The organism is Vibrio frigidus (assembly GCF_042465995.1).
In the GTDB taxonomy this organism is placed as follows: domain Bacteria; phylum Pseudomonadota; class Gammaproteobacteria; order Enterobacterales; family Vibrionaceae; genus Vibrio.
This window is the reverse complement of sequence record NZ_JBCDMC010000001.1, coordinates 634229-691899: the sequence shown is the minus strand read 5'-3', so window position 1 is coordinate 691899 and position 57671 is coordinate 634229. Positions and strand designations below refer to the sequence as shown.

Below are 57671 nucleotides of genomic sequence, written 5' to 3'. Positions count from 1 at the left end.
CTCCGAGTGTACCTAAAAGTCGCTGAGCTTCAGTATGACTGTAACCGAATGGAGACATATCGAATATATCAAATCCTTCTGAGTAACCAACTAATGTAGGTATGGAATAAAACAACATTGTGAGGTAGACAATATTTGTAATAACAAACAAGATCAAAATTGTACGACCTTTAAGAAATCCTTTCATGTATGTCCTTGAAAAACTGTTGAGTAACTGATTTGAATAATAGTGCTTACTGAAGCAAAGCTGGATTTGCAAACCTCTCACTACTCGATAATGGCTAGAACGAATTCGGTCTTAAGTTCAAACAGGTCGTTGACAACCTACACCAATACTTGGCGTGTATTTCTGATGTAATGATGGATCTGACGCTCGACTTTAGAATCGATCATCTCTTCCGGACGGCATTTATTTGGACAAGGCATATTCGGTGTTGTTCCGAATACTCGGCAAATAAGAGGCCGTTCCTCGTACACCTTACAGCCTTTAGGACCTAAGTGTACGCAATTAAATTCATTCAATGCTGCTTCATGCTGAGCGTCCGTTTTTCTCGGCAATCGCGACATTTCTTCCGAAGAAGTGGTAACCGGTCCACAACAATCATGACAACCCGGTACACATTCGAACGTTGGAATACGCTCGCGTAGGTAGGCAATCATCTCTTGGTTATTGTTCATGGGTACCTAAGTTTGTGTCGTTAAAATCGTTACCGTCTTATACCTAATTCACTAGGCGTTAGCAATGTCTTTAAAGCCTACTGTGTGTCACAAAATATATTCAATGCGCAAGCGCCTATACTCGGGAAAAACACGCGTCATTAACGATGTAGTGAAATTAAACACTTATTCATCACTGAGTTGTAACTTTTTCGCCAATGGTTCGATAGCACCGCCTTGGATAAATACTGATATAAGCACGATGAAGAAGACCATATTGACTATGGTCAAAGCATCACTAACACCCGCGGCTGCAGGAATCAAAGCAAATACGATAGGTGTTGCTCCTTTTAAACCTATAGCTGATATAAACAGCCGTTTTTTCCAACTAGCTTTAAAAAACGGCAAATAACAAACTTGAACGGCTAAAGGTCTCGCCACCAATATTAATAATATAGCAGGGAGTAAAGAGAGCCAAAGAACGTCAAATAACTGATCTGGGAAAATTTGTAACCCAAGCACAATAAACATTAACGCCTGAGCTAACCATGACAAGCTATTAAAAAAGTGCTTATTTATTTCTCTACCGCGTTTTATACCATTACCGATTACCACCCCAACAACATACGATGCCAATAAAATATTACCGCCAGCAAACTCACTGCCATATGTTGCTAAAACAAAGCTAGAAAGAATAAATACAGGTATTAATCCGTATTCTTCCAACTTGATATGGTTAAGCAACCAAACACTGAGTCGTCCAACTAGATAAGCAATAATCAATGCACTTGAGATTTGGAGAAGTAACTCAGTTCCGATGACAGTCATCGAAACAGGATTATCGGGCGCAAGCGCCAACTCTGTCAAAAGCACCACTAGAATAAGTGCAACAGGATCATTGGTGGCGGATTCAAATTCAAGCACTGTGTCCGTCTGTTCCTTCAACTTGAGTTTTTTTGACTCTAGAATTGAGAACACGGCAGCGGCATCTGTCGAAGAAACAATGGCCGCGAATAACAAACAGTGGATAAATGATAGTTCCAATACAAATGAAAGCAAAATGGCAAAAAATAGAGTCGTGAGAAGCACACCCAGAGTGGATAAAACGCCGCCTTCACGATAAGCAATACGAACGCTCGCTGTTGACGTATTGAGGCCTCCCACGAAAACAATAATATTGAGGGCGATGCTTCCTACTAATGATGTTATCTGAAGGTTATCGTAAACAAAATCAAACTCACCATTACCGAGTAGTAAGCCAACGCCCATGAAAATCAACAAAGAAGGAATACCAAAAGTGCGCGATGGGTGATGTAAAAGTATACCAATGCAAATCAAAGCGGCAATGCATATTAGTATCAGTTGGTATGACATTCATTTCCCTTAATTTATTTATATTTCTGCACTTTAAGTGTTTCAACGACTTCTCCCGTGCCTTCTGACTACGGTTTACATGCTCATCGTTCCTTTAATAACGGTGACTGCATTGCCAATTAACTTAACCCTTTGATTTGGCAATAATTCAACCTCAACAACGCCCCCTCGTTCGGATGCTTGATAGCCTCTGAGCCTAGGCTTATTAAACTTTCCCTCCCAATGAACCGCTAAGGCACAATGTGCAGAACCAGTAACAGGGTCTTCATTCACTCCTACCCAAGGAGCAAAATAGCGAGACTTAAAGTCAATATTATTCGATGTCGATTTAACCGTTACCACCACCCCACGACCATGTAATCTCTTCAGGCTGTCAAAGTCCGGGTTGAGCGATAACAGAGCAGCTTCACTATCAATTTCTATCAATACTTTTGAATCAAAAATGCCACTAGATACGACTTGATCAGAACGTATACCCAGACTGTTCAACATTTCAATACTTGGACCAATCTCAACATCAATAATCGGAGCTGGGAAATCCAATTCGATATAGTTATCTTCTACGGTTACTAGCAAAACACCCGACAGAGTGTCGAATGTCAACTTTTCACCAGCAGCAACTAAACCATTTTCTTTCAAAATATGTGCAACAGCCAGCGTTCCGTGACCACATAAGTCTACTTCTACTTTCGGAGTAAACCACCTCAGCCTCATATCCTCTAGTGACAAGAATGCCGTTTCAGAAACGGCCATTTCAGCCGCAATGGCAAACATCATATTTTCATCAAGACCACGTTCCATGATACAGACGCCTGCTGGATTCCCTTTAAAAGGCTCCAATGTAAACGAATCTACTTGGTATATATCGATATCCATCAATTATCCTTGAATGAGTACTTGGCAGCACATATTCCTTCAGTAAGAGATGACAGATTGTAGACCACATACGAACTATTAACTAAAAGTATGAAGGAATTGAATCTTCAAAACTGTTTGACGATTGATCTAGACACACCATACAGCTTGTACTTTGAATACACTGATATCCTAGTTTTTCATAGAACTCAGTATTAATATCGCTATGTAGAAAGACAGCCCTCGCCTTTTCTTCATTTAACAATTTATGCGTCAGCGATTGAACCAAATACGATGCAAAACCTTTACCTCTCATTTCATTGTCTGTCGCGACAGAGCCAATACCATAACAACGTTCCACTAACCCAAATTGTTCCGAATACACGATCAAGGAAGCAGCAGGGTTGCCATTTACGATAAGTGCATACCAACAACCTAGTTTGTACTTAGAACTATTTCGACACTCAAGTAAGTACTCGTTTAGCGACAGGTCTTCACCCCAAACGTCATACCCCATGAGATAAACGGTATCTAACTCTTCTAATTTAACTTTTCTTATCAACATAATAGTATTAGTCATTATAAAATAGATTAACTAGCGATTTGTCCGTTGAATGTTATACATTAAATATCTGTCGATATTGAAGTAAAAACCAATTTACCCCAAAGATAACTGCAAAAATGAGGTGTATCTGTATTTAGGACACACGCCATAAAGGCTCGACGCTGAGCCCTGCATTTAGGACAGACGCCCGAAAAGCTTAACCAAAGAATGAATTTACACTAAGTCAATCTCAAATCAATTCGATTAAATTAGCTTAATTGCCCTTAAGCGATACCTTATCCGTATCTATTTTTATTACATACGGACTGCCTCATGACTACCGCCCGAAAACACTTGGTCTCCATTGAATCGACACCCTATTACCACTGTGTTTCTCGCTGTGTTCGACGTAGTTTTTTATGTGGTGTCGACCCGTATACTCAGCAGAGCTATGAACATCGTCGCTCTTGGATTGAACATAAAATTGAAGCTCTGTCTCAACTTTACTGCATTGATATCTGCGCTTACGCCATTATGAGCAACCATTATCATTTGGTACTGCATATGAATCGTGATGAGGCTCTCGGGTTGTCTTCTAATCAAGTAATTGAGCGCTGGCAACTCAGTCATAAAATGCCCGCATTGATTCAACGTTGGCTTTCCCACCAAATAACGACTAGAGCAGAAGAAAAGGAGTGCCTAAAGATTATCGAATCATGGCGAAATCGTTTATGGGATTTAAGTTGGTTTATGAAAGAACTCAATTTCGATATTGCCTTGAAAGCGAATCAAGAGGACAACTGCAAAGGGCATTTTTGGGAATGTCGTTTTAAAAGCCAAGCTTTATTGGATGAGCAAGCACTCTTGGCAGCCATGGCTTATGTCGACCTTAACCCACTAAGAGCTGGTACATCAGAGACACCTGAAACCTCAGAATTCACGTCAATAAGAATCAGGTTACAGGCATTAAAAGAGCAAAAAGAGAAAGTCCACTTCCTGTTCCCTTTCGTCGGTAACTCAACCAATAAGATCATTCACGGCATTCCTTTCCGATTGGTGGATTATATTGAGTTAGTTGATTGGACAGCACGACAGTATCGAGAAAACAAAGCGACGTTAAAGGCGTCACTCCCACCTATATTACAAAGGCTTGATATAGCAAAAACGACCTGGCTTAAAGCCTGCACTCAATTAGAACGATACGGCGTAACCGCAGTTGGATGTCATTGCCACGCAGAAACCGCAAAGTTACATATGAAAAAGGTAAGGATTCATCTTTTTCGGTTGGATAATTAAATTTTCTACTTAACTTATTACCCGATATTTTCAACTTGCCTTCGCTAGTCGTTTTATATACACCCCACCTGGCTTTACACCTGAAAAAATAGAGTATTCAAATGTATTACACGTAAAAAACTAGCGAACAGTCCACTGTATTAACAATCACGCTTCAAATGAACCGAATAATTCTACTCATCAATTCTTCGTTAAGTGTATGTCCTCTGTAACCGGCTTAAGGTGTATGTCCCCATTCAATAACGCAATTGATCTACATCAAATGAACAGCATAAACTCACTAAAATTAACCACAAACTCCCTAAGGGCTATTGTTATGATAATCGTTTTCATTTAGATTAACTTTGTTAAATGACAATCATTATGATTTGGCATGTTCGTTTAATCGGGCTCAATCAATGTTGAAAGCAAGAACTCTAAGCTATATTGCCACTTTGGGAGATGGAATTTTGAACCAAGCCATTTTTAGTCTAATGCCAGCTAAGTTAACTAAGTTAACTAAGTTATTGCAAACTAAAAATAAAAAAATAAGCGTTCATCGCAATATTAGAAACTTATCTGAAGCAACATTAAATAAAGAATATGAAATTAAAAATGTAATTCCAGATGATAAAGAAATGGTGCATTTCCTTTTTACATTAGGTTGTTTTAAAGGTGAGTCAGTAACCGTTATATCTATTTTATCGGACACTTATGTGATTGCGGTAAAAGATGCCAGATACAGCATTGACTTGGACTTAGCAAAAATAGTCATGTTGATTTAATTAATCAAATAACGATGAGTTAGCCAAGACTGACTCAATGTTTAAATAAGGAAAAAACACTTTGAAAATTGCATTAGCAGGTAATCCCAATAGCGGAAAAACCACACTCTTTAATGCCATTACAGGAAAAATAGAACGTGTTGGCAATTGGGCAGGTGTCACTATTAGCAAAAAAGAAGGGCTAATAAAAACAACCATCAGTCATTCAAACCACGACATTATAGCCGTTGATCTACCCGGTGCCTATTCCATGTCTCCGTTTACTTCAGAAGAAACGATCACTCGAAATTTTGTCAAAAATGAAAAACCTGATGTTATTCTGAATATCGTTGATTCAACAAATTTAAATAGAAGCCTATTTTTTACAACTCAGCTCTTAGAACTTGGTATTCCCGTTGTTGTGGCCCTAAATAAAAGTGACTTAACCAAGAAGAAAAACACTGAAATTGACATTACGTTATTAAGCGAAACTCTCGGATGCCCCGTGGTAGAAACAACGTCTACAAACAGTAGTGACAATGGCTTAGATAACCTTATCGAAAAAGCGATTGAGATTAAAGGACAGTCTCAAACAGTGCCGTTTAGTAGCCAAGACATTAATTTAAGAGATGCGGAATCAGTTGAGTCTTCCGATACTGAGCGTTTTGAGTTTGTAAAAGAATTGGTTAGAAAGGCCGAAAACAGATCGACAAAAAGCACAGTACAAACTAATCAAGATGTCGCTGACAGAATTTTAGCCCACAAATGGTTTGGACTACCTATTTTTGCTGTCGTTATGTGGTGTGTATTTTCAATATCACAAACTCATTTGGGTCCAATTTTGGCAGATATCCTTGTTGGATGGATAGACGAGCTTTACGCATTTGTTGAAGGTTTATTGGGTGATGATGTCTCTCCGTTACTAAGTGCTTTATTGCTAGACGGTATCATTGGCGGCGTGGGTGCAGTGATTGGTTTTCTTCCTCTAATTATGGTTCTCTTTTTCTTACTTGCATTACTTGAAGACAGTGGTTACATGGCACGCGTCGCCGTCATTATGGATCGCTTCTTCAAACAAGTAGGACTTTCGGGGAAATCTATTATCCCGATGGTTATAGGCACAGGTTGTGCAATTCCAGGAATCATGGCAACAAGAACTATACAAAACGAAAGGCAACGAAGAACGACTGCAATGTTAACCCCCTTCATGCCCTGTGGTGCAAAACTACCCGTCATCGCTTTATTTGCAGGAGTCTTTTTCAACGATGCTGCATGGGTTGGCACTACGATGTATTTTGCGGGTATTGCACTCATCATTTTTGGCGCGCTGATGGTGGTTAGAATTACAGGAGAGAGACATTCAAGATCATTTTTCATACTTGAATTACCAGAGTACCGTTTTCCGAGTATTCAAAGAGCCGCTGTCTCGACATTAGCAAGAGCGAAAGCTTTCATAATTAAAGCTGGAACCATCATATTATTATGCAACGCTGCCGTGCAAATTATGCAAACATTTAACTGGCAGTTTCAAGTTGTCGCAGAAGGCGCGGAACACACAAGTATCTTGGCTGGTCTTGCTTCCCCTTTCGCCTTTGTATTAATCCCACTTGGTTTCGGTGCATGGCAGTTAGCTGCAGCGGCAATCACAGGTTTTATTGCAAAAGAAAATGTAGTCGGAACATTGGCCGTTGTATACGGCATTACCAACTTCATCGATACAGAAGAGCTTGCATTGGTATCTGGTGGCGCGGACGTTGCTAGTGTTATGGGATTAACTTCAGTCGCTGCATTTGCATACCTTATATTCAACCTTTTCACTCCCCCATGTTTCGCAGCGATAGGTGCGATGAATGCCGAGTTAGAAGATAAAAAATGGTTGTTGGGAGGCGTAGCATTCCAATTTGGCATTGGCTATGTCGCTGCATTTACAACTTATCAGGTCGGAAGTTACCTCACAACGGGTGTATTAGGTCAGGGATTTATATATGGCCTTATCGCCTCCTTAATATTGTTCGGAATTCTGATGTACCTAGTAAATAAAGGTGTAAAGAAAGAAGGACAAAAATTAGATCTATGTTCTTCTTAAGGAATAGCTCATGGAAAATATAATTGTAGCGTTAACTATTATTTTAATTATCGCGCTCTCAATATTTAAAATAGTTCTTGAGAAACGCAAGGGCATAAAATGTATTGGATGTTCCCTTAGTGGCGGATGCTCTTCTAATAAAGGGCAACCAAATAAAAAAGTAGGCAAGAGAATAAATATCAAAGAAGTAAAATAAAAATAATTTTACTGATTATTTTGATATTTAGATAATAAATACCACGGTAAAACGAATATTTCCAAAAATTCAAAAGGACCAATACATTGGTCCTTTTGAATTTTCATCCATTTTGTTAGAATGCGCCCCTTTACAAGGTAGAGCCTTGCCAGACAACATTAGGTCATAGATACGCGACATGAAAGATACCAACACGATTATAGGGTTAGTTAACCCGAAAAGCCCAGTGAACGTTGGCGGCGTAATGAGAGCGGCTGGATGCTACCAAGCAGACGCTGTGAGATATACTGGTCAACGTTATGACCGAGCAGTCAAGTTGAATACAGATACTAAATCCGCAGTACATTCCATTTCATTAACTGGTGTGGATTCACTATTTGATGATCTGCCATCCGATATGAAAATTGTTTGTATTGAGTTAGTAGAAGGCGCAACACCTCTACCCAACTTTCAGCACCCTAAAAAAGCGATGTATATTTTCGGACCAGAAGATGGGTCTATCAATCAGAAAATCGCTGATAGGGCCGACCATGTGGTTTATGTTCCCACTGTTGGCTGCATGAACCTAGCAGCGTCGGTTAATGTTCTATTATATGATCGACTATCAAAATCCGACGACATCATTCAAGGCGATGACCTTATCCGAAGCAGTCGCGACAACAACAATAAACTTCGCATTAACAACTAAAATTGATCGTTATCGTATTGAGGACTTAGACGAGTAAACCTACCCGTATTCATTAATATTTGTAGCGTCTGTCCCGTCATCAGACGACATCATTCAAGACGATGATCTTATCCGAAGCAGTCGCGACAACAACAATAAACTTCGCATTAACAACTAAAACTGATCGTTATCGTATTGAGGACTTAGACGAGTAACCCTACCCATATTCATTAATATTTGTAGCGTCTGTCCTCTTGAACATTGTAGCGTCTGTCCCGTCATCACGCGCGTCATCGGCATTAAACAGAAGTCATAAGCGGAGCGCGCGCGATATTACTTGTCTACAAACATATGATTGGCAGGTGTCACACCACGATCATATGTGCAAAATGTATCCGTCACCGATTCCGTTTTACTATGAATTTTAATATTTGTAATCACTTCTAAAGCGCCAGCGTCATAACATGCTTGTTGAGCACGCTTCACAATATCAAGTAATTGATCAAGTTCACCCTTCATTGTGGTTTCCATTGCGCCTACTTGATAAGGCACATTCGCGGCTTTGACAACTGCTATCGCTTTATCGACGACTTCAAAGTTGTTGCCCTCTTTCAATCTAGGTATGACTTGAAAAGCAACAAACACATCCTTAATTACCGAATTTTTAATCGACATTTTTATTTATCCCTCTGAAGTTAACTGTCTGAACATGCTATCATTTTTACTATCAGTTACGAAGTAATAGGGGCAAAGTAAACAAGGGAAGAAAGTACCTGATGACATTGCCATTCTTGTAACCAACCTCATATTAGAGTGATTATGACGGGCCTATAAAAAACAGTGTCGATTTTTTAACCTATTGAATTCACTGACTATACAACACCATATATCGTCTACTTCAAATTTAATGATTTAAATTCTAATAAATAGCTTATTTTGTGATTTATTCTTATTTCGCTAATCCTAAATAGGTATACACTCAATTTTTAACCAATACATTCTCTTACTATGAAATTCAAAAAATGGTCTATTGCGTTAATTGCAATTATTGGCATCATTATTGGCTGGTTTAGCCTTGGTGGTACTGCTGTTGTAATGCATCTTACATCAAGCACAGAATTCTGTGTTTCGTGTCACACGATGGACGCCCCCTATCAAGAATACCAAGGTTCTAAACACTTCAGTAACGCAAAAGGAATAAGAGCAGAATGTTCTGATTGTCATATTCCTTCCGACCCTATCGATTACGTTATTACTAAAATTAGAGCATCCAAAGACATCTACCACGAATTCGTAACGGGAAAAATTGATACGGAAGAAAAATACGAAAACCATCGCTTAGCGATGGCTGAAACCGTATGGGCTCAGATGCGAGCAAATGATTCCGCTACCTGTCGTTCATGTCACAGTTATGATGCTATGGACACCTATGAGCAGTCTGAAAATGCGCAGAAAATGCATGAATATGGTATCGAAAACAACCAAACCTGTATCGATTGCCATAAAGGTGTCGCTCATTTTCCACCAGAGCTTGAAATGAGCAGTGAAGCGTATGACAACCTAATTGAACTCACCAATGCAACGAAACCTGATGCTCAAAAAGTCTATCCAATCGATACCATTTCTATTGGTGACTTTGGTACGGTCAATCCGACGGTAGAACTCACTGTACTTTCTAATGACGCTAACGCCAGAACGGTTCAAATTTCTGGTTATCAGATGAAAGGTGCAGAGCAAGTTCTTTATGTGGGAGAAGGCAAACGCGCCATTATTGCGAAGCTAACTGACAAAGGCCAAGCCGCACTCAAAGTTGGGGAGTTTGCAGAAGACGAATACGGCAACGCCTGGCGTACTGCTGAACTTCAGGCAACGACGGACGCTGCGGTTCTTGATTCGATTGATCCTCTATGGAGCTACGCAGAAGAGTTGGACAATGTTTATTGTGCAGCCTGCCACTCAATCATACCGGGCCATCACTTTACCGTTAACGCATGGGGCCCTGTCGCCAAAAGCATGGGTGAACGAACCGATATTACCGACTTAAACTTAGAAATTTTAACCAAGTTTTTCCAAAGCCACGCTAAAGATGTGGTTGGTCATTAACGAATAATTACAAACAATTGCGAACGAGAGAAGAGGAACAATGTCTATGAACAACATTTCACGTCGAGGTTTCCTAAAGGGAACGAGCATGGCGGCTGGTACTCTAGTATTTACCAGCATCGTACCAATGCAAGCAATGGCAAAACAAAAAGGCGATGGTGTGCTCACTGCAGGTCGAATGGGTGCAATGATCGCAGAAGTTAAAGATGGCAAACTTGTTTCAACAAAAGGCGCTCTTGCGAGAACCGTTCCGAATAGCCTACAAACGACCGGCCCGGATCAAGTACACACCAACGCACGTATTAAATATCCAATGGTTCGTAAAAGCTATCTGGAAAACCCAACCGCTCCAAAAGGGACGCGTGGTGATGATGACTACGTCCGCGTTTCTTGGGATGAAGCCTATAAATTGATCCACGAACAACACATGCGTATTCGTGAAGAAAATGGTGCAGAGTCCGTGTTCGCGGGTTCTTATGGCTGGCGCTCTAGTGGCGTTCTACATAAGGCTCAGACACTGCTTCAGCGTTATATGGGCATGGCTGGGGGTTATTCTGGGCATCTGGGTGACTACTCTACCGGTGCCTCACAGGTTATTATGCCTCACGTGATGGGATCGATTGAAGTCTATGAACAACAGACAACGCATCCCGTTATTCTTGAGCACAGTGACGTCGTTGTTCTTTGGGGTTTAAACCCAATGAACACATTGAAGATTGCATGGTCGTCTACAGATGAATCAGGATTAGAGTTCTTCCATCAGTTGAAGAAGTCAGGCAAGACTATCATTTGTATTGACCCAATGCGTTCTGAAACCATTGAGTTCTTTGGCGATAATGCACAATGGATAGCGCCAAACCCTATGACAGATGTTGCTATGATGATGGGTGTCGCGCACTCACTCATTAGCAACAAGAAACACGATAAAGCTTTCTTAGACAAATACACTTCAGGCTATGATAAGTTCGAAGCGTACTTGTTGGGCAAAGAAGACGGCATTGAGAAAACACCTGCTTGGGCAGAAGAAATTACAGGCGTTCCAGCGAAACAAATGGAAGTTCTGGCTGATATCTTTAGTAAAAACAGAACAATGTTAATGAGTGGCTGGGGCGTACAACGTCAACAGTTTGGTGAGCAACGTCACTGGATGCTCGCTACTCTCGCCGCAATGCTAGGGCAGATTGGTCAACCGGGTGGTGGTTTTGGTCTTTCGTACCATTACTCAAACGGCGGAAACCCAACACGTGATGCCGGCGTACTTCCAGCGATATCATCGTCTATCGGCGGTGGTTCTTCTGCCGGTAACGATTGGGCGGTTTCTGGTGCAGTCAATGCATTCCCTGTGGCGCGTATTGTAGAAGCGCTTGAAAACCCAGGTAAAAAATACCAACATAATGGCCAAGAACTCACTTTCCCTGAAGTCAAAATGATCTGGTGGGCAGGCGGCGGTAACTTTACCCATCACCAAGATACAAATCGCTTAATCAAAGCATGGCAAAAACCTGAACTCGTCGTTATCTCTGAGATATATTGGACGGCGGCGGCGAAGCATGCGGATGTTGTTCTTCCTATCACGACGTCATTTGAACGTAACGATATGACGATGACGGGTGACTATAGTAATCAACACCTTATCCCAATGAAGCAAGCGGTTAAACCACAGGGTGAAGCACGTAACGACTTCGACGTATTTGCGGATATGGCTGAGTTAATCAAATCTGGTGGCCGTGACGTTTATACCGAAGGGAAAACGGAGATGGACTGGCTGAAAGGTTTCTACGAAACGGCGCAAAAAGGTGGCCGCGCAGCGCGTATCCGTATGCCTAATTTCGGTAAGTTCTGGGATACCAATGAACTGATAGAAATGAAGTTTAACAAAAAAGCAGCGCAATTTGTTCGTCATGCAGAGTTCCGTAAAGACCCTGTAATGAACCCGCTTGGAACACCTTCAGGTAAGATAGAGATCTACTCAAAAACCATCGAAAAATATGGCTTAGAAGATTGTCCTGCCCACCCTACTTGGCTAGAGCCAACAGAGTGGCGTGGAAGTGCTAAGAAAGATGAACTTCAACTAATGGCAGCTCATGCTGCTCATCGTCTACACAGTCAATTTAACTATGCCAAACTTCGTGAAGAATACGCAATAGCGAACCGTGAACCTATAACCATTAATACCGAGGATGCAAAAGCCCGTGGTATTAACAATGGAGATCTAGTTCGTGCTTACAATGACCGTGGTCAGGTACTTGTGGGTGCATTAGTTACAGATGGAATCAAACAAGGTTCAGTCTGTATCCACGAAGGTGCTTGGCCTGATTTGGATCCTAAAACCGGGTTATGTAAAAACGGTGGAGTCAACGTACTGACGAGTGATATACCGTCTTCACGTTTGGGTAACGGTTGTGCTGGTAACTCGGCGCTAGTTAAAATAGAGAAGTACACTGGTGAAGTGCCTAATTTGACTGCATTTACACCTGTAACAAACGGTTAAATTACCATTAAATATAGGCCCCTTTCACAAGGGGTCTTTTTTTTGATTCCAAGTTACCCTTCTTAAGCTATCCCTCTCTAATTAATCACAACTCAATGACGAGTTCGAACTAAGATAAAAGAAGCAAAGTTGTATCCCGTATACCTAAATAATAGCGAATAGCTTTCAAATACCTAAACTCTTAGTGTGAGGTCGTCAAGCCAACTAATTAAAGGTCACATAAGAAGCGAATTTGTAGGTCAGTTGAGGACAAGTCTTGTCTTTTTCGCTAGTATTCACACAATTAGAAATATAGGTTGAGTTAATATGAAAATTTCCGTTGATAGCGGTTCTTTTAAGGTCTCAATAGAGACCGAATTTGAAGGTTTAATTGCTGAAGCAACAGATATCTTCCGAACAACGGTAAAGCAAGCCAAATCAAACGATAAAGCTGTCTTACGTTTTTTGCAGATCATTCTTGAACACCGCGAAAGCGATGATGCCATTGGTTATGCCGTTCTTGGACTATTAGGTTGGTATAATGACGTGATAGGCGCAGTAGAAAATAGGGATATCGAACTAAATTTACCTAAAATTTTACCGCATATCATCAATCCTGCTGGTGATCTAACCGCAACGAGTGCGAATGAACTAAATACCTTTAAATCGTCGTGAATCAAATCTAACTTGCTCTGCTAAAGCACATTGTCTGGTGGGCGTTCATCATATTGAGGTACACCATCAGCAATGACTTCCCATGAGGCTTTTGACCCGACAAATATATGACGACTCAACTGAACCTTAGGATCACCGTTGACACAACCTAAAGTAACGCCATGCACTTCATCTTTAAAAACACCCGTTAAAGTTGAACCGCATTTGCTACAAAACTGCAGACCAAACCCGTGTTGTCCAATGTAAGAAGATAACAATTCTTCGCCACTAAGCCACTTAAATTCGCTCTGATTCACTAACGCATAAGCAGAGGCCTGAGCACTAAACGCCTTTCTACACCGTGAACAATGACATGACCGAGCATCATATAAAATACCATCTACCTGATACTTTATATCTCCACAAAAACACTCCCCAGTTATCGTCATGTGCACCTTCCTTTTTAGAATTTCCGTTTGATGGCATTGACGATAATAGCAGGTTTAGGTTATTTAAACCGACGCAATACCGAGACAATGATAAGGACAGACACTTTAATTTACCTTAACTTCGACGCCTTAATCTCTTTCATTTCAAGTCGCAACAATATAAGTTTACCTGTGTTAGGGTACAGCTCTCCCTACCGCTTAGTAGGGACCTCTTGTACTTTTCCGATGTCTTATCTCGGCACTTTATAGTCGCCCTTCTAAGCCCTAATTTATTAGGCCATATAATGTCAAACTTAGCACCAGAAAAAACGAACACCTCTCCGGTTATCTCACCTTCAACCTCAATACCAACCGCGATAATTTATTGCGAAGGCCAGTTCGGTAAAATTGATGGCAAAACGGCGAATGGGCTTGTAAGACACTCACAGAAATACCAAATTCTTTCTGTAATAGATAGCGAAACCGCCGGTATGAATTCAGGTGAAGTGCTTGGTGAAGAAAAAAACAATATTCCTATTGTTTCAAGCATTGAACATGCAATGGCACATTCAAAGAACAAACCTGATTACTTCATTTTTGGTATAGCACCTTCCAGCGGAATCTTATCTGAACTGGAAAAAGCAATCATCCTTAATGCGATGTCACGAAAAATGAATATTGTTAATGGGCTACATGAGTTTCTAACTGACGACTCAATATTTTCAGAAGCCAGCAGACGGCACAACGTTAATATAATAGATATTCGTAAGCCTAAAAACAAAGAAGACTTAAAGACATTTAGCGGAAAAATTCACAATGTAAAATGCCCACGTATCGCGCTTATGGGAACAGATTGTGCTATCGGCAAGCGTACAACTGCAACAATATTAACCAACATATTACGAGAAAAGGGCCTTAATGTTGTCATGATAGCAACCGGCCAAACGGGCATAATTCAAGGCGCGGCCTATTGTGTTGCTTTGGATGCTGTACCTTCTCAGTTTTGTGCTGGAGAATTAGAATCAGTCATAGTTGAAGCGTACGAACAAGAAAAACCTGATCTGATTATTATTGAAGGCCAAGGCGCGTTAAGCCATCCCGCGTTCTCAACCAGTTCATTTATACTCCGTGGTAGCTGTCCGACTGGAGTGATACTGCAACACTCACCTAAACGTATCAACCGCATAGATTTCCCAGAAATGGCAATGCCATCTGTGGCTTCAGAGATACATCTTATTGAAACTTTTTCTGACACAACAGTAATAGGATTAACACTCAATCACGAAGAAATGTCAGCAGACAAAATACGCTCATCAATCGATAACCACGCCACTCAACTAGGTATTCCAACAACAGATGCATTAACTCAACCTCCAAGTCAACTTGTAGAGATGGTGTTGTCTGCTTTTCCTTATTTAGAAAGCAAAATGACGATTGAACGTTGAGTTACCCCCGGTTAGAAATCGACTGCGCAAAAATATCTCATAATGCTAAAGTGCTTATTTATCAACTCGGTTTAAAAAATATAGCCGTGACACCAGTGACAAAAGTTTGTCTAGGTCACCCCATTATTGCTCAGGCATTAATAGAATCCGGTGCGAACCTACTTGCAGACTCTAGAGTCGAGAATATAATAAAAATGAAGCAATCAGGTATGATACTGCCTACAATGCTTATTCGTTCGCCAATGTTAAGTCAGATTTCTGATGTTATTCAGTATTGTGATATCAGTCTTAACACTGAAATATCGGTGGTACAACAGCTTTCCGAAATAGCCTGCCAGCTTGGGATTACACACCGCATTATTGTGATGGTGGAGCTAGGTGATCTTCGAGAAGGCGTTATGCTAGAAGACCTAATTAGTTTTGTAGAGCAAGTGGTTAATTTACCCAATATTGTTTTAAAAGGCATCGGGTCCAATCTTGCCTGCCGATATGGTGTCGCTCCCGATGATGATAATATGATGGTGTTGTCTAATCTTGCCGACGAAATTGAAAGAACATTCAATATTAAATTAGACATAATTTCAGGGGGGAACTCCGCCTCCCTTAACTGGGCATTAATAAATGCAAGATCCACACGGGTGAATCATCTTCGACTGGGCGAAGCTATTTTTTTAGGTTGTGAGCCCTTATATCAAGAAAAAATAGCAGGTTTATTTGGTGACGTTGTCATACTTACTGCGGAAGTTATCGAATCTAAAGTTAAGCCTTCTTTACCTTGGGGAAAACAGGCCGCGAATGCGTTTGGAGAAAAGCAAAAGGTCCATGATAGAGGCTTTGTATCACAAGCTATTCTCGCGTTAGGACGACAAGACGTTTGTGTCTCTGGGCTAACACCTCCGACGGGAATAAGCATTGTGTCATCAACAAGTGATCACCTACTTATTGAGACCTCAAAGGGTTCCTTGGTTGTAGGACAGAAAATTCAATTTCAATTAAATTACAGCGCTCTTTTATCCGCAATGACATCACCATTTGTAGATAAGTATTTTCTAGAGCCACTGAGCTAAACTTAATCAAAGGTTTAAAATGGATGACCATAAATTTTTCACAAAGCTTAATGATGCCATTTTGCTTAATTTTGAATCATTTACTTTGTGGGAGAGAGCATTCCTGTCTGAAATACTACAAAAAGTAGTGCATAAACAGGCCGTCTCTAAGAAACAGAAAACACTCGTCGAAAAAATTATAATTAAGCGCCAGAAAAAAAAGAAATAATTATCCTTGATACAAAGACCGAGAGCGATGACGGATAAACGAGGACATATAAGGTCCTCGTTATCGTTGGAATTGGAGTTAAGTCGGGTCATCAACCTTTTCCGCGAAGCCTTTTGTTACACAATTAGAAACCAGAATTCGGCTCTTTCAAAAACGCACGCTCTTCTTCTGTTGATACTCGTCCCAAAATATCATTTCGATGTGGGTAGCGGCCAAATCTATCAATAATCACCTTATGTTTCATCTCAAAATCTAAATTGCCCGGTTGCCCCAGCGCTTTAAAAAGCCTTAACGCTTCTTGGTGAATACACTGAGATTCACTGTGCATATAAGGCATATAGAGAAACGTTCTCTCGGCTATCTCAAGTTGTTGGTCGTAGCCACCAATAATAGCCTCTTGAGCTAAGGCTAATGCAAGAGTGTCGGTCGCAAAGGCGAGAGCCGTATCTCTGAAGATATTTCTGGAAAACTGATCTAATACAATAATTTCGGCCAATCGTCCTTCCGCTGTCTTCCTCCACTGAAACAATTCACATTGGCTTGCCTGTTGATGTAATGCCATAAAGCGATTCTGGATAACTTGATCAAATTCAAGATCTTTCTTAAACCACATATCTGGTGTGCATTCTTTGAACCAAAAATCGATTATAGCTTGGCTGTTTTGCTCTGTTTTCATCTTATCTCCGCTCCAATTAAACGATGCTTATAATGATAGACTATTATTTAGCTTAGATTAGAACTATTCTCAACATGAAGCAGATCAAATTCTGTTAAAAAACACGTCACTCAGCTCATACTTTCGGCGGGAAATCATCACCTTATTTTAAATGCTCGTTAGAATCATGTTCTGTAAAACTAACCGTAAATGAAGGAACGTAAATGAAGGAACAGGCGCATATCTTGGTCGTTGACGATGATCACGAGATACGAGATTTGCTAGACAAATATCTTACTAAATCTGGATATCATGTTTCCGTAGCGGAAGATGGTGAGGCGATGTATGCGCATTTACAAGCGCATGGCTATCCGACACTTATTCTTCTCGACGTGATGCTACCTGGAGACGATGGATTTGAACTGTGCCAACAAGTAAGAAAGACCTCTAACGTTCCTATTATCATGCTGACTGCTGTGTCAGATGAAACCGACCAAATTATCGGCTTGGAAATTGGGGCCGATGATTATATTGCCAAGCCTTTTAACCCTCGCCAACTTATCGCCCGTATAAAGGCGGTATTACGTCGAACCCATTTCGAAGAAGAAGGTCATATAGACAAATTACCAAAAGCAATTAATTTTGGAGTCTGGCATTTAGACACATTAGCCCACGGTTTAATCAACCAAGAAACCAATGAACAGTTTGAGTTGTCCGGTAGTGATTTTGCGCTGTTAATGCTGTTCCTTTCTCGTCCTAACGAGGTACTAGATCGCGATACGATTTCTTGTGCCACACGTGGCCGTGAAGCGTTACCTTTCGAGCGAGGCATTGACGTGCAACTCAGCCGTCTGCGTTCTCGACTTGGCGACAATGGCAAACAACATCAATACATCAAAACCATGCGTGGTAACGGCTATATTTTTACAGCCCCTGTAAGTTACGAGCATTAATTTAATGAAGAAAATTTTTTTTCCGCGTTCACTGGTTGCGCGAACACTCTGGCTTACGCTTATTGCCGTCATTTTTGCTCAAGGGATCGCGACTTCCATTTGGTATTCACAATCGAAACAAAGAGAAATAGACGGCATCGGCTCTACCTCGGCAAGTATGGCAACTATGTTTGCTTCTACCATCAATTTTTTTCAATCTCTTCCGGTAGAATATCGACACATCATTCTAGATCAAATAAGAGACATGGGGGGAACCCGCTTCTTCGTCTCATTTAATAAAGAGCAACTTAAAGTAGATACTATCCCGGACAATTTTTTAGAAAAAATCGCCGTTACTTCCGTTCAAGACGTACTCGACAAAAAATTAAATCATGTTAAAAAAATCATCGTAGAGTTTTCTAAACCCGATCATCTACGAATCTTAAAAAACGATATCTTCTTAGATGACTTACCCAAATCTTGGGCCCATTACACCCTAACGTTGGATCCGATCAAACCGCCTATCCTCGTGGTGCAAATTCAATTAGAAAGTGACGAGTGGATATATATCGCAGCACTTCTGCCTGCGCCTTATGTCAGTTTAGACGACACAATCATTGGCTCTCAACAGCTGCTTTTTTTGCTGCTATCTACTACCACGTTGATGCTACTGGTATACCCGCTTATTCGTCGGCAAGTTCGGCCGCTAAATAACCTGGCTAAAGCAGCGAATGAAATGAGCATGGATATCGATCAACCGGAACTGGTTGAAGAAGGCGCGAATGAATTGGTCACCGCTACCCGCGCATTCAATCGAATGCAACAACGTATTCGTCGATATGTAAATGACAGGGAAACACTTTTTTCTGCCATCTCCCACGATCTAAAAACACCCATTACGAGGCTTAGGCTAAGAACTGCGCTTTTAGAAGAAGATGAAGAACGTGATAAGTTCAATAACGATCTCGACGAACTTGAGATGATGGTTAAAGGTGCACTTCAAACGGTTAAAGATACTGACATTCATGAAAACAATGCGGTCATCGATATAAAAGAAATCCTGCTTTCTATCGCAGAGTCTTACAATCAGCAATCTAATCGAGTCTACATTCCATCAATGTCTATTCGGCCAATTGTAGGTAAACCGCTTGCGATTAAGCGTCTATTAAGCAACCTGATTGAAAATGGAGTTAAGTACGGTCACCGTGTGGTTATCATCCCTAAAGACAACAGAAATAGGTTATCGCTAACCATTCAAGATGAAGGGAATGGTATTCCAGAAGATAAGTTGGAAGCGGTGTTTGAACCCTATTTTCGAATAGCAAAAGATCGCGACGGGCACGGGCTAGGCCTTGGGATATGCCGCAATATTCTACATGCACACGGCGGAGATCTCATTCTGAGAAACTTATCCGACGGTGGCTTCTCCGTGGAAATCCTTATACCACGGAACCTCTCTCACTAGTGTAACGGGGTTGTTACATTCACGTTACTCTTTGTTTCAATCCAATCTGTTTTTTCTTATTAATCTAAATGTTGATAGGATATTTATTTGTCCAATCACTACATAATAATCATAATTCAAACCATGGATGAGAACGATGAACATTAAAAAAACCCTACTTACTCTATCCCTACTCTCTGCTACTCAATTTGCAACAGCTGGCGAAGTTGAAGTGCTTCACTGGTGGACATCTGGTGGCGAAGCGAAATCTGTATCAGCACTAAAAGACATGCTTGAAGAACAAGGTCATACTTGGAAAGACTTCGCTGTTGCTGGTGGTTCTGGTACAAGTGCCATGACCGTTCTTAAAACTCGCGCAGTATCTGGTAACCCACCAGCGGCCGCGCAAATTAAAGGACACGATATACAAGAATGGGGTGGCTTAGGTTTCTTAGCTAGCCTAGATGATGTTGCTACGGCAAACAAATGGGATTCTTTAGTTCCACCTATGGTTGCTGACATCATGAAATTTGATGGTGAATATGTAGCGGTTCCTGTCAACGTTCACCGTGTTAACTGGTTGTGGGCAAACAAAGCAGTATTCGAAAAAGCAGGCGTTGAAGTGCCCGCGACCATGGACGAATTTTTCATGGTGGGTGATAAGCTTAAAGAAGCAGGATACATTCCTTTGGCGCACGGTGGTCAAGCTTGGCAGGACGCGACAATATTTGAAGCGGTTGCACTTAGCGTATTGGGCAGCGAAGATTATAGAAAAGCCTTTGTTGACTTAGATATGGATACGTTGAGTGGCGATAAGATGGTCGAAACATTCCGTCTATTCAAAAAAATGCACAACTACATTGATAAAAACTCTCCAGGACGTGATTGGAACGTAGCGACATCGATGGTTATCAACGGTGAAGCCGCAATGCAGATCATGGGTGACTGGGCGAAAGGTGAATTTACCGCCGCAGGCAAAATGCCAGGTAAAGATTACGTCTGTGTTCCTGCTCCAGGTACCGCTGGTCATTTCACTCATAATGTAGATAGCTTTGCATTCTTCCAACTGTCTGATCCTGAGCAACAAAAAGCACAAAAAGCATTGGCAGCAACTATCTTAACGCCAGAGTTCCAAGAAGTATTTAACCTTAACAAAGGGTCTATTCCAGTACGTTTAGATGCCGACATGTCTAAGTTTGACTCTTGCGCTGTTGATTCTATGAAAGACTTCAAAGCAACGGCAAAAAGCGGCGACCTTCTACCAAGTATGGCTCATGGTATGTCTACCACTAGCTACGCTCAAGGTGCCATTTACGACGTAGTCACTAACTTCTTTAACGATCAAGACGCGGATCCAAAAGAAGCGGCTGGAAAACTTGCGAAAGCAGTGAAAGCAGCTATGTAATTTAAGTTGGCAGGCCTAAAAACCTGCCTTTCTTAAATGCTCTCTACAAAGAGAACTCAGATCGTGGTCACCTCCCAGATCACGATCTTCCCATTCAAATATCATACTCATATTATGCAAAATGTTATGCAATTTGAACCATTAAGGATTAGTTATGGAGCGTGTTTTGAATTCGCCTAACACACCACCTGTACCTAAGCGAAGCTTTAGCAGTAAGCTACAAGTTTGGCTTCCTAAAATCGTACTTGCGCCAAGCATGTTAGTTGTTGTGGTCTGCATTTACGGGTACATCTTTTGGACCGCCATTCTATCAGTGACCAACTCTCGATTTTTACCGAGCTACAAATTTGTCGGTTTGTCTCAGTATGAGAAGCTGATGGACAATGATCGCTGGACGACCTCAATTCTTAACCTCGGTATTTTTGGTGTGATGTTTATTGTCATCGCCATTGCCCTTGGCATCGCCTTAGCCATTTTCCTAGATCAAAACATTCGACAAGAAGGCGCTATTCGTACCATTTATCTTTACCCAATGGCGTTATCTTTTATCGTAACGGGTACGGCTTGGAAATGGATTCTTAACCCAGGATTAGGCATTGAAAAAATGGTGCGTGACTGGGGATATACCGACTTTACTTTTGACTGGATAGTCGATTCTGACATGGTGGTATACACCTTAGTCATAGCCGCCGTTTGGCAATCGTCTGGTTTTGTTATGGCCATGTTCCTTGCAGGGCTTAGAGGTATAGACAATTCCATTATCAAAGCGGCCCAGATAGATGGAGCTAGCTTACCGACCATCTATTTCAAGATAATTATGCCGTGCCTAAGACCTGTGGTCTTCAGCGCCGTTATTATCACATCGCATATTGCGATTAAGAGCTTCGACCTCGTCACTGCACTAACGGCAGGTGGGCCGGGGTATTCGTCTGATCTCCCAGCACTCTTTATGTATGCACATTCATTCACTCGGGGTCAAATCGGGTTAGGTGCCGCCAGTGCTATGATGATGTTGGCAGGAATTCTAGCTATTTTGGTTCCTTATCTCTATTCAGAACTTAGGGAGAAGAAATCATGAGTACTAAATTTAATTTTGGCAGAATTTTTATCTACACCGTTCTCATCTTCTTCTGTGTTATCTATTTGATGCCATTGTTCGTAATGGTCACAACATCACTTAAAACGCTACCCGATATCAAAGCAGGTAATTTACTTTCACTGCCTACCGAGTGGGTATTCGACGCGTGGTCGAAGGCTTGGAGTAGCGCTTGTACTGGTGTGAAATGTGAAGGCGTTCAAGGCTATTTCTGGAACTCCTTCCAGATGGTCATTCCTGCTGTTGCACTGTCCACTTTGTTAGGTGCATTTAACGGCTATATCATCAGTAAATGGCAATTCAGAGGGTCAAACTTCTTCTTTAGCGCCATGTTGTTTGGTTGCTTTATCCCTTTTCAGGTTGTTCTATTACCCATGGCGACAACACTTGGCAAACTAGGTTTAGCAAATACGACGATCGGTCTTGTACTTGTTCATGTTATCTACGGATTGGCGTTTACCACACTGTTCTTCAGAAACTTTTATGTCGGTATTCCAGATGAACTAGTTAAAGCCGCCAAGCTAGACGGTGCAGGTTTCTTCACTATCTTCTTTAAAATTATGCTGCCGTTATCGACACCGATCATCATGGTTACGGTCATCTGGCAGTTCACCTCTATCTGGAATGATTTCTTGTTCGGCGTGGTGTATTCAGGTTCAGACACGCAGCCCATCACGGTCGCGCTTAACAATTTAGTTAACACCAGTACCGGTATTAAGGAATACAACGTTGATATGGCTGGTGCCATTATTGCCGCCTTACCAACCTTAGTGGTGTATGTATTAGCTGGTAAATATTTTGTTCGTGGTTTAACCGCCGGATCAGTAAAAGGATAATAAAAATGGCAACACTAGATTTAAAACAGATCCGTAAGACATACCGAAACGCGGAAGTAGAAACCCTGAAAGGTATTGATATCAGTATCGATGACGGCGAGTTTCTTATATTAGTTGGCCCATCAGGTTGTGGTAAATCCACGTTAATGAACACCATTGCTGGTTTAGAGGATATTAATTCTGGCCAAATCCTTATCGACGGTGTTGACGTATCTAACGTTGAACCAAAGGATAGAGATATCGCCATGGTATTCCAATCCTATGCTCTTTACCCAAATATGACGGTAGAAGGTAATATTGCATTTGGTTTAAAGATCCGGAAAATGCCACAAAATGAGATCGACGCAGAAGTAAAACGCGTCGCCGAAATGCTGCAAATGGACCAGTTATTGGATCGTAAACCGTCGCAACTCTCTGGTGGGCAAAGACAGCGCGTGGCAATGGGACGCGCTTTGGCCCGTCGACCAAAACTTTACTTGTTCGATGAACCACTTTCTAACCTTGATGCAAAATTAAGGATAGAAATGCGCCACCAAATAAAGCGCCTGCACCAACAGCTTAAAACCACCATTGTCTATGTTACCCATGATCAGATAGAAGCAATGACGCTAGCAGACAGAATTGCCGTGATGAAAGATGGAGAACTGCAACAACTTGGTACGCCTAAAGAAATCTACAACAAACCGAACAATATGTTTGTAGCAGGTTTTATGGGCTCACCTTCGATGAATTTCATTGAAACTACGGTTGATCTAGATGACGATCGAAACCCAATCATTAAGGTGGTTGGCAGTGCGAACAGTGAGCATCATATTAACCTACCACAATCCATGCGAGATCAGGATGGACACAAAGTCGTCATTGGACTGCGCCCAGAACACATCACGGATACTGACAGTGAAGATACCACCGCGTCTACACGCCTAGGCTTACAGATAGAGGTGTTGGAACCAACTGGCCCAGACACGATTGCAATGGTTAAAGTAAATGGTCAGGAAGTCGCGTGTCGCCTTTCTCCAGAGTTCGAGGGAAATATTGGGGAAATAGCATCACTTAACTTTGACCTTTCAAAAGCGGTCTACTTTGATGGCGAAACCGAGCAGAGAATTGATTTTTAAATTGGAGTAATCAAACGACAGGCATGAGAGATTAACCATCTTTCATGCCTTTTTTATACTAATCGCATTAAGATCTGTTGAATTAATTACGCTTTCAATATTGCTCAACGGTAAGCAATGCGAACGTTCGACGTGTTGTTGGATTAAGATTGATCATCGTGATTGATTTCAAATTCCAAAATATCACCCGGTTGACATTCAAGTACCTCACAAAGTTTATCTAACGTCGTGAATCGAACGGCTTTAGCTTTACCATTTTTCAATACCGACAAATTAGCTTCTGTGATACCAACCGCTTGGGCCAACGTTTTTAGGCGCATTTTTCGCTTTGCCATCATTACATCTAAATTTATTCGTATAGACATAATACCTCCTAGATCGTGTGCTGGCTTTCAACAGCAAGAACATACCCTTCTTTCATCACCCATGAAATTATCAGGACAATAAACCCAAATACTATTGTAAACGCGTCCATTCCTGCAAAACCTACCATCAATATACGTTCACCAGGTGGGTTATTAAACGAAAGAATCACCGACATCACAGCACCATAAACCACGCTACCTGCCACCCAATAAAACAAACAGTAGCCGAGTTTTTGATAACAATTAGCATTCTCAAGAGAAAAAATTTGACCCGATTCATAGTTACGAAATAGATGCACCAACACCTTCAACGCATAGTTGACGATGCAACAAAGTAATAAACTCGCAATAATAGCCAGTACCCGTGTTGATAATGTTAAGGATGCCTGTGTATAGCTGTCGATGTCCAAACTGAGTTCAATAATGCCTAATGAGGTCAGAAAATCATAATCTGTTTGGACGGTTAACCAGTAGTAAAGCACCATCATGGGAATAAGCAGGAACAGTGACTGAAAAAGCATACGGACACGGCGACTTTGTTTCTGAATTTCATACATAATAATAATCCTGTGTAATTGACCACTCAAAGATTACGATAAACAGGAGTATTAAACAACAATTAATTATTGATAAACGATAATTAATTGTTGTTTTGATTGCAGGATTATCTTAATAGAAACTAATTGGCAAGAAAAAATCCAATTCGAACTTTTCATCCTCCGCCAAAAAATGATTCTTAATATAATTCACGTAAGCTGGTGTCGATCCTAGCTTAAAGCCCGAGTCTGGCAGCCATTGTTCTAGTACGTGGCTTATCTGCGGCAATAACTCACCATAAACACCGTGTAGCCTAAACACAGCATGCAACCCTCCCGGAATGGTAAGTTGATTAACAATACCGCGATAATTGAGTCGCTTATCAATTTCAATACAAGCGACATAACGACACTTTTCTAGCGCTACCAAAGCTGGATTGGAATGATGTAAGCCGTATTGAACTGAAAAGTCCCTTCCTTCTGATTCAGCCCACGCCTTTAAGATCAACCAAGCTCGATGGATCGATCGGTTATAACCTTGATGTCGAACATAAGCCGCATGCCTTTCGGCAACCTCAACGATATCGGGAGTTGGAATACCTGTTCTAGACACTCGTGCATAACCTGCTGCAATCTCTGGATCGGCTAGATAAGGCTTATCTGCATTATGGTAATCATGCTTTCGCCATTCTCCAGGAGACATATGGAAGGTAGCCTTAAATGCTCGGCTAAATGATGAAACAGAATTGAACCCGCACTTATTGCCGATGTGCAACACCGAGGACTGAGATTCAAACATAAGCAAGTTTGCCGCATATTCCATACGCGTTCGCCGAATATACTGATGAATCGGTTCGCCAACGACTTGTTTGAACAATCGATGAAAATGTTGTTCTGAGTAGGCAGCAATATCTGCCAACGTATTTACGGGCAAATCTCTGGCAATATCTTGATGAATATAGAACAGTACATCATTAATTCGAGAGAGGTGTTGGGTATTCATAATCTAAAAATAGCATAAATGGACATATTGATAAGCATAAATGGACACGATAAATAAAACAACTCCCTGTATGCTCTATCTATAAATATTGAAAAATTCGAACGGGTATACAAATGGAAATCGCTCAATCACTACAACAGATTCAATCGTCTTACATCCGAGAAATATTAAGTGCCGCGAGCGACAAAAATGTCATTTCTTTAGCAGGGGGATTGCCGGATGAAAAGACCTTTCCCATTGAGCTTATGAGACCAACACTAGAATCACTTTCCGACATGCCCGAGATTTTTCAATACGGAAGCACTGCAGGTTATGGTCCATTATTGACCCACCTTACTGAGCGATTCCAGCTTCCTGAAAACCATACAGTCATGATGTGTACTGGCTCACAGCAAGGCTTAGATCTTATTGCAAGAGCCTATGTAAACCCAGGTGATACTGTTGTGATGGAAGCACCTAGCTATCTGGGTGCCATGCAGGTGTTCGGCCTAGTACAAGCCAACATGGTGACGATTTCACAAACCGAATTTGGTCCTGATTTAGAGCAGCTCGAACAGTGCTTTGCAAAGCAGGCACCGAAGATGTTTTATGCAGTGCCAGATTTTCATAACCCTACAGGCGTATGTTGGTCTTTAGAAACACGTCAAAGAGTCGCTGAATTGTGTGTTCAGTATAATGTAGCCTTAATTGAAGATGCACCCTATCGTGAGTTGAGATTCAACGGTGAACCTATCGAGCTGGTATCAAACTTTTGTCCAGATCACTCAATTGTGTTGCGATCATTCTCTAAAATCGCCTCACCGGGTCTAAGGCTCGGGGCAGTCACTGGTAAAGTAAGCTACCTAGAACCTATGATAAAGGTAAAACAAGGAGCAGATTTGCATTCTAGTGTTCCAATGCAAGCCCTTTTGCTCGGCTTACTTGAACATGCTGATTTTGATTTGCACATCGACAATATTCGCTCAGTTTACAAACAGAGATATCAAAAGCTTTTCTCTGAATTACAAAGAAAGTTGCCAAAAAACTGTGAAATTAAACCGGTTGATGGAGGCATGTTTGTGTGGTTAACCTTACCGGAATGTGACACATTTGAACTTGCTAAAGTGTTGCTATCAAAAGGAGTGGCTGTTGTCCCTAGCCCAGTATTTTATCCAAGTTCCGACGAGGCAGAGCCGGCACTACGGTTAAACTTTACCAACTCTACAATAGACGATTTGGACAAAGCTGTTGACTGTTTAACCGACGTCTTAAAAGCGTTTCTAAGCTAGCAGCATACTTGATAGGAGTGATGATTAAGATAACACCATCACTCCATTTTCTCTTTTTTGTATAAGCAGCCACATCATCATTGCCGCACTCATCATGACCCCAGCAATAATCATAAAACCATATGACGTCAATTGGTTTGCTGTTAACCAGGCAATAAGTAAATAGCTCAAACTTTGAGACAGCGTTGAAAACAGCTTCAACCCTCCGTCAACTCTTCCTCGCTCAGAAACCGCCACCATATGATGCAGCTTATTGATTCTAGATATACGGTTAAACGCATTAAAGAAACCAATAATAACGGTCAATGTAACCATGACGATAGGTGACAAAAACACGCCTATTCCCAGCAATAGTATCGACATAATGAATATGGAAAACAGCATTGATTTATCGGGACTAAAGCGCGTGAGAAGCTTAGCTACGACCAGACCACAGATTAACGCTCCTACTCCATAGCTCATTTTCCATGTAGCAAACCAACTGCCCTCAACACCTTGCTCAGAGAAATAAATGGGCACCAGTTTGACCAAAAAGGTGAGCACAGGATATGAGAGACACGATAATGCGATAAATGCATAAAAAGCGGGGTCTTTACTGAAAATGCTTTTACTCTCTACTAATTGAGAAAGATAGGGTTCTTTAATTTTCGTCGATAACTGACGTCGATAAGGCGTGACCAGATAGCTTATTGCGGCGAACGATGAGGCCAGCGTGGCCAGAAACGCAAACTCAACCATTGACCACATCTCTAATACAACGATTCCCAGAGCACCAGCACCTAACACGCTCGTTTGCATAACGACTTCATCATAGCTGGATATTTTCGCGTATTCGTTTGGATTAAAATTCTCGTGGACGAATGCATTATTCGTACTCCACGCCATATCACCACTTAACCAAAAGACAAGCTGGGCAAATGCAAGCAGCCAGATGGACTCGACACCATACCAATAGGCTAATAAGACACATAATGCCGTGCTCGCCTGAACCACTTGCATCAAAACCAATAGTTTTTTGCGCGAAAATCGGTCAATCAATGTTGCCATAAAAAGCGTTGATACAAACGATGCACCCGTGCACACCAATGCCAGTATCGCAACAAATGTCCCCATTCCTGATTCATTTAACATGATCCAAGGCAGCGCCATCATAAACATCCCAGAAGAGACGCCATCAAATAATCGTCCAGATAAATAAGGTAACACTCTTTTTTTCATCGCTTTTTCCTTGCCTTAACGTCCAGTATCTCGTTGTCTAAAGACATGGTAATAGTTAAAGTAAACTTTAAGTAAAGCGATTTTTCTGTTTTTGATTTGCTATTTGCTATTGAACATTTTCTGACCGCTCTTATCCTTGTCCGACCAAAAATTGATATTAAACTGCGCATCTTCACTCAGTTCTATTCGATGCCAATATTCAGGTGGACTCGTCGCAAACTGTCCGGCTTCAATCACAACCTGCACCTCTGGGGTATTCGCCTCAGAATCGGCAAAACCATAATAGGTAACAACACCTTCCATTACGCATAGCTGCCCAAACACACCTTCTGCGGTATTGTGGTGAGTTAGCAGCGCCTCTGGCACATTTTGTCGAGTAAAAAATGGTGTCGAACGTTGGATAGTCCAGTTCGCTGGGATTCTTTGATGGCTCATGAGAATTTCCTTCTATTTAGTTAATTAATTTATGTCACTACCAATAATTTTCGGAACCAAAATTACCGGGTGTCTTTCTTAGGTGTTTTGTTAAGCCCAACGTAATTAGCGTTTGGCTTGTATCTTTAACCATCTCGGGATTACCGCATAAATAAACGAAACTCTTGTCGACGTGGAACGATGTTTCAGCAGCGGCTTGCAGCTCTCCGCTAAGTAGCAGATCTGGAATTCGTCCTGACAAAACTCCGGACACATGTTCTCTTGAAATAATTGGGACATAACGGATCTCCTGATTCTTTTCCAATAACAAACGAATCTCGTCTGTATACGTTAACTCTTCTCTATTTCGAACCGCGTGAACCAAAACAATTCTCTGAAATCTATTCTCTATCTGCTTATCGCCAAGCATCGAGATAAAAGGGCCTGAAGCACTTCCTGTCGCCATTAACCATAACTCTGTTACGGGGGTGGGGATCTCATCAAGCGTCATAAACCCTGCTGCCGTATTTCCCACGTAAATGCTGTCACCTACTTGTAGCTGGTTTAGCAGCGGAGAAAGCCGTCCTTTTTCGTCAGTGATGATGAGAAACTCTAACGTATTATCCCGCTTATACTGCTTCGGATGCGTGACGATTGAATAAGCCCTTCTAACCAACTCACCCGACTCATCGATTAATCCTAGCTTGGCAAACTGACCCGCCGTATAATTGAGCGCTTCAGATTTGATACAAAGCGAAAACAAGGTTTCCGTCCAATCTTTGCGAGCGACAACCGTACCAATATTCATTTGTTGAGGAATCGTATTCATTATTACCTCACTTATTGATCTGTTGTTTATGTTCACTTCATTCTAATAGAAACTATTTATATTATCTAATTAATTACCATTCTCATTTGCAGTTGTCGTGCCAACTATTTATTATATTGTTTTATAAGCTTTTTTTATTTCTCATTGATTATAACTGTTATTATGACAGCTCTTTACTTATGTCTTAAAGACACTATAATTGTCAAAACAACAGCAAATCAATATAGCGAGTCAAACCGTGAGCAACCTTAATAAAGAATGGGTGAAAATTGCCTTAGATCTAACCTCTGGAATTTCAGATCAGGATCGATTTGATCGCTTACTCTCCTCAATTAGAGAAGTGTTGAGATGTGACGCATCCGCCCTACTCTATTTCCAAGATCAACAGTTTGTTCCATTGGCAATTAATGGCCTTTACGACGACGTACTTGGGCGACGATTTGATATACAACAACATCCAAGATTAGAGGCTATTGCGCGAGCAGGCGACGTGGTGCGTTTCCCTCCAGACAGCGACCTGCCAGATCCGTATGACGGATTGATACCTGAGCATGAACATGATCTAAGGGTGCACTCATGCATCGGACTACCGCTTCTTATCAATGACAGATTAATTGGTGCAATAACCATTGACGCCTTTGACCCAGCGCAGTTCGATTCATTTCGAAACCAAGATTTACGGGTCATCAGCGCATTGGCGGCCACAAGCCTAAATACCGCACTCTTAATGGAACAATTAGAGAGTCAGGTCGGCATCGAAACCTCGTCGTCCGCGGCAAACAGCAAGAGCATCGTACCGAGCGAGATTATCGGTAATTCAGAGGTCATGCAGGAACTAAAATCGCATATCTCCGCCGTGGCAAATACCGATTTGTCGGTACTTATTATGGGTGAAACCGGTGTCGGTAAAGAACTGGTTGCCGCGGCTATCCATGCGAATTCGGACAGAGTCAAAAAGAATCTCGTTTACTTGAACTGCGCGGCACTGCCAGAATCAGTTGCAGAGAGTGAGCTTTTTGGTCACGTTAAAGGGGCATTTACGGGTGCGATTAGTAATCGAAAAGGCAAATTTGAACTGGCCGACAATGGCACACTGTTTCTTGATGAGATTGGCGAGCTCTCTTTGGCTTTGCAAGCTAAGCTACTAAGAGCACTCCAGTATGGCGATATTCAGCGCGTGGGCGACGACAGCAATATAAAGGTAAATGCCCGTATTGTGGCGGCAACCAACCGCGTTATGCATGAGGAAGTAAAAGCGGGACGTTTCCGTTCCGACCTATATCATCGCTTGAGTGTGTTTCCTATCTTTGTCCCTCCTTTGCGCGAACGCGGGAAAGATATCACGCTTCTTTATGGTTTCTTTGCAGAGCGTTGCCAACACAAATTGGGGGTGACGAATATCAAGATAGATCCTCAATCAAGTATGTTGCTTCAGAATCACAGCTGGCAAGGTAATGTGCGTGAGCTAGAACACGCCATAAATCGCGCGGCAGTGCTCGCGAGATCAGAATCGAGATCAGACGTGATCGTATTGCTACCAAAACACTTTAATCTTGAAGAACAAGATGGCCTTGTGTCAGACAACAGTATGAAGAATACCCCCACATCAGGTAACGCTATCAGTATCCCATTGACCGTTATCGATTTGAAAAATGCAACCGATGAGTTCCAAGTAAACCTGATTAATCAAGCCTATAGAGAAGCAGGAAACAACTGGGCTGCCGCCGCGCGTCTATTAAAAGTAGATTCAGGAAACCTACATAGATTAATGAAACGTCTCAACATGAAGTAAATTAGCAACGCAAAGTGTCCAAATGACAGTTTACAGTCATTTGGACACTTTTAATCTTTGTCATTTAGACTAACAAAAAATGTACAAAACCTTATAAATCAATTAGATAAAATCTGGCACGATTGTTGTAATAGAGAAAGCGAAATAGACAACAACAAAGGAACAGAAGATGACAAAACAAAAATTGTCCATCATCGCTCTTATTATAGTGTGCTTAACCTCGTTCACTATATTATTGAGTTTGGGCAGCCAGATTTATCGTGAAGCACCACCTATCCCTACTTCAGTAATGAGTAGTACCGGAGAAGTGATTTTCACCAAAAACGATATCCAAGATGGTCAACTTGTTTGGCGTACTATGGGTGGACATCAACTTGGTTCCATTTGGGGACACGGTTCGTACATCGCACCGGATTGGACAGCAGATTGGCTACACCGTGAATCTGAAGAGTGGTTAGATCTCACCGCTAAAGCTCAGTTTTCTAAACCTTTTGCACAATTAGACAATTTCCAGAAAGCCGAGCTCGAAAGTAGATTGCGCGATGATATACGCCCTAACAGCTACAACGCTGAGACAGACATCATTACCATCTCACAAACTCGAGGCGAAGCAGTTAAAACACTGCAAACCTATTACTCTAATGTATTTGGAGATAACCCCGACTTTCAACACGTTCGTGAAGACTACGCAATGAAGGAAGCGACGATCGCTTCTGCTGAAAATCGTGACAAACTTTCTGCGTTCTTTTTCTGGGGCGCTTGGGCTGCGGTAACAGAGCGACCAGATGAGAGTTACACCTACACGAATAACTGGCCTTTTGACCCTGTTATTGGTAACACACCGACATCAGACAACATCGTTTGGTCCGTGTTGAGTTTTGTTGTCCTAATAGCGGGTGTTGGCGCTCTGGCTTGGTATCACGCCACTTTAAAAGCGCATCCACTGCCTAAATTGCCTGAAACAGATCCGCTGTTCGGTGTAGAACCAACCAAATCTCAAAAAGCGCTGGCTAAATATTTCGTCACCGCCGTTGGCCTGTTTTTGCTTCAGATTTTATTGGGTAGTATTACCGCTCACTATGCTGTTGAAGGACAAGACTTCTACGGATTCCCTCTATCAGAGATTCTACCTTACTCTGTTACTCGCACATGGCACACCCAATTAGCCGTATTCTGGATAGCAACAGCGTGGTTAGGTACGGGTCTTTACATTGCACCCGCACTTTCAGGCTACGAACCAAAATACCAACGACTCGGTGTCAACGTACTTTGGGTGGCACTGCTCATTGTGGTTCTCGGCTCTATGGCCGGCGAATGGATGGCGGTTCAACAGTACTTTGATCTCGATTTAAGCTATTGGATAGGGCATCAAGGTCAAGAGTACATCGATCTTGGACGTATCTGGCAGATCCTATTGCTTGTTGGCTTATTGATTTGGTTAGGACTGGTTACCGCAGCGATTCGTCCTGCATTATTCAAAGATGGCGAAATGAAACCTGTCATCTGGGTTTTATATGCTTCATGTGTCGCAATTGGATTGTTCTACGGTGCTGGTCTGTTCCAAGGTAAGCACACAAACTTAGCCATTGCTGAATACTGGCGCTGGTGGGTTGTACATCTATGGGTAGAAGGATTCTTTGAGACTTTCGCTACGTCAGTTATCGCGCTTGTATTTGTTCGCTTAGGCCTTATTCGTGCACAATCGGCTAACAGCGCTGTATTATTCGCGACAGTAGTATTCTTAACAGGTGGCTTGATTGGTACGCTACATCACTTGTACTTTACCGGAACGCCGACATCCGTCATTGCTTGGGGCTCCGTATTCTCTGCATTAGAAGTGGTTCCACTCGCGCTTATTGGTTTCGAAGCAGTAGAAACCTATCGATTTAGAAAATCGACACCTTGGATGGCTCGTTACAAGTGGGCAATCATGTTCTTTGTTGCGACTGCATTTTGGAACTTGGTCGGTGCTGGCATACTAGGGTTCTTAATCAACCCACCTATTGCGCTTTACTTTATACAAGGTTTGAACACCACAGCAACACACGCACATGGTGCCTTTATGGGTGTGTACGGAATGTTGGGTATTGGTTTGATGTTGACTTGCGTACGCGGGCTAACAGGCGATACCAAAGCGTGGGACGACAAATGGCTTAAATGGTCTTTCTGGACACTTAACTTTGGCCTTGCCGGAATGGTCTTTATGTCATTGTTCCCTGTCGGGATCGTACAGTTCTTCGCGGTCATCGAACATGGATATTGGTACGCACGTTCTCCAGCCGTGATTCATAGCGAACTGGTCGAAATGCTTGTTTGGTTACGTATGCCAGGCGATATTCTGTTCGGTATTGGAGGAATATTCATCGGCATCTTCATGACGAAACTTATATTCGCGGCGTTCAGTAACCGTAAATCAAAGCTCATTACGCAAACTGCTTCAAATTAACAACAGCATATAAAAAGAGCGGGTTATTCCGCTCTTTTTATTTCTTTATCCATCCTAGCCCTAGGTAAAAACCATGTATCTAGAAGTGAAAACCTTTCACATTGTCACTGTCACCATCAGTATTTCATTATTTGTCTTTCGGTTTCTTCGTTACTACGCAGCATCAGAAATAAAAACTCAGCCTCTATGGCTTAAACATCTACCACACGTTATTGACACTCTACTGTTTTCCAGTGGTATCGCCCTTGTTTCTATCACTAAGTTCATCCCTTTCACCGCTTCAGCTCCGTGGCTTAGTTACAAACTTGCTATGGTTGTTCTTTATATCGCTTGCGGATTTGGAGCCATGAGTCAAAAAGCCAGTAGAATACGTCGAATTCTATTCTTCATCGCATCAATTGGTTGCCTTTCGGTGGTGATTACATTGGCTTTAACAAAACAGATTGATACCATTCTTGCAATTTTCCAATAAAAACTTCGTTCCAATAACGGTGCTTTTTCCGATCGTAATAAGCTAAGCTTACTAAACGAATAGCACACTAGGGACTAAAACCAATGCTGAACATGGACTTCAACCAGAGACTGGTCATTGAATCTGAAAAAATGGAATGGTTAGCAAGCCCGGCCAACGGCGTTTGGCGCAAACCATTTGAACGACAAGAACAAGAAGCGGGACACACCACCAGCATTGTAAAATATGACGCGGATTCTAAATTTAAATCCCATCCTCATCCAGTAGGGGAGGAAATTTTTGTGTTAGATGGCACCTTCTCAGATGAGAGTGGTGACTTTCCTGCTGGCACTTACTTAAGGAACCCACCGAATAGCGCTCACGCACCATTTAGTAAGGGTGGCTGCATACTATTCGTCAAGCTTAATCAATTTGATGAAAACGACTCAAAACAGATCCGAATAAAAACAAAAGAACAAAGCTGGTTAGCAGGGTTAGGTGGTTTACAGGTAATGCCTCTGCACGAATTTAAGCATGAGCATGTTGCGTTAGTTAAGTGGCCAAAAGGCGAGCATTTTCAACCCCATAAACATTTTGGTGGTGAAGAGATCTTGGTTCTATCTGGTACATTTAGGGACGAATATGGGCACTATCCAAAAGGGACATGGATCCGTAGCCCGCATATGAGCAGCCACTGCCCATACGTGGAAGAAGAAACCGTTATTTTAGTAAAAACAGGTCACCTACCCATCCCAGATTCATACTATTCCGCTTAGTAGCGAAGGTAACCTTGTTAGCAAATGAAGCTATTGCACGGTTTAAAGAGGTGATTATCTTCCAGAGGCACCTCTTTTTTCACCCCAAAGCAAGACTAGATGTGCTTGGCATTCTCTGCCAACACCTCTTTGAATGCGAACATACCGTTTAGAGCCGCCGGAAAACCTGCATAAATAGCCATCTGAATGATCACTTCCTTTAATTCCTCTTCACTACAACCGACATTTAATGCCGCATGTAAATGAACCTTTAATTGAGGTTGGCAGTTTCCTAGGGCCGTTAATGCCGCAACGGTGGCGATTTCTCGTGACTTTAAGTCTAACCCTTCGCGCGCGTAAACATCACCAAACGGAAACTCAATGGTGAAACGTGCCAGATCCGGGGCGATATCTTGTAGGCTATCAATCACTTTTTGTCCCGCTTCACCGTCTATCTTGGCTAAATTTTCGAGACCCATCTCGTATCTCGTTTTACTCATATCTTGCTCCTTGGAATGAATTACAAACCTAGGTTACAAGTTAGAGCCCACTCTAAGTCAAGCGTGATTTTTATAAAACTCAATTTTATTATCGAGTGCGGAGAGGTGTCTCATTTGAGATTCTATTTGCGTTTTGAGTACCTCTCGGTGATTTTCCAACATCATCTGCCGAGCTACAATGGTTTGATCACCCTCGTCTCTAAGTGCTCCATATTGCAAAATCTGCTCTAGAGGCATCCCGGTTTCTTTCAAACGAATAATAAATTCAACCCATTTAATCTCTTTAGATGTGAATGTTCGGTGACCACTCCCATTGCGTCGCACCTCTTTCAATAGGCCTATTTTTTCATAATATCTCAGTGTGTACGGCGTTAAACCCGTCGCCTCTGCAAAGGACTTGATGTTCATCAGTTTTCTCCAATCTCGAGTGTTTAGACAAATCTTAAGCGCTTATATGATGCCTCATAACCATTCATATTCAACAACTGAATAACCGGATTAAACGTCAGCCAATTCACTCGTTGACGTTCAATAAAGCCTAACGCCTTGTTATTCTTGGTTCTGCTTTTGCAGTTTCACGCTATTTTGTCTGAGCAGTTCCTTGATGGTCATTCCAATAATAATCAAACTCACGCCGGCTATCTTCATAAGTAAACTGTCAGGATTATGGGACGATGTATCCAGAAGCAAACTAAAAAGCATCTGCCCACTAATTACAAGAATTATCGCACTTGTAGAACCGAGTTTTGTTATCACCACACTATTTATGGCCACATATAATGCGCCAATGACGCCACCAGCATACATCAGGCCTTCAGATACTGGGGCAAACTGAGGGGGGCTCAAAAGTATTAGCGCCATCAATGAAAGAAAACAAAAGCCACCAATATGATTGATGTAAGAGGCTTTAAATGCCCCTTGATAACCACTTAGTTGCCCGTTCAATATTCTACTCAAAGCGATACAGACGCCATTTAAAAGGCCAATCAAAATATAGATAGTCATCATTAAACCCTTGCGTATATCAACAGAATGGATCCCAGTACAATCAGTACAATGGGAACAAAATCAACCATAGAAAATGTCTTTTTCTCCAGCTGTAACCAACCAAACCGTTCGCATATCAATGAAAAGATCAACTGCCCTATCAACCCTAATGCTAACGTTCCCGATAAGCCGATACTACTGTTAACAGTGATTGACGCGAGAATGACCGTAAACGCGCCAGGTATACCGCCAAGATAAAATAATCGTGGTGCCTTACGTTCATCCATCTCAACAGCATGCCGTTTTGGGCCTAATATGGAAAGAAGAATCCAAGCGGTAACCGCTCCGATACCATGAGCGAACCATGAAGCGCTTAACCCTGTTGTACCCAGCGCAAGCTGACTATTTAAATGAATCATGAGCGCAAGAAGACAACCACCGAAGACGGCCATCCCTGAATACCAATTTATTTTTTGCATAACGACTCCTTTGTCTTGAGCCGTACTTTAGTTTATATGCAATATCATGATAATCTTTAATATAGAAACTTATAGTAGAGTAATAGTTGACAATGAAAGAAGACTTTTCGGCAATACCTGTTTTTGTGGCGGTCATAGAGTGCGGCAGCTTTTCGGCGGCGGCCGAGAAGCTAGGCATGACCAAGTCGGCCGTCAGCAAGAGAATATCCGTTTTAGAAGACAACTTAAGGGTCCGATTATTCAATAGAACGACGAGAAAAATGACGCTAACCGAAGCCGGCGAACATTTCTCCGATTATGCAAGGCACTCATTGGCGCTCGCTCAAGAAGGATTTACCGCGTTGTCTCATTATCAGGGCTCCCCTAGGGGAACACTCAAGATCAATGCACCAATGACGTTTTCCCGCCGACATCTCGTGCCCTACATGAAAGAATTTCTAGACCGCTATCCCGACATAAAAGTGATTCTTAGTATGGATGATAAGGTAATCAGTATGGTGGAAGGTGGTTTTGATGTCGGTATCCGAATAGGTGAGCTAAAAGACTCATCGTTGATCGCCAGAAAACTGGTGAATTGCAAAAGTGTGGTGTGCGCTTCCCCAAAATATATTGCTCAACACGGCATACCCAATACTCCAGAAGATCTCTCTAACCATAACTGTCTATATTACAGCTTATTTCAGGCTGGGGTTGAATGGACATTTTTCCAAGATAAACAAAAAATAAAGATAGAACCTAAAGGCAATTTTGTCGTCAATAATAGCGATGCGATAGCGGATGCTTTACTGCAAGGTCTCGGTATTTGCCAGATGCCCACCTTTCTCGTCTATGAGTATTTAGCGAATGGCCAACTCGTAACATTATTGGACCATTATTCTTTACCAAGCCATGCCATTTTCGCCGTTTATCCAGAAAGGAAACACCTACCGGAAAAAGTGAACGTATTTATCAACTTTATGAAAGAGAAGTTAGAGGAAAGCTCAGGAGGTTGGGAGGTTTAACGTGGAATCTAAGCGTTGGTATTATTTATTAGAAACAGATCTAATCAGTCTAAGTACCAAGGCGGTTTCAAACCATGATAGCGCATACGCCATCATGGTTTGATGGTAGATAATGTCTAACCGTTTACCGGATTCATCAATTAGGTAGGACGATCAACCCTAATTTCTCAAGCAATTGTTCCTGTTGCCATTCACAAATTTTTACACCCGTCAGATCAACCTTACGTGGGTCCAAGCCATCCAGTTCTGAATGGCTTAGATTACAACCTTCCATACGAAACTGCCCCCAGATATCTCCAGAAAACGACCCTCGACTTAAATCAGACTCTTTTAAAGACGCACCTTGTAGATTGGTGCTAATCCATCGATTTTCAAATAGATCACACTTCTCGATACACTGGCGTTCAAAATTGGCGTAAGACAAATTACAACCGGTGATGTAAGCGGAGCAAAAAAACATCTTGTAGCTAACCTGATTGACGAAACTCGCTCGAAAAAAATTCGCACCTTTTAGGTCACAATCCCTTAATTCAATACCAAAACAGTTGGCACCACTGAAGTTGGACATAGACAACTGACAATCCTTGAAGGAGGCATCACGCAAATCACAAAAACCAAAATCACAACCTTCAATATCCCCTTGTCTAATAAAGGTACAATCCACAAAATGCGCATCTCGTAGATTCGCGTGATTAAAATCGCACCGAATAAAGGTACACTTCTCAAATAGCGAATCGCTCAAGTCTTGTTTAGTAAAATCGGTGTCGTCATACAACTGGTTGGTCTTTTTCATAGTTTGCCCTTATCTTTTGTACCACAGAGATTATCATCGACTTAATAAAAACGACATAAAAACAACTTCAATAAAATCAGCATCTTAAAAACGCCAAATTCGCCGATTTAAGGGGTCATTTCAGCATTTAGAGCGGTCATAATTCGTTTAAGTCATGCCTGCTGTCAAAAAATAGTTTTGTAGCACTCAGAATCAATCATGACCAATCCTACAAATGACGCAGAAAGCCGATTAAATTTGCAATACAATTGCCAAACCGAAGCGAACTGATAATACATAAACATAGAGATTAGGCGCGCATGATGAGTGATTACTTTGATTCAGTTGCACACACATGGGATAGCAACCCATTAAAGGTTGATCGTGCAAAGACAACCGCGAATAAAATAAAAGAACTAAGCTTCAACTCGACAAACAGCATTGTAGATTTTGGTAGCGGTACGGGCTTACTTGGTGTTCAGTTAACCGATACATTTGATCGCATTGTGCTCGCGGACGCTTCACGGCAAATGATTGAAATAGCAAAGGAAAAAGTCATTAGCGCGAATCTGAGCAATATCGATACTCAACATATTGAACGACTTAGCCAACTTGAATCGAAGCATTCTGCTATAACCACTCTCATGACCCTTCATCATATTGCCGATATATCCCTATTCTTTTCAGACGCATTTAGCACCTTAGAAGATAATGGTATGTTGATTATTGCGGATCTATATGCAGAAGATGGCTCATTTCACCAACATAATCCATCCTTTAGCGGCCATAATGGATTTGATGTGCAAGCCCTTACAAATATCGCGGAAAATGCAGGGTTTCAAATACTTAAAATCGAACAATATTACGAAGTGTGGCATGAAAACTATGCAGGGGAAAATTGCCCTTACCCACTGTTTTTCTTTGTTGCCAAAAAACAATCGTAAAGGGGTAATACTTTTCACTTAAAGCTATCAGATGTCGTCATCCCCATGAAAATGGGGATCTAAATTCACCAAGATTCCCGTTTTCACGGGAATGACGAAGTATTTAGCACTAACCGAACAGCATTACGTTTGCACTGGACGACGGCGAGTTAGTAAATATTTTGTCTTAACTAATCGGCATTAATCGTAGAGAGGTTCATTTATTTCACTTTGATTCTCTGCGCCTGCTCTTTTGCTAATGCGATGTTCTGTAGTTCTTTTATCTCTTGCCATTGCTTGCCACCTTCAATACCAGAAACGCGCTGTTCATACTTTTTACACGCGCGTTTTAGTACCGATTCGACAGTCACACCTTTTTCTCCTTCCAAGGCAATAAGCGCATTAACGTAATCCCACAATACATCACCAAGTTCATCTTCGAGATAGCACACTCTCCCTTTCGGTAACTCTTCTATTACTTCGTCCACTTCATTTTTGATTTCATTGATATAGGTTTCAGCGCCATCCGCCCAACTACTTGTTTTATCAAACGTGGCTTTACGTTGTGCAATATTGAGCAGTATTTCGAACGCTTCCATACTTTCTCTCTTGTTAAACAATCGAGTAATTGACACTTAATTGAGATACTTCTGCCAATGCAACAAGCCTTTAAGTACCACTTGGTGATCTTCAAATCCACATCTAGCATACCGTTTTTTTGCCACATGATTGTCGTCGTCTACTTCTAAAGTAATCTTAACCATATCGTTTTTTCGAGCATGTTCTTCAATAGCCGCGAGTAAGTTTTTGCCTAGCCCTGTCCCCCTAAAAGCTTTCGCAATCATAAAATCATGGATATTAAGTACAGGCTGAGATCGATAGGTAGAAAATGATTCAAAACAGACGGCAAAGCCAGCGGGTTTTTTATCAACATACAAAATAAAGCCTGTGAAATAAATAAGCGACGAGAGCTTATCTACAATATCTAATGCGACTGTTGAACTATACTCAAGAAACAACCGCTCAAGGTCTTGCCTGTGCTGACTATTTTCTGAATCAAACGACAACGTTGTTATGTTTTGCATTCCTAACCTTATTTGAGATTTTTTACCCATTGAGCTCGCCACTGAGGCGCCTCGTAGTCATCCGGCCAAAATTCAACTTGCTTACTTATTAAGCCATTCTGCACTGTCGAGAATGTAATAGCTCGTGCTTTAACGCTGCCATCAGAAATAGACACATCCGTCACAACGACGTCGCCTTCGCATACTATGGTGTTAATCACAAATTCCCAGCGCCCTTCCGCAGGATAGGCGGTATTAATCGCCGCAAAGTTTTTACGGCCACAGATTCGTTCTAACGACTGGGGCCACTGCCCTTCGAAATCTTCCGTTAACCATTCACTGGCCGCAACAAAATCATTACTTCGCATAGTTTCCCAAAAAGCTAACACTACTTGTTTTGAATTCATTCCTACTCCTAATAATTCAATCTTGTGCTGATAATTCCTAATTGTTAACCCTATCTACTATGGATAACTATAACGCCTTTGAATTTCGACTACCTCAACCACATACGATTGATACCACTTTTCTTTTCCAAGTTTTTGCGCAACAGCATGTTGCGCATCATTATGCCATCGTTGGATATCTTGCTCAGACTCCCAGTATGAAATGGCTATCTCTTGGTCGCCCTCAGATGTTGCAATAAAATCTAAACAACCGTATTTCGAAAATGCCAGTTCTCGCATAACAGCCACCATATCAAGATAATCCTTATCTTGTTTACCCACTTTTGCTTTAAAAATCACGGCAAACATAACACATCCTTTTTGCTCAATAACAACACACCGTTACTTGAGGCCAACGGTTATCGTCTGTCTGTTTTTCATCAAATACGCTATATCAGCCAAATAGCTAATATGATGGCTATCTTCTATATTTTATTGAAATTGCTTGTTACCAATTTCTTCCCTTAAGCGCATAATGATAAAAGGTAAATCAATAAAATGTAAACCAATCAACACACATAATAGATATTGGTTGGAAAGTTAAGTGAATTTAAGGTGATGTATGAAGCTACTAGCGGATAAAACTGGTGAGCAGTTCTTGACTATTCTTGAACAAAACGGAGACAAACTTTTGGTTCAATTCATATCAAATGAAGGGATACCAAAAGGACAACCATTCAAGGACACACTTAGTGGATTGTTGCTTGCAGGTTGGTCTCACAGGATGACATCTACCGCTATTGGTTGGTATCGATTCGTACATGGCTATTTAGAAGATGCACATGTCAGCTACGCACTGCATCGACTTTTTCCATGGGGTCGCAAGGTAAAACTACCAACGGGTGAAACTGGTCGTATTGCTAGTTACGCTAACACCAACTCCGACGGCTACTATATGTATCTTTCCCCGGATGACGAAGGTGAACTCATGCGAAGAAAAATAACACCAGAATGGGTGTTGTTACCGTCTGAGAAATTGCTTGCCCTACCCTATTTTCCGAAACCAAAAACGCAGGAAGAGATAGATATTATAGATAATTTTGACCGATGGGCGGGAGGATTCTGACCGAATAACGAATAACGCGACAAATCATGAGTAATCATCTTTGTTACTTTCTCGTTTCTACTTTCTACTTTCTACTTTCTACTCATAAAATAAGTTACGCCCCTAATAACGGTAGATGTTTAACGCTTTTATAAGTAAGCGCTAACTGAATACAGTGCCGGATAACCTCTTTTGGCAATGGTTCATTGGGATTAAGCACTATTTCTCGATTCCCCTGAAAATGAAGCGTATCGGAATACAACTCTCTATAGGTGTCAATTAGCGTCGTTTTACAGTTGAAATACAAACTATATTGCTTCGGCGATGTCGCTTTCCAATCCATACGAATTGCACTTCCTCCTTTGACTAAGTAGCTTGGCTCCCCCCATTTAAGGCTTTCTTCAACTTCCTCTAGTCCTAAAGATCTCGCCACCTCAAATACTAAGGTTCTTAGCTCCATCATTCTTGCTTTTATTTCAGATGGGTAGCGATCATATTTGGCTTGAATGTCTGGATGCATATAAACGGCCTTAGGTGATTTTTTCCTATAGTGTAGCGGAAGATGAATGGAAAACAAAAAAGGGTTCAGTCTAAAACTGAACCCTGCTAATCCATTAAATAGCGATTAGTCTAACCGAATTAAACAAGGCAAATGGACAATCCGTTACCACCACATGTCGGCTTGGATGCCTACGATTACATCACTTTTTTCACGCGCAGTGCCATCAAGATAGGTTGCAAGGAAGCGTATTTCTGGCGCTGGTCCCATACCGGTATTGACAACTACAGTCGGTGCAATAGTCAGTTTATAATCATTATCTGTGCCTGTCGTTCCATCAACGTTTTCGTAACCAGTATGTTGAAAACCAAGTTCTGTCGCAACAAAGAAGTTTTCATTTACGCTATACGTTGGGCGAACCATTGCTGATGTCCAGTAGTCGTTACCGCCGTCGTCGTAATCGTTGTATTGGCCTTGGATAGAGGTAAAGTAGTTCATCTTACCCTCAGGGAAATAACCTCCCCAAGTAAGCAAACGAAAAGAGTTATCGCCATCTTTAACTTGGGTCAAAAAACTTTGACCTTGACCGCGACCGGAACCCGGTTTGTATGCATTGTATTCCGTCATTGTACCACCAAGTAACTGACCCGAGCCTAACCCAGTACCCGCTTGACCAATTACTTTAGAAAAACCATTTCCCGGCAGTCCCCATAGGCTATCTAGATGATAAATACCCGTCACTTCAAAACCTGTTTCTGCGAAGTCACCTGTTGTTACACCGTCCACTGTGTTGTAATTGTCCGGCAGGTATTTCGCCATAGAATGGATCTCAAACTTACCGAGATTTACACCAACATGAACCGAATGCATAGTATTGTTGGTGTTGTCACCCCAGCGACCTGCATCGTTGTCGTTTTTATCACTCGCCATATACGCGAAGTCCCAAGCATTATCACCCAATGTAATGCCTTCAATACCAGCACCAATACCGGACATATCTGTATAAAAGAAGTCTGTCATAAAGATATAGTTATCTTTACCATAGAAACGTTTCCCTCCCCAAACAACACCGGTTTCTGTCACGCCTTCAAATTCTACGAAGGTTTCCATAATGCCTATATCGCCACCATTCACGTTTGATGAAAGCTGATTCGTCGCATCTCCGTTGTTATTATCTGCGCCTGCACGAGTTTTAATTCTGATTTTTTGGCCATTGTCTAAATCAAAGTTTTTTTGTAAAGCAAGTTCATAGTGGTTGTCAGACTCAATACCCAAACGCCCTAAGGTCTCTTTTGTCGCCGGAAATTTGGCCCGCTTTAAATCATCTTCAACGCTAAAGATTGCACCAGCTCGAAAATAACCATGAAACTCAAAGCCATCGGTTGTATCAGCAGTTGCTATTGGGGAAAGGGAAAGGCCAGATGTTGCCATCAAGCACGCTAAGGATATTTTTGATAATCTCATTATTAACTCCGTCGAGGGTACTTTTGTTTACAGCGTCTCAAATTTCGTAGTTCAAACCACAAAGAAAGCGCTTTCTTTTTAATTTTGTAAAATGACCAATTTAATATACGAAATTAGAGTTCATCCAAGATATCTGGTAAAAAGTTTATTTCATTGTTTAACTTGGCCTTCTCGTTAGATTATATGGTTACCACACCCCTACAAAATGTGATACAAACACACAAAGAAAGCGCTTGCTTGAGCTTGGTTCACATTTTGAACCGTAATTGAAAATAAAATAAGATTAACTAGAAAAAATTGACACTAACGCTAAGTTTCAGAATAGGTCTTTGATAAAGTAAGTGCGATCAACGATGATAAAACCAAAACTAGTGACAAACCTTAATTCGTGTAAAATTCGCAGTAATAACCGAATCGGAACACACCAAGCCTAAAGGACCGAAGAACATTGATAACCATTAAAGAAGTTGCGGAGTATGCTCAGGTATCGCAGTCCACTGTTTCTCGAGCTTTAAACAAACACGAATCGGTAAAAGAGAAAAATAGGATCAAGGTATTTGAAGCGATTGAGGCACTAGGTTATCAACCCAATGCCTTTGCTCAGGCACTCGCTTCCAATAAGTCTTACAGCATTGGAATGCTAGTGGGCACACTTGATGGTCCTTTTTATGGCCCAATGATGCACAACGTCGAAGAGGCCGCTCGTAAAGAAAACTATCACGTCATTATTTCCAGTGGCAATGAACGCCTAGATCAAGAGCAAGAATCCATCGCCTTTCTACGATCAAAAAAAGTAGATGGACTGGTTTTAACATCGGATATGCTATCCGACAGCGATATTCTTGAAATTGTACAACATACACCAGCAACAGCATTACTTAACCGATATATTCCCGAAATATCAGATAAATGCATTTATATAGATAATGAACATGGTGGGGCTATCGCGGTGGACTATCTCATTCGTATGGGGCATAAAAAAATCGGTTGTATCACCGGGCAGTTAAGTAAAATTGATAGCAGAGATCGTCTACAAGGTTACCGAAATGCCTTGGCAAAAAATGGGATTGAATATGATGCAAATTTAGTTGTTGAAGGCCGTTTTGACCATCAAGGTAATGACGGGGCCGTAAGGCGTCTTTTAAACAGAGACACAGAGATGACCGCCATATTTTGCATGAACGACAATATAGCGATGACCGCCTACGGGGTTTGTGCAGAAAAGGGATTGCGGGTAGGTGAAGACGTATCGATTATCGGTTTTGATAATAGCAACTATAGCCAATACATGAACCCAAGCTTAACGACCATCGACTTCCCTCTTAAGGAAATGGCGATTCAGGGTGCAAGCTATGTACTCAATGAACTAAAAGGAAAACCACTAAAGTCAGGGGAAAAACGACTTCAACCAACCTTAATTGAACGCCAATCGGTTAGAGACCTGAACTAAGGTAAACGGAAAAATTACTATTCGGTAATATGGGTGCTATGGATCAGACAGCAATGGGCATGCTTGCCCATTGCTAAACGTACAAAGAAGACTTGAGTTCCTTTATTTATAGACTAATCTCTAATAAATATCACTCAACCCCAGCAACTCTTTCTCGGTACGAACACTCTAACTTTTTCAACCTTGCCAGAACGGCTAAAGATATGTTCGCAGAGAGATAATGGCATGGTTGAACCTTGAACGAATTTCTCACTTCCGTCGTTCATTACGATGCTCATCTCCATTTCGCTACTATCCGTTATTTGATAAATAAAAGGCACCTGACAATAAGTAAATGCAAGGCAGCCTTTCTCAACAACCTTAACGACCGAGTCACCAAACACATTCTCAAATTTAAATGAATCTGATTGAGTTAAAAACTCACTTGGCTTCAGGAGTTTTGGATTGATCGTGATAACCCCACCTGAAATATTGAGCCCCAGCTCTCCAAATCGAGTAATGATTTCCTCTTTCACCTGACCAGTCATGCCTGGTTGCTGAGCACCCGAGTGCTTAGGCGTATGCGAATAAGGGTCGGTTGGAAAAGCGCCGTAATTTTCTGGTGATTTGTTGAACCCAATACCTTGACGCACTAGATAGTAATAGTCGGCCAGCTTCTTGGTCTCTTGACTTGTTGGGTTTAATGCTAATGAAGAGTGATAGTTCTCTTGTACTGCAAGCAGTAACTTAGAAACCATATGCCAATAGATACTCCCCAAACCTTCATAACCAAACATCGTACCAGAGCGCCCCGTAAAGGCTCGATGGTTAAATACCTGTTCATAAATGCTCATCACACCTTGAATACTATCTTCAGAAACCTCTGTGTATTCGCTGCGAACTTGCTCTAAAACCTCTTGTAGGCAGCCACTGTTTTCAAAACTAGCATTGAAATGACATTGATCGGTTATGTCCTTATTCAGAATACGAGTATCTCCTTTTTCAATCATCAAAGAGAGTAACTCGTTTTCTTCTACTAGATCGCTTGCAATCCGGTTTTTATCGCTAAATGAAGCGAGATCTCTATCTGGATAAAGCATAAAGCTTTGCTGATCGTCACGATACATCTCGCTAGCAAACAGTTTATCTAATAACTGAACGGCTTGTCTTGGTGTCAGCACACCAGAGCTAAGAATAGCGACCTGCCCTTCCAACATCGGATATAATTCAGACACTTCTACCTGCTCAGCAGAATAATTTATAATATTATAGGCATTATAAAGACCATCACTTCGCCTGTTATTGGCGATCGTATCGTCTACAACCGCTAAGCAAACGTCCATCATTCTAGATATATCAGCCGTCTCTACAGTGGATTTCCCCGAAAAACCATTCATGCGATACACTTTTTCTCGGTACTCTTCGGCCGCTTTTTCAAACTTAGTTAGAATCGCTTTACGAGTTTGACGTGTAATCGTTTTTTGAGCTATCTCTAAAGCAGCCTCAGATAAGATCTTACTGGTGTTAAACATCCATGCAGACACCTCTTTTGAGAGTGCAATTGATGCTGGAGCTTGAACCAATAATTTTTGTAGAAAGGTGACATATCTACGCATGTAATACAATGTCACCATGGATAGACCATTGCCTACAATGGCATTATTTGCGTCATTCCATTCTGGTCTTTGAGTGTTCAGCCAGATACCACCATCGAGCACCAAGTTACTCAGTTTAGATAACAAAGGAACCAGCATTTTTTCCATTAAATTGACAAGATAAACATCACTACCGTTGTGTAGTATTAAGCGCCCATCACTGCCAATTTGAGACACTCGATGTTCAATCTGTTGCTGCTTTTCACTATTAAATACCACGGTGTCTTTTGGGTTTGCAAACAACGACTCTACTCCGCATAACTCATAAGGCACATTGGCATAAGCATAGATTTCTTTATCCAAAAGATTAACCAAATCTGATTGGCTATATTTGTCGGCTAATTCTAGGAATTTTAGCAAGTAGATAATCTGGTGATCACCCCAATACCCTATATTGCTCCACGGATCTTCTGCGTCTAACAGCTCCCAATCGACACCATCTTTGGTTATGCGATATGGGTTATATCCATCGGCAGTAGAGGCATTCACGAATTTCGCAATAAACGATGGAATAAAACCGGGATAGCTTAATGCAGATGCTTCCCAGTTTTGGAAGATATCACGCCAGTTTCCCTGATAGGATAACAGTCTGTCCCCATTCTCATCTTTAACTTTGATTTCATAATGATTCCAAGGACGGCTGGGGTCACCATGACGACGGCCAAATGTCAGAGGAAGATATTCATAGCAGAGTCGCGTTAACTGCGTATCTCCCGTTTCTTCTGCTTGCTTAATCAAAGCACTATGTGAAATAACCTTCGGCAATGAGGTAAAAAACGCTTTGTTACTCTTAACTACCAATTCATTAGCGTTCAGCATGGTTTTGTATACATCTGAAGTATCTAAATCGTAATTGTTTTCAAACACACCACCACGCATGTTGTTAAACAGTACATTGGCGTAGTGATGTACACTGGTGTTCTCTTCTGACGTCAACTGCCAAGCGTCGGCACCCGACATCAAACTGACGAGCTCAGAATGATTGTCCTCAATGCTTCTTTCAATGGTCGTCGCTAATTCACCAACTCGATTGAGGTTTGGCCTTAGTTTTGCAATATCAGAATGGGTTTTATCTATGTCGGCAACGATAAACCAAGAGTTACTTTTAAAGCTGTCCAGTGTCATCGACTTACGGATGAAATAAGCACCTCGTATGCCCTTAGTTAAGGACTCTCCTGTCACTGGTTTGCCTTTTCGGAAGTCATTAAGCTGTTTGCTGGATAGCAGAATATCACCGTCATCACTATCTACGCTAAATACGGTGGTCGCTCTTAGCGATTCGGCAGGCTCGGCTTTGTCGCTTAACATGGCATACATGCTGAACAGAGCCAATGGCGATGTCTCTACCTGCTCATTCCACTTGTAGGCGTCTACCAGCGCACTTCTTGTTTGCAGCGCCTGCAACGGGGCACCAGAGGGTAGGATATTTTGAATACCATCAAGCAGTTCAATTTGACGTACGTCGCTGGTTAAATTTGTTAGCTCCGATCGACGCACAAATCCAAATTGTTCACTGGTATTCCAACTGTACTGAAACTTGAGTTGTAACGTTATATTGATCTCTTCAAACGTAATCTTATCGCCGACGCTATTTTTATACAGATTCCTCTGAAGCTCATATAACCCATCATGTTGAGGATTAAATGGTTCCCACTTAGCAACACCTTCTTGTGAGGTAAGTCGAATGATCGTTTTTGCCCCTGTATTTTCAGCACTTTCATGTATATGGTCAACTGACCGGTAAGGAAAAAGCGCATTTTCTGGGCGAATCCTACCCGCTGATAGACAGCCAGTAGAAGAGATAAATAACCAATGATTACTTGCAGAAACAACGCTAATAAAAAACGGATCCATTCGATCAACATTCTCTATTTTGTAAAATCGCTCGCCATTAAGATTGACGAATTCACCGTTGACGAGCTCTGACTCTTTATGAGGGGTATATTGCATATTAGTACCAATATTATCAAGGCGCAGTTACGCGCTTAATTTTCAAATTTATAGATGATGACAGCGGGCAAAGTGTTCGACACCAATTTGAGTCGCTTCTGGCATAGCGTCATTACACTGCTGAGTCGCTTTAAGGCAACGCGTCGCAAATGGACAACCCACGCTGTCTGGTTTCCACATCGGAATTTCGCCTTTCTTAACCGTTAATTCACGTCGACCTGACTTGCCCACTTCAGGAACGGCAGACAGCAGAAGTTGCGAGTAAGGATGTTGAGGGTTCTGCGTCACACTGTCACTGCTTCCCCACTCCACCATATGACCCACATACATCACCGCCGTTTTTTCTGCGAAATAACGGGCCGTCGCAATATCGTGGGTAATATACATAAACGAGATGCCGTGTTTATCTTTGAGGTCTGACATCAAATTCAAGATACCAAGGCGAACCGATACATCGAGCATCGATATTGGTTCATCTGCAAGGATAACCTCCGGGCTAACCGCTATCGCTCTTGCAATAGCAACACGTTGTCTCTGTCCACCACTAAGTTCATGTGGATACTTTTCCGCCGTTTCTTTCACGGGTTGCAACCCAACCAATTCAAGTAACTCATAAACCAGTTTCGCCACATGTTGTTTCTCAGCGCGCTTATGAATAAGCAATGGTCTAGCGATATGGTGGTAGATAGTATGGACAGGGTTTAAAGAGCCAAATGGGTCTTGAAAGATCATCTGTACTTGGCGGGCATATTCTAACTCGCCGTTTTTTTCGATATATTCTTGAAGCGGTTCACCCTTAAAGATGACATCCCCGCCAGTCTTATCATAGATACGTGTGAGGATACGAGCACCTGTGCTTTTTCCTGAGCCAGATTCACCCACAATGGCTAATGCTTCGCCTTTACGTAATTCAAAAGTAACATCGTTAACCGCTCGCATGAGACCGCTTTTCGCTGACTGACCGAGTGAGAAATCTTTGACCAAATTATTGACCGAAAGAATGACCTCTTTTTCTTTTACTTGTTCCATCTCTTCTCTCCTACACAAGATGACATGACACTTGATGTCCGGTTTCTAACAGGGACAGTGTCGGTTCTTTCGTTTTACAGTCAGCAAAACAATGGGAGCAGCGATCTTGAAAATTGCAGCCTTGTGGTGTATTCAATAGATTTACAGGGTTGCCTGGGATTCCATACAAACGCTCTTTCGGCCCATGTATAGTAGGAAACGATGAAATCAAACCTTGGGTATATGGATGTTGTGGTGAACCAAAAACGGTTTTTGCGCTACCTAATTCAATCAGGTTACCTGCATACATCACACCAATTCTGTCGGCTATCTCGCCCATCAAACTTAAGTCGTGGCTGATAAAAAGAATTGAAAATCCAAATTTGGTTTTCAGATCATAAAGCTCATTAAGAATTTCACGCTCTACCACCACATCGAGTGCGGTCGTTGGCTCATCCATAATGATAAGTTTTGGCTCGAGTGCCAGAGCAATAGCAATAACGACGCGTTGTCTCATTCCACCACTAAGCTGATGAGGGAAGCTCGACAAACGATCCGCGTGTATCCCAACAATCTCAAGTAACTCCGCCGCTTTCTCGTAAGCTTGTTTTTTGGTTACTGGCTTATGCGCTAAAATCACATCCGTTAACTGCTCACCAATTGTTATCACAGGGTTTAGAGAGTTCATTGCACTTTGAAATACCACTGAAACTTCGTTCCAGCGAAAATTTCTAAGTTGTTTATTGTTCATTTTCAGAACATCTTCACCTTTATAAAGGATCTCACCTTCAGAAATAAGCGCCGGCGCTTTATGCAACCGAGATATCGCGAACGCCAGGGTACTTTTTCCACAACCTGACTCCCCTGCAATTCCTAATGTTTCGCCCGGTGCAATAGAGATACTGACATTATTAACCGCTCTCGCAATCCCATTTGGAGAAACATAATCAACACAAAGGTTGTTAATCTCTAATAAATTACTCATCTTAAACCTCTGCGAATATCTGCTTCTTTCTTCAGTTTGTGCCAGATCTTAATATGCGGACCAGTTTTTAATTTTGGATTACTCACCTGGTCAATTGACATGTTTATTAATGCCAATGCACCACCGGTAAGGGCGAGAGCCATTGCAGGGACAATCATTTCCCACCAAGCACCAGTGTAAAGAGCAGATGACGTTTGTGCCCAATACAGCATTGAACCCCAGCTCACTTCTGTTGCATCCCCCAAACCTAAAATACCCAAGCCTGCTTCTGCGCCCATTGCGTAGATAACCGTGCCAAGAAAGCCGCCAAACACAATAGAGGTAAGATTAGGAAGTATCTCTACTAAGATGATACGAATTTTAGATTCTCCCATTACTTCCGCCGAAATAATAAATTCTTTGCTACGAATAGCCATCGTTTGGGATCGTATTACTCTCGCCCCCCATGGCCAAGATGTGACCCCCAATAGGACGGTAATAACCAGAGATCCCACCTGCCCTAGGAATGCCGCAAGTACGATAAGTAAGGGGAGCTGAGGAAAGACCAAAAACACGTTGGTCACAAAATTTAAACGCTCGTCAATTTTTCCGCCAAAATAGCCAGACGAAACACCAACAATAATCGCTATTGTCATCGCAATTACGCCAGCAGAAATAGCCACGGTTAGCGATTTCCTTGCACCGTAAAGCACCTGACTATATACATCACGTCCGCTTCGCGTTGAACCCATAACGTGTTCTGCGCTAGGAGCGACATGTGGCCGTGCGACACGTTTTTCAGGGTTATGCGTGGCAAATACTGGCGCAAAAACAGCACCAGCAAGAATAACCGTCAGTAAAAAACCACCCATTATCGCTGGCGGGTTACCATAGAAAAAAGCATACAGAGTATTCATAACACTTTTCACTTTCTTCCAAGAAAAGTTCGGCTCAGTGACATCTAAATCGTTTGGTTGGTTAGGAATAAGTTTGTCCATGATGCACCTAATTTGAGATTCGTGGATCGAGCCAAACATATAGAAGGTCGGCAATGAAGTTAGCGGTAAGCACCGCTGAAACCAGAATAAGGAGAATGGCTTGTATAAGCGGATAGTCACGCGCAACAATGCCTTTTAATAGGATATTTCCAAGTCCTTGATAGTTAAAAACCACTTCAGTCATGATAGAACCTGCAAACGAGAATCCAATCGCCATCGCTATCGCCGTTGCTACCGGCAAAATGGCGTTTCTCCCCGCATAGCGATACATCACTCGGTAGTTACTTAGCCCCTTTGCTTCTGCCATCGTGACATAGTCTTCCCCGAGTACATTGATCATCGCGTTTCGCATATTGAATACCCACGTTGAAATACCGACCACCACCATAGAACCGACAGGCAAAATAGCGTGTTTAGCGACACTGCCAATAAATTCGAGTGTAAAACCGGGCGTAAGTGACGGGTCATAGGTGTACGCAAGTGGCAAGAGATCAAGCTTTAAACCGAAGATGTAAAACAATAATAAAGCAGTAACGACATACGGAAAATTACTGATAAAGGCGAGCACCGGCGGTACAACCTGTCCAAATATCCCAGCACGATTGTACGAGGCGTACGTTCCGATGCTGACACCAATAATAAGAGCAACAATCAATGAGCCAAGTGCAAGAAACATAGTCCAAGGAAGGGCCATTGCGATAACATCAGACACACTAACAGGGAACATCAATACCGACGGCCCTAAGTCTAAGGTAAATACGCTTTTCATATACGCGAGGTACTGTTCGAAGATATTGCCATCAAGAAAACCATACATTTCACGAACAGCGTCCATCTGAGCAATATCCATTCGACCTTGTGCAGCCGCAAAAAGCGCCTCGACAGGGTCGCCAGGCATCAAACGTGGCAGCATGAAGTTGAATGAAATAGCAATCAAAAATGCGGTAAAATAAAAGCCAAAGCGGCGAAGTAAAAACGACATAAGGAATCTTTTAACCTAGGAGCCACAGGATGCTGTGACTCCTTATCAAGGTACATTTAATTAGTGAACAACTGGCGATTTAACGCTGGTTGCGGATAGGAAACGTAATCTATCCCGAGTTCACATTACTTAAGGTGTAGGTTGTTAAGAATGATGACTCGCTTACCACCGTCATACCATACTGGTTGTACATATGGGTCTTTCTCACTTGGCCATCCCACAATCTTATCTGTACGGTATTGGAACCAAGTTGGGTTAGAGAAAAGAGGAATAAATGGCATATTCTGCGCGGTAAACTCTTGAAGTTGATCTAGAATTTTTTGCTGTTCCTTCGTATCACCCGTTTTGCCAAAACTATCGATCAATGCGTCGATCTCTGGGCTGTGTACACCATGACCAGCGTGCCAAGTTTTACCAATACGAGAGGTTGAAAAATACTCTTGATACGCAAGAATTGGGTTAGTTGCAACCATAGACCAGTTGATCGACATCTTATACTTGCTCTCTTTTAGATTCGCATCGTATACCGCCCAATCCACTGTCTTAATCTTGGCTTTAATGCCTACCTCTTCAAAATACTCCGTCACCATCTGTACAACTTGTATCCAGTCAGTCCAACCGTTCACAACTTCGATATCAAACTCAATCGTGTTGCCGTCTTTGTCATCTCGGAACCCATCACCATTTTTGTCTGTTAGGCCAACTTCATCCAATAAGGCTTTGGCTTTATCTTGGTCAAACGTAGTGAGTGATCTGTATTTTTCGGATATCCCTTTATTGATGCTTGTCTCATAAAGCTCACCAATACCACCAGCGTTAAAGTTGGCCGTTGGGTAACCGTAAGCAGCGATGTCTACAATTGCATCGCGATCCAGAGCCATAGATAAAGCCTGACGAACTCGTAAATCATTGAAAGGTTTTTCTGTAGTGTTTACATAAAGATGAATCGCATCGTTCGCTGGATACCAATAATGATTGGTCTCTGGTGATGCTTCAACAAATGTCGCATCGATATCAGCAATGAAGTTTGAACCCCAGTCAATCTCGCCTTTAATCAAAGCAGGTTGAAGCTGTGAGTTGTCGTTATAAGAACGGAAAGTCACACAGTCGAGATACGGACGCCCTTCGAGATAGTAATTAGGATTACGGCATAGTTCCATCTGCTGAGCTTTGAGATATTTCACCGTCGTCATGGGACCACTGCCAACCGGATTCGGGTTGGTAAATGTGGTTAGGTCTTCAACCTCACCCCAAATATGTTTGGGTACGATATGGTATCTTTCCAAGTTCCAAATAAACGTTGAATCTGCTTCATTCAACTCAAATGTCACCGTTTTATTATCAAGAGCTTTGATTTCTTTTAAATTTTTACCCGACCAAATACCTTTTTGATCAAACGCAGGTGCCTCTTTCGTCAACATGAAGCTGAATACCACATCGTCTGCAGTTAGTGCCGAACCATCAGACCATTTCAAACCATCTTTAAGCGTTAAGGTAATGGTTTTAAGGTCATCGGAATAAACCGCAGACTCAGCAAGACGATAATTCGTTCCACCTGTCATGTTGTTAAAAACCATTAGTGGTTCAAACATAATCCCGTGTAAAAGATCTTTAGTTGTATACGGATTGAAATTGTCAACGAACCCAGTGTTGATAATTGGCACCGTAAGCGTACCACCTTGCTTTATCTCTTCGGCTTGAACGGCGGAAACAAACATAGCACCACATAAAAATGAAGCCAGTAAGGTTTTGTTTTGCATCACGTATTCCCTTATTATTTTGTATTTAAATCACTAAGAAAGCGCTTTCTTTTTAGGTTATAAATAGTATTTCTAAGTGACTGAACGTAGCTCACCCTGAAAAGAAAGCGCTTTCTTTTGGTGAGAGACTACAACAGCGTATAGGCTCCAACAACACGAAATAATCTAAAAGTCTACCAAGCTCACAAAAATGCCACATGTTGCCGAATACTATTTTTATTGTTTAATTACAATTAGTTAATAACATACTCAACACATAACCAATACTCCCGATTCGCCCTAACCCATTAAAATTATTAAATAAATATTATTCTGGTTAGGTTTATGTATTAACCTATTTCTGTGATCAGAAAGCATATCGACTCCTAACGCCATACCTAATCATCAATTTTTCTCTGTACCTCGCATTTTCCTATTTGAATTTGATCTCTCTCGAATCCGTTTTTCAGAACAGGTCCCAATGAAGACTAAATAGCTTCATATCTTTGTCAAAATGCATTTATTCTACTTAGTATCAAATTTCACAACCAAAACGAAAGCGCTTTCTTTATAAGTCTGATATCGTGCTTGGCATTGAATGGTTGTTAAACCTTTCAATAATTTTTTATGAACAGATTCACCTATTAGTAGAAAGATGATGAACAAAATACAATTTTGGAACGGAAACAAATCCCTTATTCGTCAGCAATATGAATTAGCGATTCTAAATGCAGTCTTAGATGTCACACAAAGTACTACGAATCTAAAACCTGAAGTGATCGTTGATTACACTGATTACCCCTCGGCTGAAGATGAAGGTAATGTATTTTCAAAGGGGTCAGACCTACTGGTAACGGTAGCAGGGAATCTGAAGTTTTCAGATAAGACATACATACCAGTACACAAACCGATCGCTAAAGGATTATTAGGGTATCGAATACTCATCACTCGACAGGATTTCAAATCGCTTTTAGAACCCAAATATAATGAAACAAAACGGGTTGTTCTTGAATTAAAAGCGGGTATTCCAAAAACGTGGGCAGATGCTGAGCTGTTCAGAGAAAACGGCTATAAGGTGTTCGAAAAAGGGAGCTTCGATGAGATATTTCAACACCTAAGCGAAGGTGAATGTGATTATGTTTCTTTAGGAGCGAATGAAGTTCAGTCGGTTTATCAACGTATTGCCAATACGTATCCAAACCTAATAATAGAGCCTGATCTAGTACTGTACTACCCATTTCCATTGGTCTTTTATGTTCACCCTGAAAAGCTAAACCTAGCAAAACGTATTGAATACGGATTAGCTCTACTGACTGACAACGGCCAATTAGATGCGCTCTTTGAACACTATTTTAGCGAAACCCTTCGTGAATTGGATCTCGGTAATAGAAACGTTATCTCGTTACGTAACCCCATTTTACCTGAGGAACTAACAGGTACTTCAACACCAAGTTTACTTAACGTTTATTAGGGGCTGTTAACCTTTTGTGGCTAAATTACAAAAAAGTACAACACGAAAAAGGGAGAGTATTCACTCTCCCTTTAGAATCAAAGCTTGGGTTAGCTTGAGCTATCCTTCACAAACCTCTAGTCTCACGTTGGTCTGATTCAATACTTCTTGGATATAGGCAGGCGGTTGCTCATCTGTAAAGAAAACGGTCGCTTCACGAATATGTCCCAACTCAATCGACCCTTTCGGCGTGTATTTGGTTGAATCTAGCGCTACAAATACATTTCGGGCTGACTTCATAACCGATTGGGCCACCGCGGTTTCATTTAGGTCATATTCTAATAAAGTACCATCCGAATCAATAGAACCGGCACTCGTGATCAAATAATCAAAGCGGAAATGATTAATAAAATCGAGGGCTTCAGTCCCAACTATTCCGCCATTGGTCGCACGAATTTTTCCACTTGGTATAAGTACATCAAAGCTTTTATTGCTATGCAGTACATTGGCCACACGCAGAGAATTAGTTATGATTTGAAGGTTACTCTTCTTAAGCAAGTGCGTAGCAATAATCTCTGCCGTCGTACCTATAGTTAGGAAAACCGTCGAGTTATCAGGGACCATATCTGCTATTCGTTCACCAATGGCATTTTTTTCATCGGTTTCGGATACTTTACGAATTTCGTAGTCTAAGTTTACTGTGCTAGAAGGAGAGCTCGCGCCTCCATGATGCCGCACAATTAATCTTTCATCGCTTAACTTTTTAATATCCCGTCTTATTGTTTGTGTAGAAACTTGTAGAGTTTCTGCCAAATCTTCAACGGTACAGTAACCCTTATCGATAACTAATTGTAATAATTTGTCTTGTCTAGGATTAGTCATGATAAACCTTATTATTATTTGTTTACATCGGCGTTAACGATTTCCCTACTTGGAATACCCTCACGCCCACCTAATTTG

59 protein-coding genes (2 of these 59 running past the window's edge) are annotated in these 57671 nt (G+C 41.6%); 26 read left to right on the top strand and 33 right to left on the bottom strand.

The genetic code is table 11. The features are described 5' to 3' along the window. From AACW90_RS03100 to AACW90_RS03080, 5 genes are all read right to left on the bottom strand, one after another. Window positions 1–187: the 5' end (the start) of a hypothetical protein gene (locus tag AACW90_RS03100; RefSeq protein ID WP_390230606.1), read on the bottom strand. 368 nt of this gene lie to the left of the window's left edge; the window shows 187 of its 555 coding nt (coding positions 1–187); the start codon lies at window positions 185–187; its stop codon lies beyond the left edge, outside the window. Between the two features lie 137 nt (window positions 188–324). After that, complete coding sequence (locus AACW90_RS03095) at window positions 325–678, bottom strand: YkgJ family cysteine cluster protein (protein ID WP_390230603.1); 354 nt, start codon at window positions 676–678, stop codon at window positions 325–327. Window positions 679–843: 165 nt separating this feature from the next. Then, entirely contained in the window at window positions 844–2031 is a 1188-nt protein-coding gene (locus AACW90_RS03090; protein WP_390230601.1) for a potassium/proton antiporter, read from the bottom strand. A gap of 75 nt (window positions 2032–2106) precedes the next feature. After that, window positions 2107–2907: a PhzF family phenazine biosynthesis protein gene (locus tag AACW90_RS03085; RefSeq protein ID WP_390230598.1), complete on the bottom strand. Its 801-nt coding sequence runs from the start codon at window positions 2905–2907 to the stop codon at window positions 2107–2109. Window positions 2908–2989: 82 nt separating this feature from the next. Continuing rightward, window positions 2990–3451, bottom strand: coding sequence for a GNAT family N-acetyltransferase (locus AACW90_RS03080; RefSeq protein ID WP_390230595.1), 462 nt, complete (start codon window positions 3449–3451; stop codon window positions 2990–2992). A gap of 312 nt (window positions 3452–3763) precedes the next feature. On the opposite strand from AACW90_RS03080, the gene AACW90_RS03075 reads away from it, so the two are divergent. The 5 genes from AACW90_RS03075 to AACW90_RS03055 all read left to right on the top strand — a co-directional run bounded on the left by AACW90_RS03075 (window position 3764) and on the right by AACW90_RS03055 (window position 8439). Next, on the top strand, window positions 3764–4726 hold the full coding sequence (locus tag AACW90_RS03075; RefSeq protein ID WP_390230591.1) for a transposase: 963 nt from the start codon (window positions 3764–3766) through the stop codon (window positions 4724–4726). Window positions 4727–5124: 398 nt separating this feature from the next. After that, a complete protein-coding gene (locus tag AACW90_RS03070) occupies window positions 5125–5490 on the top strand; it encodes a FeoA family protein (protein WP_390230588.1) in 366 nt (121 codons plus the stop codon). Window positions 5491–5551: 61 nt separating this feature from the next. Further along, window positions 5552–7555, top strand: coding sequence for a ferrous iron transport protein B (gene feoB / locus AACW90_RS03065; protein WP_390230579.1), 2004 nt, complete (start codon window positions 5552–5554; stop codon window positions 7553–7555). Between the two features lie 10 nt (window positions 7556–7565). Next, window positions 7566–7751: a FeoB-associated Cys-rich membrane protein gene (locus AACW90_RS03060; RefSeq protein ID WP_390230577.1), complete on the top strand. Its 186-nt coding sequence runs from the start codon at window positions 7566–7568 to the stop codon at window positions 7749–7751. A gap of 178 nt (window positions 7752–7929) precedes the next feature. Further along, window positions 7930–8439 carry an RNA methyltransferase gene (locus AACW90_RS03055; protein ID WP_390230574.1) on the top strand — a complete coding sequence of 170 codons (510 nt, stop codon included), beginning with the start codon at window positions 7930–7932 and terminating at the stop codon, window positions 8437–8439. A gap of 312 nt (window positions 8440–8751) precedes the next feature. Here AACW90_RS03055 and AACW90_RS03050 read toward each other — a convergent pair whose 3' ends face one another. Next, complete coding sequence (locus AACW90_RS03050) at window positions 8752–9093, bottom strand: thiamine-binding protein (RefSeq protein ID WP_390230571.1); 342 nt, start codon at window positions 9091–9093, stop codon at window positions 8752–8754. 333 nt (window positions 9094–9426) lie between these two features. On the opposite strand from AACW90_RS03050, the gene AACW90_RS03045 reads away from it, so the two are divergent. From AACW90_RS03045 to AACW90_RS03035, 3 genes are all read left to right on the top strand, one after another. Beyond that, window positions 9427–10521: a NapC/NirT family cytochrome c gene (locus tag AACW90_RS03045; RefSeq protein ID WP_390230568.1), complete on the top strand. Its 1095-nt coding sequence runs from the start codon at window positions 9427–9429 to the stop codon at window positions 10519–10521. Between the two features lie 46 nt (window positions 10522–10567). Further along, entirely contained in the window at window positions 10568–13012 is a 2445-nt protein-coding gene (locus AACW90_RS03040) for a molybdopterin guanine dinucleotide-containing S/N-oxide reductase (RefSeq protein ID WP_390230565.1), read from the top strand. Between the two features lie 306 nt (window positions 13013–13318). Further along, on the top strand, window positions 13319–13666 hold the full coding sequence (locus AACW90_RS03035) for a hypothetical protein (protein WP_390230562.1): 348 nt from the start codon (window positions 13319–13321) through the stop codon (window positions 13664–13666). A gap of 20 nt (window positions 13667–13686) precedes the next feature. Here the strand turns inward: AACW90_RS03035 and AACW90_RS03030 are convergent, their stop codons facing one another. Beyond that, window positions 13687–14094 (bottom strand): GFA family protein, encoded by a 408-nt coding sequence (locus AACW90_RS03030; RefSeq protein ID WP_390230559.1) that lies wholly within the window; start codon window positions 14092–14094, stop codon window positions 13687–13689. 284 nt (window positions 14095–14378) lie between these two features. Here AACW90_RS03030 and AACW90_RS03025 point away from each other — a divergent pair, with 284 nt between their 5' ends. Then, complete coding sequence (locus AACW90_RS03025; protein WP_390230556.1) at window positions 14379–15518, top strand: N-acetyltransferase DgcN family protein; 1140 nt, start codon at window positions 14379–14381, stop codon at window positions 15516–15518. Beyond that, entirely contained in the window at window positions 15515–16585 is a 1071-nt protein-coding gene (locus tag AACW90_RS03020; protein ID WP_390230553.1) for an alanine/ornithine racemase family PLP-dependent enzyme, read from the top strand. The genes AACW90_RS03025 and AACW90_RS03020 overlap by 4 nt, the downstream gene beginning before the upstream one ends. Window positions 16586–16917: 332 nt before the next feature. On the opposite strand, the gene AACW90_RS03015 is transcribed toward AACW90_RS03020, so the two are convergent. Further along, a complete protein-coding gene (locus tag AACW90_RS03015) occupies window positions 16918–17469 on the bottom strand; it encodes a DUF924 family protein (protein WP_390230550.1) in 552 nt (183 codons plus the stop codon). A 203-nt stretch (window positions 17470–17672) separates the two neighbouring features. On the opposite strand from AACW90_RS03015, the gene AACW90_RS03010 reads away from it, so the two are divergent. From AACW90_RS03010 to AACW90_RS02985, 6 genes are all read left to right on the top strand, one after another. After that, on the top strand, window positions 17673–18401 hold the full coding sequence (locus tag AACW90_RS03010; protein ID WP_275137767.1) for a response regulator: 729 nt from the start codon (window positions 17673–17675) through the stop codon (window positions 18399–18401). 4 nt (window positions 18402–18405) lie between these two features. Then, window positions 18406–19845 (top strand): ATP-binding protein, encoded by a 1440-nt coding sequence (locus AACW90_RS03005; RefSeq protein ID WP_390230546.1) that lies wholly within the window; start codon window positions 18406–18408, stop codon window positions 19843–19845. A 136-nt stretch (window positions 19846–19981) separates the two neighbouring features. Next, window positions 19982–21229, top strand: coding sequence for an ABC transporter substrate-binding protein (locus AACW90_RS03000; RefSeq protein WP_390230543.1), 1248 nt, complete (start codon window positions 19982–19984; stop codon window positions 21227–21229). 256 nt (window positions 21230–21485) lie between these two features. Next, complete coding sequence (locus AACW90_RS02995) at window positions 21486–22307, top strand: carbohydrate ABC transporter permease (RefSeq protein ID WP_390230852.1); 822 nt, start codon at window positions 21486–21488, stop codon at window positions 22305–22307. Continuing rightward, window positions 22304–23161 carry a carbohydrate ABC transporter permease gene (locus tag AACW90_RS02990; RefSeq protein ID WP_348000279.1) on the top strand — a complete coding sequence of 286 codons (858 nt, stop codon included), beginning with the start codon at window positions 22304–22306 and terminating at the stop codon, window positions 23159–23161. Before AACW90_RS02995 ends, AACW90_RS02990 begins: the two co-directional genes overlap by 4 nt. Window positions 23162–23166: 5 nt before the next feature. Further along, window positions 23167–24279, top strand: a complete 1113-nt coding sequence (locus AACW90_RS02985; protein ID WP_390230540.1) for an ABC transporter ATP-binding protein — start codon at window positions 23167–23169, stop codon at window positions 24277–24279. A 143-nt stretch (window positions 24280–24422) separates the two neighbouring features. Here the strand turns inward: AACW90_RS02985 and AACW90_RS02980 are convergent, their stop codons facing one another. The 3 genes from AACW90_RS02980 to AACW90_RS02970 form a co-directional block, all read right to left on the bottom strand. Continuing rightward, window positions 24423–24644 carry a helix-turn-helix domain-containing protein gene (locus AACW90_RS02980; RefSeq protein ID WP_390230537.1) on the bottom strand — a complete coding sequence of 74 codons (222 nt, stop codon included), beginning with the start codon at window positions 24642–24644 and terminating at the stop codon, window positions 24423–24425. A gap of 8 nt (window positions 24645–24652) precedes the next feature. After that, on the bottom strand, window positions 24653–25201 hold the full coding sequence (locus tag AACW90_RS02975) for a DUF2975 domain-containing protein (protein ID WP_390230534.1): 549 nt from the start codon (window positions 25199–25201) through the stop codon (window positions 24653–24655). Window positions 25202–25313: 112 nt separating this feature from the next. Next, entirely contained in the window at window positions 25314–26183 is an 870-nt protein-coding gene (locus AACW90_RS02970) for an AraC family transcriptional regulator (RefSeq protein ID WP_390230531.1), read from the bottom strand. A 113-nt stretch (window positions 26184–26296) separates the two neighbouring features. On the opposite strand from AACW90_RS02970, the gene AACW90_RS02965 reads away from it, so the two are divergent. After that, on the top strand, window positions 26297–27451 hold the full coding sequence (locus tag AACW90_RS02965; RefSeq protein ID WP_390230528.1) for an aminotransferase-like domain-containing protein: 1155 nt from the start codon (window positions 26297–26299) through the stop codon (window positions 27449–27451). Between the two features lie 24 nt (window positions 27452–27475). Here AACW90_RS02965 and AACW90_RS02960 read toward each other — a convergent pair whose 3' ends face one another. The 3 genes from AACW90_RS02960 to AACW90_RS02950 form a co-directional block, all read right to left on the bottom strand. Continuing rightward, entirely contained in the window at window positions 27476–28669 is a 1194-nt protein-coding gene (locus tag AACW90_RS02960; protein WP_390230525.1) for an MFS transporter, read from the bottom strand. 99 nt (window positions 28670–28768) lie between these two features. Beyond that, the gene (locus AACW90_RS02955) at window positions 28769–29104 is read right to left on the bottom strand and encodes a TehB family protein (protein ID WP_195706176.1); all 336 of its coding nucleotides are present in this window, start codon (window positions 29102–29104) and stop codon (window positions 28769–28771) included. A 37-nt stretch (window positions 29105–29141) separates the two neighbouring features. Then, a complete protein-coding gene (locus AACW90_RS02950) occupies window positions 29142–29912 on the bottom strand; it encodes a ferredoxin--NADP reductase (RefSeq protein WP_390230521.1) in 771 nt (256 codons plus the stop codon). A 238-nt stretch (window positions 29913–30150) separates the two neighbouring features. On the opposite strand from AACW90_RS02950, the gene norR reads away from it, so the two are divergent. From norR to AACW90_RS02930, 4 genes are all read left to right on the top strand, one after another. Further along, window positions 30151–31704: a nitric oxide reductase transcriptional regulator NorR gene (norR, locus tag AACW90_RS02945; protein ID WP_390230849.1), complete on the top strand. Its 1554-nt coding sequence runs from the start codon at window positions 30151–30153 to the stop codon at window positions 31702–31704. A gap of 169 nt (window positions 31705–31873) precedes the next feature. Beyond that, the gene (locus tag AACW90_RS02940; RefSeq protein WP_390230518.1) at window positions 31874–34150 is read left to right on the top strand and encodes a nitric-oxide reductase large subunit; all 2277 of its coding nucleotides are present in this window, start codon (window positions 31874–31876) and stop codon (window positions 34148–34150) included. A 73-nt stretch (window positions 34151–34223) separates the two neighbouring features. Then, window positions 34224–34622, top strand: coding sequence for a SirB2 family protein (locus tag AACW90_RS02935; protein WP_390230515.1), 399 nt, complete (start codon window positions 34224–34226; stop codon window positions 34620–34622). A gap of 83 nt (window positions 34623–34705) precedes the next feature. Next, window positions 34706–35377: a cupin domain-containing protein gene (locus tag AACW90_RS02930; RefSeq protein WP_390230512.1), complete on the top strand. Its 672-nt coding sequence runs from the start codon at window positions 34706–34708 to the stop codon at window positions 35375–35377. A 95-nt stretch (window positions 35378–35472) separates the two neighbouring features. Here AACW90_RS02930 and AACW90_RS02925 read toward each other — a convergent pair whose 3' ends face one another. The 4 genes from AACW90_RS02925 to AACW90_RS02910 all read right to left on the bottom strand — a co-directional run bounded on the left by AACW90_RS02925 (window position 35473) and on the right by AACW90_RS02910 (window position 37322). Next, window positions 35473–35856 carry a carboxymuconolactone decarboxylase family protein gene (locus tag AACW90_RS02925; RefSeq protein WP_390230509.1) on the bottom strand — a complete coding sequence of 128 codons (384 nt, stop codon included), beginning with the start codon at window positions 35854–35856 and terminating at the stop codon, window positions 35473–35475. A gap of 57 nt (window positions 35857–35913) precedes the next feature. Continuing rightward, window positions 35914–36264, bottom strand: coding sequence for a MerR family transcriptional regulator (locus AACW90_RS02920; protein WP_390230506.1), 351 nt, complete (start codon window positions 36262–36264; stop codon window positions 35914–35916). 141 nt (window positions 36265–36405) lie between these two features. Further along, a complete protein-coding gene (locus AACW90_RS02915) occupies window positions 36406–36864 on the bottom strand; it encodes a DMT family transporter (RefSeq protein WP_390230503.1) in 459 nt (152 codons plus the stop codon). Beyond that, window positions 36864–37322, bottom strand: coding sequence for a DMT family transporter (locus AACW90_RS02910; RefSeq protein WP_390230500.1), 459 nt, complete (start codon window positions 37320–37322; stop codon window positions 36864–36866). Before AACW90_RS02910 ends, AACW90_RS02915 begins: the two co-directional genes overlap by 1 nt. A 92-nt stretch (window positions 37323–37414) precedes the next feature. Here AACW90_RS02910 and AACW90_RS02905 point away from each other — a divergent pair, with 92 nt between their 5' ends. Then, window positions 37415–38323 (top strand): LysR family transcriptional regulator, encoded by a 909-nt coding sequence (locus tag AACW90_RS02905; RefSeq protein WP_390230498.1) that lies wholly within the window; start codon window positions 37415–37417, stop codon window positions 38321–38323. Window positions 38324–38459: 136 nt separating this feature from the next. Here AACW90_RS02905 and AACW90_RS02900 read toward each other — a convergent pair whose 3' ends face one another. After that, window positions 38460–39116: a Qnr family pentapeptide repeat protein gene (locus tag AACW90_RS02900; protein ID WP_275137787.1), complete on the bottom strand. Its 657-nt coding sequence runs from the start codon at window positions 39114–39116 to the stop codon at window positions 38460–38462. Between the two features lie 299 nt (window positions 39117–39415). On the opposite strand from AACW90_RS02900, the gene AACW90_RS02895 reads away from it, so the two are divergent. Continuing rightward, entirely contained in the window at window positions 39416–40039 is a 624-nt protein-coding gene (locus AACW90_RS02895) for a class I SAM-dependent DNA methyltransferase (RefSeq protein ID WP_390230495.1), read from the top strand. A 200-nt stretch (window positions 40040–40239) separates the two neighbouring features. On the opposite strand, the gene AACW90_RS02890 is transcribed toward AACW90_RS02895, so the two are convergent. From AACW90_RS02890 to AACW90_RS02875, 4 genes are read right to left on the bottom strand one after another with little or no spacing between them, the layout of a single operon-like run. Beyond that, a complete protein-coding gene (locus AACW90_RS02890) occupies window positions 40240–40617 on the bottom strand; it encodes a MazG nucleotide pyrophosphohydrolase domain-containing protein (RefSeq protein WP_390230492.1) in 378 nt (125 codons plus the stop codon). A 36-nt stretch (window positions 40618–40653) separates the two neighbouring features. Further along, window positions 40654–41103, bottom strand: a complete 450-nt coding sequence (locus tag AACW90_RS02885; RefSeq protein ID WP_390230489.1) for a GNAT family N-acetyltransferase — start codon at window positions 41101–41103, stop codon at window positions 40654–40656. Window positions 41104–41111: 8 nt separating this feature from the next. Next, a complete protein-coding gene (locus tag AACW90_RS02880; RefSeq protein ID WP_390230486.1) occupies window positions 41112–41489 on the bottom strand; it encodes a nuclear transport factor 2 family protein in 378 nt (125 codons plus the stop codon). Between the two features lie 57 nt (window positions 41490–41546). Beyond that, window positions 41547–41837, bottom strand: coding sequence for an antibiotic biosynthesis monooxygenase family protein (locus tag AACW90_RS02875; RefSeq protein WP_390230483.1), 291 nt, complete (start codon window positions 41835–41837; stop codon window positions 41547–41549). 253 nt (window positions 41838–42090) lie between these two features. Between AACW90_RS02875 and AACW90_RS02870 the strand changes: the two genes are divergently transcribed. Next, window positions 42091–42594, top strand: a complete 504-nt coding sequence (locus AACW90_RS02870; RefSeq protein ID WP_390230480.1) for a hypothetical protein — start codon at window positions 42091–42093, stop codon at window positions 42592–42594. 94 nt (window positions 42595–42688) lie between these two features. Here AACW90_RS02870 and AACW90_RS02865 read toward each other — a convergent pair whose 3' ends face one another. Together AACW90_RS02865 and AACW90_RS02860 are read right to left on the bottom strand one after the other, a co-directional pair. Then, window positions 42689–43093 carry a DUF1801 domain-containing protein gene (locus AACW90_RS02865; RefSeq protein WP_390230477.1) on the bottom strand — a complete coding sequence of 135 codons (405 nt, stop codon included), beginning with the start codon at window positions 43091–43093 and terminating at the stop codon, window positions 42689–42691. 144 nt (window positions 43094–43237) lie between these two features. Further along, window positions 43238–44536, bottom strand: coding sequence for a carbohydrate porin (locus tag AACW90_RS02860; protein ID WP_390230474.1), 1299 nt, complete (start codon window positions 44534–44536; stop codon window positions 43238–43240). 448 nt (window positions 44537–44984) lie between these two features. Here AACW90_RS02860 and AACW90_RS02855 point away from each other — a divergent pair, with 448 nt between their 5' ends. Further along, a complete protein-coding gene (locus AACW90_RS02855) occupies window positions 44985–45986 on the top strand; it encodes a LacI family DNA-binding transcriptional regulator (RefSeq protein WP_390230471.1) in 1002 nt (333 codons plus the stop codon). A 134-nt stretch (window positions 45987–46120) separates the two neighbouring features. On the opposite strand, the gene AACW90_RS02850 is transcribed toward AACW90_RS02855, so the two are convergent. The 6 genes from AACW90_RS02850 to AACW90_RS02825 all read right to left on the bottom strand — a co-directional run bounded on the left by AACW90_RS02850 (window position 46121) and on the right by AACW90_RS02825 (window position 55282). Continuing rightward, a complete protein-coding gene (locus AACW90_RS02850; RefSeq protein WP_390230468.1) occupies window positions 46121–49570 on the bottom strand; it encodes a 1,3-beta-D-glucan phosphorylase, GH149 family in 3450 nt (1149 codons plus the stop codon). A gap of 48 nt (window positions 49571–49618) precedes the next feature. Further along, a complete protein-coding gene (locus tag AACW90_RS02845) occupies window positions 49619–50599 on the bottom strand; it encodes an ABC transporter ATP-binding protein (protein ID WP_390230465.1) in 981 nt (326 codons plus the stop codon). Window positions 50600–50609: 10 nt separating this feature from the next. Next, window positions 50610–51563, bottom strand: a complete 954-nt coding sequence (locus AACW90_RS02840) for an ABC transporter ATP-binding protein (protein ID WP_390230462.1) — start codon at window positions 51561–51563, stop codon at window positions 50610–50612. After that, the gene (locus tag AACW90_RS02835; protein ID WP_390230459.1) at window positions 51560–52540 is read right to left on the bottom strand and encodes an ABC transporter permease; all 981 of its coding nucleotides are present in this window, start codon (window positions 52538–52540) and stop codon (window positions 51560–51562) included. The genes AACW90_RS02840 and AACW90_RS02835 overlap by 4 nt, the downstream gene beginning before the upstream one ends. Window positions 52541–52547: 7 nt before the next feature. Then, entirely contained in the window at window positions 52548–53522 is a 975-nt protein-coding gene (locus AACW90_RS02830; RefSeq protein ID WP_390230456.1) for an ABC transporter permease, read from the bottom strand. A 125-nt stretch (window positions 53523–53647) separates the two neighbouring features. Beyond that, on the bottom strand, window positions 53648–55282 hold the full coding sequence (locus AACW90_RS02825; protein WP_390230454.1) for an ABC transporter substrate-binding protein: 1635 nt from the start codon (window positions 55280–55282) through the stop codon (window positions 53648–53650). A gap of 634 nt (window positions 55283–55916) precedes the next feature. On the opposite strand from AACW90_RS02825, the gene AACW90_RS02820 reads away from it, so the two are divergent. Beyond that, entirely contained in the window at window positions 55917–56732 is an 816-nt protein-coding gene (locus AACW90_RS02820) for a type 2 periplasmic-binding domain-containing protein (RefSeq protein ID WP_390230451.1), read from the top strand. A 99-nt stretch (window positions 56733–56831) separates the two neighbouring features. On the opposite strand, the gene AACW90_RS02815 is transcribed toward AACW90_RS02820, so the two are convergent. Beyond that, complete coding sequence (locus AACW90_RS02815) at window positions 56832–57593, bottom strand: DeoR/GlpR family DNA-binding transcription regulator (protein WP_390230448.1); 762 nt, start codon at window positions 57591–57593, stop codon at window positions 56832–56834. Window positions 57594–57607: 14 nt separating this feature from the next. Continuing rightward, on the bottom strand, window positions 57608–57671 hold the 3' end of the coding sequence (locus AACW90_RS02810) for a PfkB family carbohydrate kinase (protein WP_390230445.1). It continues 824 nt past the right edge of the window; 64 of the gene's 888 nt are visible here — the last part of the coding sequence; the start codon falls outside the window, past its right edge; the stop codon is at window positions 57608–57610.

Coding starts and splice junctions, on each gene's coding strand:
- AACW90_RS03095 (WP_390230603.1), bottom strand. CDS start 678: ATGAACAATAACCAAGAGATGATTGCCTACCTACGCGAGCGTATTCCA.
- AACW90_RS03090 (WP_390230601.1), bottom strand. CDS start 2,031: ATGTCATACCAACTGATACTAATATGCATTGCCGCTTTGATTTGCATT.
- AACW90_RS03085 (WP_390230598.1), bottom strand. CDS start 2,907: ATGGATATCGATATATACCAAGTAGATTCGTTTACATTGGAGCCTTTT.
- AACW90_RS03080 (WP_390230595.1), bottom strand. CDS start 3,451: ATGTTGATAAGAAAAGTTAAATTAGAAGAGTTAGATACCGTTTATCTC.
- AACW90_RS03075 (WP_390230591.1), top strand. CDS start 3,764: ATGACTACCGCCCGAAAACACTTGGTCTCCATTGAATCGACACCCTAT.
- AACW90_RS03070 (WP_390230588.1), top strand. CDS start 5,125: ATGTTGAAAGCAAGAACTCTAAGCTATATTGCCACTTTGGGAGATGGA.
- AACW90_RS03060 (WP_390230577.1), top strand. CDS start 7,566: ATGGAAAATATAATTGTAGCGTTAACTATTATTTTAATTATCGCGCTC.
- AACW90_RS03055 (WP_390230574.1), top strand. CDS start 7,930: ATGAAAGATACCAACACGATTATAGGGTTAGTTAACCCGAAAAGCCCA.
- AACW90_RS03050 (WP_390230571.1), bottom strand. CDS start 9,093: ATGTCGATTAAAAATTCGGTAATTAAGGATGTGTTTGTTGCTTTTCAA.
- AACW90_RS03045 (WP_390230568.1), top strand. CDS start 9,427: ATGAAATTCAAAAAATGGTCTATTGCGTTAATTGCAATTATTGGCATC.
- AACW90_RS03040 (WP_390230565.1), top strand. CDS start 10,568: ATGAACAACATTTCACGTCGAGGTTTCCTAAAGGGAACGAGCATGGCG.
- AACW90_RS03035 (WP_390230562.1), top strand. CDS start 13,319: ATGAAAATTTCCGTTGATAGCGGTTCTTTTAAGGTCTCAATAGAGACC.
- AACW90_RS03030 (WP_390230559.1), bottom strand. CDS start 14,094: ATGACGATAACTGGGGAGTGTTTTTGTGGAGATATAAAGTATCAGGTA.
- AACW90_RS03025 (WP_390230556.1), top strand. CDS start 14,379: ATGTCAAACTTAGCACCAGAAAAAACGAACACCTCTCCGGTTATCTCA.
- AACW90_RS03015 (WP_390230550.1), bottom strand. CDS start 17,469: ATGAAAACAGAGCAAAACAGCCAAGCTATAATCGATTTTTGGTTCAAA.
- AACW90_RS03010 (WP_275137767.1), top strand. CDS start 17,673: ATGAAGGAACAGGCGCATATCTTGGTCGTTGACGATGATCACGAGATA.
- AACW90_RS03005 (WP_390230546.1), top strand. CDS start 18,406: ATGAAGAAAATTTTTTTTCCGCGTTCACTGGTTGCGCGAACACTCTGG.
- AACW90_RS03000 (WP_390230543.1), top strand. CDS start 19,982: ATGAACATTAAAAAAACCCTACTTACTCTATCCCTACTCTCTGCTACT.
- AACW90_RS02995 (WP_390230852.1), top strand. CDS start 21,486: ATGTTAGTTGTTGTGGTCTGCATTTACGGGTACATCTTTTGGACCGCC.
- AACW90_RS02990 (WP_348000279.1), top strand. CDS start 22,304: ATGAGTACTAAATTTAATTTTGGCAGAATTTTTATCTACACCGTTCTC.
- AACW90_RS02985 (WP_390230540.1), top strand. CDS start 23,167: ATGGCAACACTAGATTTAAAACAGATCCGTAAGACATACCGAAACGCG.
- AACW90_RS02980 (WP_390230537.1), bottom strand. CDS start 24,644: ATGTCTATACGAATAAATTTAGATGTAATGATGGCAAAGCGAAAAATG.
- AACW90_RS02975 (WP_390230534.1), bottom strand. CDS start 25,201: ATGTATGAAATTCAGAAACAAAGTCGCCGTGTCCGTATGCTTTTTCAG.
- AACW90_RS02970 (WP_390230531.1), bottom strand. CDS start 26,183: ATGAATACCCAACACCTCTCTCGAATTAATGATGTACTGTTCTATATT.
- AACW90_RS02965 (WP_390230528.1), top strand. CDS start 26,297: ATGGAAATCGCTCAATCACTACAACAGATTCAATCGTCTTACATCCGA.
- AACW90_RS02960 (WP_390230525.1), bottom strand. CDS start 28,669: ATGAAAAAAAGAGTGTTACCTTATTTATCTGGACGATTATTTGATGGC.
- AACW90_RS02955 (WP_195706176.1), bottom strand. CDS start 29,104: ATGAGCCATCAAAGAATCCCAGCGAACTGGACTATCCAACGTTCGACA.
- AACW90_RS02950 (WP_390230521.1), bottom strand. CDS start 29,912: ATGAATACGATTCCTCAACAAATGAATATTGGTACGGTTGTCGCTCGC.
- AACW90_RS02940 (WP_390230518.1), top strand. CDS start 31,874: ATGACAAAACAAAAATTGTCCATCATCGCTCTTATTATAGTGTGCTTA.
- AACW90_RS02935 (WP_390230515.1), top strand. CDS start 34,224: ATGTATCTAGAAGTGAAAACCTTTCACATTGTCACTGTCACCATCAGT.
- AACW90_RS02930 (WP_390230512.1), top strand. CDS start 34,706: ATGCTGAACATGGACTTCAACCAGAGACTGGTCATTGAATCTGAAAAA.
- AACW90_RS02925 (WP_390230509.1), bottom strand. CDS start 35,856: ATGAGTAAAACGAGATACGAGATGGGTCTCGAAAATTTAGCCAAGATA.
- AACW90_RS02920 (WP_390230506.1), bottom strand. CDS start 36,264: ATGAACATCAAGTCCTTTGCAGAGGCGACGGGTTTAACGCCGTACACA.
- AACW90_RS02915 (WP_390230503.1), bottom strand. CDS start 36,864: ATGATGACTATCTATATTTTGATTGGCCTTTTAAATGGCGTCTGTATC.
- AACW90_RS02910 (WP_390230500.1), bottom strand. CDS start 37,322: ATGCAAAAAATAAATTGGTATTCAGGGATGGCCGTCTTCGGTGGTTGT.
- AACW90_RS02905 (WP_390230498.1), top strand. CDS start 37,415: ATGAAAGAAGACTTTTCGGCAATACCTGTTTTTGTGGCGGTCATAGAG.
- AACW90_RS02900 (WP_275137787.1), bottom strand. CDS start 39,116: ATGAAAAAGACCAACCAGTTGTATGACGACACCGATTTTACTAAACAA.
- AACW90_RS02895 (WP_390230495.1), top strand. CDS start 39,416: ATGATGAGTGATTACTTTGATTCAGTTGCACACACATGGGATAGCAAC.
- AACW90_RS02890 (WP_390230492.1), bottom strand. CDS start 40,617: ATGGAAGCGTTCGAAATACTGCTCAATATTGCACAACGTAAAGCCACG.
- AACW90_RS02885 (WP_390230489.1), bottom strand. CDS start 41,103: ATGCAAAACATAACAACGTTGTCGTTTGATTCAGAAAATAGTCAGCAC.
- AACW90_RS02880 (WP_390230486.1), bottom strand. CDS start 41,489: ATGAATTCAAAACAAGTAGTGTTAGCTTTTTGGGAAACTATGCGAAGT.
- AACW90_RS02875 (WP_390230483.1), bottom strand. CDS start 41,837: ATGTTTGCCGTGATTTTTAAAGCAAAAGTGGGTAAACAAGATAAGGAT.
- AACW90_RS02870 (WP_390230480.1), top strand. CDS start 42,091: ATGAAGCTACTAGCGGATAAAACTGGTGAGCAGTTCTTGACTATTCTT.
- AACW90_RS02865 (WP_390230477.1), bottom strand. CDS start 43,093: ATGCATCCAGACATTCAAGCCAAATATGATCGCTACCCATCTGAAATA.
- AACW90_RS02860 (WP_390230474.1), bottom strand. CDS start 44,536: ATGAGATTATCAAAAATATCCTTAGCGTGCTTGATGGCAACATCTGGC.
- AACW90_RS02850 (WP_390230468.1), bottom strand. CDS start 49,570: ATGCAATATACCCCTCATAAAGAGTCAGAGCTCGTCAACGGTGAATTC.
- AACW90_RS02845 (WP_390230465.1), bottom strand. CDS start 50,599: ATGGAACAAGTAAAAGAAAAAGAGGTCATTCTTTCGGTCAATAATTTG.
- AACW90_RS02840 (WP_390230462.1), bottom strand. CDS start 51,563: ATGAGTAATTTATTAGAGATTAACAACCTTTGTGTTGATTATGTTTCT.
- AACW90_RS02835 (WP_390230459.1), bottom strand. CDS start 52,540: ATGGACAAACTTATTCCTAACCAACCAAACGATTTAGATGTCACTGAG.
- AACW90_RS02830 (WP_390230456.1), bottom strand. CDS start 53,522: ATGTCGTTTTTACTTCGCCGCTTTGGCTTTTATTTTACCGCATTTTTG.
- AACW90_RS02825 (WP_390230454.1), bottom strand. CDS start 55,282: ATGCAAAACAAAACCTTACTGGCTTCATTTTTATGTGGTGCTATGTTT.
- AACW90_RS02820 (WP_390230451.1), top strand. CDS start 55,917: ATGATGAACAAAATACAATTTTGGAACGGAAACAAATCCCTTATTCGT.
- AACW90_RS02815 (WP_390230448.1), bottom strand. CDS start 57,593: ATGACTAATCCTAGACAAGACAAATTATTACAATTAGTTATCGATAAG.